Consider the following 55576-nt stretch of genomic DNA (forward strand, 5'->3'; position numbering starts at 1 on the left):
CTGTTTCCGGTTCGCAGGTTCCGTCCGCGAATGTGGACACCCGAGATAATTTCTCCCCGACGCTTTGAACGCTGCGTGAGAACAACCACATTTTTCTTCAGTTTCCCGGTTCGCTCCGGCGCACGTTCAACAACTGCATCCCGCATAACTTCAGCACCGGCACGGGTGGCATCGCGCAGAACCTTATTGTTTTCTGCCCTGCTGAGCGTCTCCAGATCCCGTGCAATATCCGCCAGACCTGAAAAATCAAGACTGAAATCCATCACACATTCCCCTTCTGAGAACAGAGTATCTCAAGCCGTGTGGCACGAGCATCCGGTATCGGCGGACCGTCTATACTCAGAATCGCGCCTTTGAATGCACCAGTCAGCACTTTCAGACATGAAGTTGCTGTTACATCTCGCCGGAATCTCATCCAGACCCTCACTGTAGCCTGAGCAGTTTCTGCGCCTCCGGATATTCTCTCCCTGCCACTGATCCCCTTAACTTCTGCCCATATGGTTGCCCCCTCCGTCATTGTTTCCACAGGGTGCCCTGACGGAGACCGAACGGTGGTGGCATTCAGAATAACCACACGATCACGTAATCTTCCTGCCTGCATGAATCCCCCTATGTTCCGGGATGAAACCGATACATCCGCAGTCCGGTATAGAAAAAATCAGGCATTGCATCCTGCATTTCCCTGTTCTCGTACCAGTAGCCAACCAGTTGCATAAGACGCAGCTTTATCAGCGGTGTTATTACAAGCCCGGTCGTATCCTGCTCAGAAACAGTTTCATCGTAAAGCGTCCGGTTTAAAAACTTTTCAGCCTCTTCCCTGGCAGCAGCCAGATACATCATAAGAAGAGCATTCTCCTGTTCATTGTCATCATCAATCCTGCACTGAACACGAAGCTCTTCCAGAGTGGGCATCATTTGGGCAACCTCTATGAATGCTGTTTTTTAGACTTATCAGCCCCCCGCGCAACAGGTGTTCTCTTATCAGAGACAATCCCAGCTGCAGTGGCAATTTCGCGTACCCGTTCGGGTAATTCTTTATCTTCATACTCACCGGCCCGAATAATCTCAACACGCATACCGTCCGGTGACCATTTCAGATCTTGTTTCAGGATCATGATTCTTTCACCTGTCAGAACAGGGCGCACTTCTGCGCCCCCTGAATGATTACGCCGCTGCAATCTTCAGCAGTTTGATGGCCTGCGAATCGACCAGCATGCCGCCGGTGCGCTTGGTGGTATAAAAACCGACAAACGGTTTATTGGTGTACGGATCACGCAGAATGCGGGTGCCGATACGGTCAACGATGGTGTAACCCCGTTTGAAGTTACCAAATGCAATGGCTTTCGCATCAGCGGCGATATCCGGCATCTGTTCGTTTTCAGCGATACCGTAACCCGCCAGAGAGGACGGCTGCCCCAGCTCCAGCCCCGGACGCCACAGATAGTTACCCTCGCTGTCTTTCAGCAGACGGATGGCAAACAGGCTGTTGTTGTTCATCATGAACTTCGCGCCAGTGCGGTGTGCCTTACGCAGCGTGTAAATCAGTTTGATAATGGCGTCTGCGGTCACCGTCGTCGCTTCGCCGGATACAATATGCTGAAGTTTGCCGAACGCCCGGACCTTATCGGTTTCATCGGTGGATTCATACGCCAGGAACCCTTTCGGCTTCTTGGTACCATCGCCGGAGGTAAAGGCAATTTCTTCCTGTTCGGCAAATTCGGTTGCCAGCTCGCTGTTGATCCAGGCCTCCACGTTGAAGAAAGCATCATCCAGCATTTTCTGGGTGGCCTGCGGGTTACCGTAGATTTCCCCCATGAAAGGTTCAATCAGGCCCAGTTTTGAGGTGGCAGTCTGGGTGCGCGCGTCAGTCTCGCCAACCCATCCGGAAGCCGTGCCGCCCAGATTCACCAGTTTTTTGTAGTCGGAACCGCCAACGGTGATCACCGTGGCTTCCTGGCGCATCACCACTTCATCTTTCAGCAGGTTGAGAATGTTGCGATCCAGTTCTTCCGGCACGGCATAGCCGCCGTCTTCATCGGTGCCCACCTGCAATGCCTTACGCTCCAGATCACGCAGACCGTCTTCACGGCCTTTACGCAGGAAGCCCACAAAAGCCTCTTTATGCTCAGTGGCCAGTTTATTTTGCACACCACCTGCCGGACGTTTCAGCTCAAGCAGCTCTTTTTCAAGATCGCTTTTGAGATTTTCCAGCTCGCTGAGTTTCCCGTTCAGGGTTTCCACCTGCCCGGCAAGCTTGCCTTTTTCCTGCTCAATCGCATCCACGCGCTTGTCGTTCTTTGCCTTGAAGTCGTCAAACTTCTGCTGCAGCTCCTGCGCGACCTGTTCGACATCTTTAATATCTACCGCCATCGTATTTCTCCTGATTAGAAGTTCAGATTTTTCAGTGCATTCAGTGCAGAGCCCACATCCTCAGCGTCGCGCAGGGACAGTGCGCCATAGCCCCCGGCCATGAATGCTTTGGCCTGGGTACGGGAGAGTCCGACATCACGCAGGACTCTTTCGATTTTTTTCTGTTCGGGGATTTCCCCGCGGGCCAGCGCGTTCTTGACGTCGCTGATCCGCGCCTCGTCGTTAGACGGAAACGTCACCAGACTGACTTCCCAGAGGTCGATTTCTTTCAACAGAAAGGCTTCTTTCGTCCGGTCGTATTCCCAGTCCTTCAGGACGTACCCAATAGAAAGGCCGGTTAACGAACCGGCCTTCATGTGTGCATGTGCGCGTTTTGCCAGGGGATCATCATCAATGAGCAACCGCCCCCTGACGTAAAGCCCGACATCGTCTTCCTTCATTTCGGTGTAAACACCGATGGGCTCATCCATGCGGTGCTGCCAGAGCAGCGCAGGCAACGCTTTTCTGTCACTCCACGCCCGCAGGGAAGCAGCAAATGCCCCGGACATCACCACATCATCGTGACTGTCCTTTACACCAAAGACGGAGCCATACCCTTCAAACTCACCGGAGTCACTGACAGATTTCAGACTCAGCGGTACATCAAGACGTTGTTTCGTCTGCATTGGCGTTATCCTTCTGCTTACCGGCTTTACTGCCATCGGAGGGTTTCGTGGTCATGTTCATCGGTGTGAGATAGACATCCCCACCGGAACGCGGATTCATATCTTCCAGGTCGCGGCAGTCATTGGGAGAGTAAATTCCCCAGTTGATCCCGGTGGCGTAGGCTTCAAAACGGGACTTCATATCCCCGCGCAGTAACGCCCCGGCGTTAAATTTGGCGTAATAAACGCCCTGCTTACTTTTTCGTACCAGTCCGGTGTTGATCCGCTGTTCGATTCGGGTCAGATACGGCACCAGTGAATAGTTGATAAATCCGAGCCCCAGCTCTTCGATATTGTTGAAGGTGGCGCGATCGGTGTTCTGCACCATGTGCAATGGCACACGGAACAGACGACAAATTTCTTCAAGCTGAAACTTGCGGGTTTCCAGGAACTGGCTGTCCTCTGCGTTCAACGCCATCGACTTCCAGTCCAGCCCCATCTCAAGGATCATCGGGCGGTGAGCATTGCCAAGCCCGGTGTGACGCTCCTCAAAATCTTTCTTCAGGCGCTCATAAGCCTGATCCGACAGCGTCTGCTCTGTACGCAACACACCCGACGTCACCGCGCCATTGCTGAACAGTCTGGCCCCATGCTCTTCGGTCGCTGCCGCCAGCGATATTGCCTCGCGGGCATAGGCGATGGGATTCAGTCCCACCAGACCGTCCAGCGTCAGCGTGCGCACATGCCAGATATCTTCCTGGTTCAGTACATCCGTGGAGCCGTCCGGGAATGTGACCTGGTAAACCGGTTCCCAGCTACTGTTAAGCTTCGGTACCACACAACCGGGGTCGACGGGCAGCAGTTCAGCCACTTCGCCAAATGCTTTCACTTTGTAGGCGTAAAAATTTCCCCTCAGGCACAGACAGGTGACCACCAGCTCCCAGAACTCCTGCGGCGTCATATAGCCATTGGGATGCGTGGAGATCAGTTTATGCAGACGTTCGCCGGTGGCTCTCTGCTTCAGGCTGCCGTTCAGGTGATACAGATTGCAGGGCAACATCCCGACCGACTCTGCCAGCACCCTGACGCAGGAAAAAACCGCCGTCAGTCGCATGGCTCGCTGACTGCTGATCTGCTTTCCGGTATAGGTGTCGTAGGACAACCCGATGGCATCCGCCAGCTCTGCTGGCGTGGTCACCGGCGCGTCACTTTTTCGTTGAAATAATCCCGAAAAGAACACTATTTACCTCCGCCGACAGACAGCTGTGTACGATCGAGATATCGCGCCACCAGCCACGACCAGAACAGGCACAGCACCCCGGCAACAACAAAACCCGCCGGGGGATAAATCAGCCAGGCACCATACGCCAGCAAAAGCGCACCCAGCACGCCCACCAGTGGCGCGAGAATTATCAGAAACATAATGACCTCGGTTAAAGCGAGCGGATGCCCACGCTGACCAGATGTTCAGACAGATCCGGCTCCGGTTCACCACCATTGACCAGCATCCGGCTCATTGCTGTAAACATCGCAACAGGGCCGTCGATTTTGGCTTCCAGCGTGGATTTATTCGGGAAGATATTGTCGTTTTTGTCCGGTTTTACCGTAACGTTAGACATCATCCAGTTCATGACCGGATGATTGCTGTGATGGAAACGCCCGGCATAGACCAGTGATTCCGTTTCCTTCATGGCCTCTGACAGATTGCGAACCGTCTGCGGAACCTCCACCAGCGGTATCCCTTCTTCAGCCAGTGCCAGGCTGAACTGCATCGCGCTCCACGGGTCAAATCCCAGTTCCCTGAGGTTTTCACCACCAATCCATTCCAGTAAGTCACTTTTTATCTGAGCATGATCGATAACATCACCATCCGTCAGAATCAGCTTATCCATCTCCGCCCACTTCCGGTAAAGTTCTGCCTGCTGCCGCGAGCATCGTTCCAGCCGTCCTTCCGGAAGCCAGAATTTAAAATCGGCATGAACATGCCCGTTATCCGTTCGCCAGAGTTTTGCCGCCGCACAGATATCAATCTTATGAGCAAGGTCAACGCCGACCCACATGGGATACGTTTTCAGCTCATGTCGTGGGGCAATGTATTCGCACTTCTCCCACTTAATCATGTCCATCCAGGCAGACTCTGCTGTTACCCACACATTCATGTGTTTGGTAAAAAAATTCACCCGCGCAGAGACCTGTTCTTTCGCTTTTTTCGCCAGGCGACGCAGATCATCCCAGCGTTTACAGATGCCCAGGCCGGGATTCGCTTTCTGCCAGACCGTTTCATCAAACGGATCATCTCCCTCATCGAGGGTGTAAATAATCGCAAAGTAGGAGTCGTCTTTTACCGCGCCCTCCACGTCGCTGTTATAGCCACGCAATACCTTGATGGCGTAATCACGCTGCTCGTAACAAATCCCTTCCTTGTTAAACCCTGCCGTGGTGATACCAAATAAAAGGGACTGCAGACGGGCACCGGTTGCCGTTTCCAGAACGTCCCACACGTCACGGGTTTTATGTGCATGCAGCTCATCAATAATGGCGCAGTGGATGTTCAGACCATCCAGGTTGTTTGCATCCGAAGAAAGCGGTTCAAATTTTGATGCGCTCTGCTCCTGGTAAATCGCCAGCTTGTTGAAATCAAACAACCGCCCGAGTGTCGACCGGGCTTTTCTGACCATATTTTTGGCGTCTTCAAACACGATTCTGGCCTGGTCACGCGTGGTTGCGGCTGAATACACCTCAGCTCCGCCTTCACCATCTGCCCCCGTCATATACAGGCCGATACCCGATGACAGAGTTGATTTTGCGTTTTTACGGGCGACTTCGTTGTACGCCGTCCGGAACCGGCGCACCATCACCGGACGTCCGCTGCCATCGCTGCGCATGACAACTTCCCCGGTCTCTTCATTGACCAGCGGAATGACAAAACCAAAAATATTAATGAGGATAAATACATGCCAGTCCATCAACTCAATGGGCTGGCCTGCCAGCGCCCCTTTTACATGAGGCACAAATTTGTAGAAATTCAGGATGTGCTGCGCACGGGGTTCACTGAAATAAATCCCCCGCTCTTCGCCGTACTTCAGATCATCAAGAAAACGCTGGCAGGCTAGGCGGACAAATTCGCCAGCAACAATTTCTCCTGCAACAACACGTTCGGCGTAGCGGATCCCGTCAGCCACTTTTGCCATCAGTCTCTCGCTTTTAAAAGCTCCGCCAGCGGATCAACATCATCCGGTCCGGCGATATTTACTTTAGCCCGGCTTGCCGGTGACATACCAAACTCTGCAAGCATTGCCCGGATCCGCTTCCAGGCATCCGCTTTCATTGCCGCCGCGGGGTGCGCCTTAATCAGTACATCACCGCTCTGCGTTTCCGTGCGGTAGGTATACCCCTCAACATCGAGTGTTTCGCAGTGATGCCGATATTCGGTGTAGGCTTCCACCAGCAACTCGAGCGCACGCGCATCAAGCTGAGAAATGATCCCTTCCGCATTCAGCTCTTCCGCCATTCGCCTGAACCAGTACTTCCCCTGAGCCCCTAAATGCTGCGGAATTTTAGGAAGACCTTTTTCATCCTTTTTAGCGGTTTTTTTGTGGTCTTTAACGGGACGCTTTGAGGGGTTGCCTCGTATCAAATGCAGGCGTGGCGGGGTTTTCGGAGGTCCTGACATAATCGGTCTTACCTATCAATCGTTTGTTCACATTTCCAAAAAAAAGTTTTCGAACCTGCGGCGATGTGAGGAAGGGTCAGGCGGCGGTACTGAGCAGCCAGGGTTGCAGAGATTTGACCCGCCCCTCCCCTACAGATGGGAACCGTTATCAATTGATGCGTTCGCGCGCTGTTTTTGCTTTATGACAGGGCCAGCACAGACTCTGCAGGTTACTGTCTGCATCCGTGCCACCATGAGCTTTCGGAATGATGTGGTCCACAGTTCTGGCTTCAACGGCTCTCCCATTGCGCAGGCAGTTCTGACACAGATGATTATCACGCTTCAGTATGCGCGCACGTATGGCATCCCATTTCGAGCCATAGCCACGCTGGTGGCGGCTCAGTCCGCGTTGATGCTGTACCCATCCTTCGCCACGATGTTTATCGCAGTAACCAGAACTGTCTGTGGTTGTACCTGCACATCCACGCTTACGGCAGGCGCGTGAGATTCGTGATGGCATAAATACCTCATACCCTACGAAATGTTTACCACGATAAAAAGGCTACTTAATGCACTGAGTGCGGATATACTCCTGTGCCCCTTCCAGTTGCATCTGCATCGTCATCAGCCGCTCTCTGAGGGTGAAATAATCCCGTTCAGCGGTGTCTGCCAGTCGGGGGCTGGTTGCATTATCCACGCCGGAGGCGGTGGTGGCTTCACGCACTGACTGACAGACTGCTTTGATGTGCAACCGACGACGACCAGCGACAACATCAGCGCGCAGAGTTTCATTTTCAGCTTTCGCATTGGCTAATTCTCTCGAGTACTTTGCATCGAGCGCAGCAACATCACGCTGACGCTGCTGCATGTCAGCGATGGTGGCGATCGCCAGCTTCAGCTCACTGACTTTTTTATCACGCTGTTCTTTGTAGGCGATGGCGTTATCACGGTAATGATTGACCGCCCACGACAGGCAGACGATGATGCAGATAACCAGAGCATAAATAATCGCGGCGACTCTGCTCACTGATCTATTCCCCAACAGGCTAATGCGCTTTCCTGGTCACGACGAATAACCTGACCGTAACAGTTATTTGAACGAATGCGGCAATCACGGCCACCGTCCTTAATCCACCAGCGAATCGCCTCGCATGCACCTTTACGATCACCGGCATTCAGCCGCTTATAAAACGTCGACGGGAAACACTTACCAGGGCCAATGTTATAGGGACAAAATGACGCTATACCCGCTTTCTGTGGCTCGGTCAGTGGTACTTTAATATTACGTTCCACCCATGCCAGCGCCTTATCACGTTCAATAGCGTTAACCTGGTCGCACTTTTCCTTCGACAGCTTCATTCCCGGTATGACGGGCTTACCATCCACCATTGTGGCACCGCGGCAGATGGTCCATATACCGGAACCATCACGGTATGCCGTTGTGTGATTACCCTCTTTTTCGTTCAGAAACTGGTCAAGAATGTCAGGCGCAGGCGCACCTGCGGCAATCAGCGCCAGAACGACAGCCGACAGACCGTATTTGATTTTTGCGCTCATGGATATGGATGGATATTTATCAGGATTTATCGGTTCCAAATCCCTGGATATGTTTAGTACTCAGCCCGGCAGGTAGTTCCTCGCAGGGGTAATACTGACAATGTGAAGATCACAGAACAAACAGTAAGGACAACATATGAGCGATACTTATTTATCTAAAAAAGCTTTTGCTGATATTCTGGCCATCAGACAGGTTGTCATACTCCTGGTTAACGATTTACCAGATGAGAAAAAAGCAATTATTAAAGATTTGCTTACTAAATCAGCTGACACTTTTTCATCAAAAAAATTACCCGAATCCCTGGAAACCCCGCAGGAAGTTTTAGACGAAATGAACAAATTGATTGCCGAATCATGCGCTACTCTTGCTGAGACAATTTTAATTCCTGAAGAAGCTTCGTCGTCATACCATCAATAGTTTGCTGAACAGCTTTAGCAACAAACGCCACCCCATTTTCGTGGTGGCGTTGTCGCTCATTTACGGCTCGCATCGCGGCAACTATCGCACGACTTATGTCATCCCCGGCGTTTTTTTCCCGCCCTGCGCGCCTGGTGTTGGCTTTAACTGCACTATCAAAACCCGCAAGATGAGGACGATCGTGTTTATTGGCAGAATTTTCAATCTTAATGGAGTACTGATGCTGCAGATAAGACTCAACTTTTTCTGACAATTTTTCTGCCACTCCCAGGAAGACCTGCCTGACGCTCATTCTGGCTGCTGCCTCATAAAACTCCAGCGCGGCACCTTCAACACGGTCCATGGTGATGACCAGGTCAAAAATTTCACCGTCAAAGCGTTTTTTGTCCCGTAATGCTACAGTTACCGCAACTTTATTCTCAAAATTGCGGATCCCTTTCACAATCAGTTCATAGTTTTGAGTCATTGAATTACTCTCCCCGTGCAGCCTTACGCTTGTCTTCTCTGATTTTGAAGTACAGATTTGTCAGATAAGTCAGGAAGCCCAGAACCAGACTCCCCAGTACACCAATCGCAGCCCACTGTGACGGACTGACCTGATCAAGCCACTGTAAAAACCAGTAGCCAGCACTGCCTGCGGAGGTGCCGTAGGCAATGCCCGTTGAAATTTTGTCCATGGATTTCATAGCCTCACCTCCGCAAATAACGGATGGCGTAATTCTTATATCGGGAAGGGGAAAAAGAAGGCCGCAGCGTAACTATCACTGAGGAGTTCAGGATAGCCAGTGGCTACGGCTCAGTTTGGGTTGTGCTGTTGCTGGGCGGCGATGACGCCTGTACGCATTTGGTAATCCGGTTCTGCTTCCGGCATTCGCTTAATTCAGCACAACGGAAAGAGCACTCGGTACATTTAAGCCAAGCCCCATAAGGGAGAATGCTCTTACCTGTTGTGCAGAAAAAAAACCACACGGCAGCGGGTTTAAGCTGTGTGGCGAAGTTACCTCTCTTCACCAAGAATTCGGTAATAAAATAACTTGTGGCGCTCTCGTTTTTATGCCGATAAAATAAACGGTCCACTTTCAAATGGAGCGATTCATGATTTTTCTCAGAACTGAAAACGGCATCGAGAAACTTGAAAACTGGGAGGAAATTATATCCAGACCAAACTTTGTCACCGCTATAGACAAAGGAGTTCAACAACTTGAGGAGATAATTGGTTACTACAAATTTAAAGAAGAAATCCACTGTGGTCTAACTGGTTGCAACCAACCACATCAAATGGGTTATATTGTAAAAACATCTAGTGGCATTGAAACCAACATCGGAAATAAATGTGGTAAAAACGAATTTGGTGTGGAATTTGGTGAAAACGTTCTTAGTTTCAATAAACTTATGCAACTCGAAACCAATCGGGAAATTATTAGTACCGCAAAAAGTAAATGTGAAGCGTGGCAAAAAAATATTGAAACGATACGAAATATCAAACCCACAATAGATTATCTATCTTCTACCATCGAAAATAGTAAAAATTCCAATTACGCCGGAAGACTTGGTGCTACAGAAATTCGTTTTTTGACCAAGAGCCAGACAGGCCTTGTAACCCTTTCTGAAGTGGAAACTGATAAGAATACCAAAACAATTCTGTTCGCAATGAATGAACACATGCGCGAGTCTGGAGAAGCAATAAGTGAATTCTACATAGGAAAAGTATCATTTAGTCATGTTCTTTTACCAGAAAACAATCTTCGTGATTTTTTTGTTGCGCTCAAAGAAGATCTAAAAAAAATTCAGTGTATTGATCTACAAACAGCCCCAAGCCCAGAAATTTCTAATGTTGCCAAAATTGCCAGTTCAATCGAAGAACGAATCAAACGATTAAAAAAACTGAAACATGAAGCCAGTAAATTCCTAACTAAAAAAAATCTGCGTCCCATCGCAAACAAAATAAAATACTCATCGACAGCGGATGAACTTGAATTCCATAATTTCGAACGCTTTTTAAACGGGCTGAAATGATAGAAGCCCCGAAAGGGGCTTCTATCAAAATCATTTACGCATTATTCCGCATGCTCAAAAGAATACATGACAGATTCGGACAAAATCAAGTGCAATGTCGCAAAAAGTCTAAGTTTAGTTCACATCATCACCAAAACTTGTCACATTCTGAAAAGCAATATCGGCCTTATGCTCTTCCTGGTGACAAATGTCAACCAGAGAATCAAGAAACGGCTTCCAATTACGTGTCCATGTCCTGACATGTAGCTCGGGTATCCGCTTCAGTACAACTTTATATACTGTGGTAGACGGTATCGTGGAAAATCCATTTCCGCTACAACGTTCGCAGATTTTAAACACTGGCACACCACGCTCGCTTGTGGCTTTGCGGTCCAGTACCTCTCCCTTTCCACCACAACGACACCTGGCACTTATCACTCCCTTCCCTTTACATACATCGCAAACGACTGGTACAACTTCTGTTACCTCTGTCCATTTCTCCCAGTCTGACGGTCGAACAGCACGGGAGCGACTGGCCCAATATGGTGCTTTACCCCATGGGTATGAAACCTTACGAATGACCTGCTTACGGGGTGTTAGTCCGGTACCACTGCAACTATGGCATGTTACGCTGGTGGACGCCGATCGGGAATACTCAGCAAAAGCAAACTGCGCCAGCACCAGCATACACCAGCCAAATTCACCACCAGCTGCTTTACGCACATTCTTCGGTGCAATTTCCATCGCGTGACGCGCCAGCGCCTGGACTGCCATCTGCTCATCAGTCTTGCTGATACCTGCCTTCCCGAAGAAGGCCACCAGACCAAACCGCTCACGATTGCTGGTGGTACCAATAGCCGCCATAACATCGGTGCCTGTAAGACGTTCCGGAGAGGTTCCTTTCACATCATCGCCGATATACATTCCCTGAGGACTGAAGTATTTTAGGGATGCCTCAAGCTTCATTATTCACACTCCCCAACCAGATTAAGAATAACCGCCGCGCCATTGTCTTTCATATATTCGCCCTTTCCGCTTGCCAAAAACCAACGACACACCTCCACGGCTTCAGCCCGTGTCACCGGTTTGATGGTCATCAGCAATTTTTCAAGGTAGCGCTCGCGGTCATATACCGATTCGTGATGCTCAGAGTAACCAAACTCATCGCCCTGTTCTTTAGTTGCAGTGTGGCGAACACTGTAGAGCCAGTCCCAGTAAACAAACTCACGAACTACGTCTGACAATGTATGAGGCTCTGGCAGTACATCACGATAGCCATCAACATATGCACGACGCTGATCATCAATTTCATTCATACGGATGCCGTCAATTCTGCCCGCTTTCTTCTCGGCTGCAGTCCAGCCCCAGAGATGATCGTCGATAAATTTCTGGGAAGACTTGATCACTCGCTCGGCTTCCACATCTTCGAGTGCTGCTTCATAGCTACCAAACGTAGCCCTGACTGATGCTGCTTTTTTGATATTCTCCCGGGCGATACTGATTGCCTGTGCCGGGTTATCCATGCCGATGGTACCGAAAGCAATCTGGAAAGGATCGCCACCATTCGCCAGCAGATAACGCGAATAGCGTTCCTGGGCCTCTTTTGGGGAAATTTTAATTTTCACCAGCGCAGCCTCAGCAGCATCCAGATGTGCGGGTTCGTTCAGACGGATAACCTCCAGCACCCAAAGATAAGCATCAGTCTGCTTATGCCCGGTGATTCTCCGTTGCTCTGGCAGGGGCTTGATGTTTGCGAGGACGGAGCTGTACGCTGCCGTCGGGATGGTGAATAGTGCTTTATGTTCGTTGTTATCAGTACGCATTACGCAACCGCCTTTTTCTTATGGAAAACCAGCTCTCGAACCTGATCACCGTTCATGAGCATATTGTTGAAATCATCGTGATCCGGCCAGTACACGCTCACGCGCTGCAGGTCATTCTTTGCCATCAGATTGGCATGAGCACATTCGCAAGCCGCAGCCAGCCCGGTGGCGCTGTTCTCATCACGGTCGGCAAAAATAATCAGGTGCAGCACACCAGCTGGTACACGGAACTTTTTCATAAAGCCGCTGTTAATGGTTGCCCAGGTGTTCACGTTATAAATCTGGTGCGCTGACAGCGCTGTTTCGATGCCTTCGGCGATACCCAGAGTGCTAGCGACAGGAAACATGCGGATAGCTACAGAACGAGCGTGGTCCAAATAGTTATCTTCCTGCAGGGATTTGAGGCGCTTTGCACTGCTACCAATATCTGCTTTTTTATCACCATCAAGCAGAGTCTGGTGCAGATAGCACAACTCCCCTTTATCGTCCGTAGCAAGTGAATAAAGAGACTGAAACACACTCCCGTTGTGTCTCTGCCTGGCATTGAACCGGATCGCCTCAGCAGGAAGACTGAATATTCCACGAGAATTAAGATACGCTGCGCCGGATGTACCACGCAGTGCCTCCAGTTTTGAAAACTTGCTCAATACCCGTTTGCGTAAGCTGGTGGCGCTGCTGGTTGCCGGGATTTTAACCCGTTGGTAATCATTACCGATCAGGCGGTCTATTTCGGTACAAATCTCGTTAAATGGCTTCGCCTGTGTCAGGGTGACAAGTTTCATACCATCGCCACTACCACATACACAGATCCACGTTCCTGCACCGTCGCGGTCATCAATTCGGAACTTGCCACGTGCACCGCATACCGGGCATTCACCCTTGAAGTGATTTTTTCCTGTTATCGGCGGCAAGCCGAAGTGCTCTAATATTTCAGGCCAGCGGCCTTTCGCTGCAGCTGCTGTTTTCATCTTACTGACTCAAACTGTTTATATTTTTCTGGAGTTGTTGCTTTGCTTGCATGATGCGCCAAGCCTCAGTGCCTATTGGCATCTCGCTTCGCTCACCTCGTTCCTGAGACAGAGGAATCGTTGCCTGCAATTTTTCTATAGTTCTCTGCGTCCGCTGACGGCCTTTGGCAAACCGAATCAGCTTGTGTTTGATGTAGTTACTTACCTCTGGGCTTATTTCCATCGGGAAACTGCTCAACCCATCAGGCCATTCACCGAATTTCTCCCTGAAAGTGTGAGCACACCATCCATCACTGACTGGACGCCCCAGCGAAGCACGCTGGCGCTGATAAAATTTGATCTGACTCCACCAGGACTGTTTCTCTGCCTTCGTCGACTGATGCTGATTTTTACCCAGCTTATTAAGTTTGCGGCTAGTGTCAGTATCAACGTCTTCACCTCGCAGCGGCTTGTGTCCACATTTCGGGCAAACATAGACGCCAGCTGGCTTCATGTAGTGGCATTGAGGGCATTCATGTGGCAGTTTTTCGGCCCGTTCCTCAACTGCGCGGCGCGCACTTTCCTCCATACCGTCAGACTTGCCGGGAAGATCGTCGTACTCGATTGAATCCGGATAACCCAGACGGTGCACGGTGCCGCTATGATCGAAGATGAGGCAGGACTCTTTACCCGGTGCGGTGCGCAGCCCACGCCCGAGCGCCTGCAACCAGCGAATTTCGCTTTTTGTTGGCCTGGCGTAGATGATGCAACGAACGTCACTATCGAAGCCGGCCACCAGCACGCCCACACTAACGATGATTTTCGTTGCACCAGTTTCAAAGCGGTGAATGATGGTCTGGCGCTCATCTACCGGAGTGTCTGCGGTCATTACCTCAGCGTTAACACCTGCGAGGTTAAACTGGATTGTCAGGTAATTGGCGTGGGCTACGTTAACGCAGAAAGCGATGGTAGGTAGATCCCGACCATTCTCCAGCCAGTTCTGTACGATGTCGCCCACCAGCGTAGATCCGCACATGATTTCAGCCAGCTGCGTTTCGTTGTAATCCCGGCCGTACTCAAGCGAAGATGTGGTTTTAACACCTTTCAGATCCGGCTTAGTTGGCGCGTAAAATTCGTATTTACTCAGATCGCCACGCTGGATTAACTCGCCGATTGTGGTCGGCTTAATCAGTCGGTCATAGTATTTGCCCAGGAACGGGGAAAACGGAGTACCCGACAGGCCAATCACCTTTACGCCTTTGCCGCGCAGACGTTCGATATCCTTCAGGATGCGCTTTTTACGCAGGTGTGCTTCGTCGATAATCAGCAGATCAATATTTTCAGGAAAAACACGACGAATAAGCGTGTCGGCGCTGGCAATCTGAATTTTCCGGTCCGGATCGTAGTTCGGGTGATCCGCCCAGATATAACCGATTTCATCCCCCGGTAATCCATACTCCACGAACCGATTAGCCGTCTGGCCGATCAGGATGGTGTACGGTGCACAGAACAGGACGCGCATACCACGGCTGACAAACCCGGCAACGATGAAGGCAGCCAAACCCGTTTTACCACTACCGGTTGGCGAATACACCATGAAGGTGTCGTTTGCCTTCCAATCACGGCGCAACATGTTTAGCGCTCGTTCCTGTGCAAAATTCGGCGTGATCGTCAGCTCCATTGTGCTGCTCCCGTGCTGATGAGATAATAATTTCGTGATGTGGTTTTCATGGATTCCCCCTCACATGGCTGGTGGCCTCCCCAAAGGCTGCCAGCCCCCTTTCTGATTCAGCTCCTCTGAAAAATCACTCTTCCAAGAAGAACCCTTTTCGTTTCTCAAGGCCTGGGCGCTTTGTACTACCTTGCTGATACGAGCGTTTTTTTAAATTGCGCCCTTAAGACAGTGATCTACTTAACCAATGGATCTCTCCTGTTGGAAAAGACCCTATTCCTGCCCCTACACCCAATCCCCCCCTACCCCCCCTTTCCCTCTTCCCCATAAAAACGTACTACTTACCTAGTACATATGAGGAATTGGGTCAGTTGGTTGCCAACCTGAACAGGCACCTTTAAGCCTGCTTCTGTTCGGGTGCCTTTAAACCCGAAACAATGAGGAGCGCGATTGCGATCCAGCCAGGGGCGGCTGAGTTGTATACCCCTGTAAAGCCCTGCCCTGATTTCTCACAAACAAGCGGAGCCTTGTGTTTGCTTCGTGCCTTGCTCTGTTCTCCTTGCGGAATGAAACAGGCTCAGCGTCAAAAGTGATTTCGTATACCTCCGCATATTTCAGGGCGACCTTCCGTCTCAGTGACGGAGGCAGCCCCTGTAACTGCTGCTGAATCCACTCTTCGTCTGCCTGGCAGTACCTAGATGGCATCTCTGTCTGAACGTAATTCTGGGACATACAAGCCCTTCACCTCCCCCGTGCGCGCTAAGCTTGGATGTGGAAAAAGCTCTGGTAGGTCTGGACGAAATTCATACGCTTGGATCTTTCCGTCGACAGCTGCAACCAATAACGGCACAAATTCTGGTGAAATCTTGTTCTTGCAGTTCAACCAATCGCAGACTGTTGACTGGGCCTTTCCGCATCGCTTGGCTAAGGCTTGCTGACTTCCAAGAATCTCAATAGCTTTCTCTATGGCTTTATGTTTCATAATCGCATCTCCTATTGAGCGCATAATAGCAACAGGAAAAGCGATATTCAACGTTAAACCTAGAACATTTATCGGAAAGCCGATAAACTAGCCAAGATAGAGAGGGGAGGAAAATCGCAATGACATTTTCAGAACGACTTGATTTAGCTATGCGCAACGCAAAATTTACGCAAGGTAGGCTGGCCAAAGAAGTGGGTATGGCTCAGTCCAGTGTTAATCAACTACTTAACAAAGCCAACGGTTCCAGAAAAACAGTCGAAATAGCAAAAGTTTTGGGCGTTAACCCGGAATGGCTCGCATCGGGTGTTGGCCCAATGGAAATCGTGACCTCTGCAGACTCACACCAAATACGTAACATTTCTGAAGATTGGGTTACTGATTCGTATGTCGTGGATGTTTTAGACATCAGATATAGTTGCGGACCTGGTAGTTATAACTCTGATTTTCCTGACATTGTCAGATCTATAGCGATAGAACCAGGATACGCATCAAGAGTTTTTGGCGGCAGACCAGCATCAGCAATCAAAGCAATAAACGCCCACGGCGACAGTATGAAAGGCACAATAGACCCTGAAGACTTGGTATTTGTAGATGTATCAGTTCGCACATTTAATGGTGATGGTATATACGCCTTTACATACTCTGGAACATCGCACATCAAAAGACTTCAAAAAATCAAAGATACTCTAACGGTGATATCTGACAACCCAGCTTACAAGGATTGGGCTATCGAACCTGAAGACTTCGAACAACTTCACATTGACGGAAAAGTAATTGTCAGTTGGCCCATGACACTACACCGTTTTGCATAAGCAAAAATCATTTAACCCGCCCACTCTTAAGTGGGCTTTTTTTTTGGAAAAATCGATAAACCGATTGACAGGCAAAATCGGTAAACCTATTATCATGACATAGGTATCGAACTCACCAAAGCAATTATAGAGGATGAGAAAAATGTCATCGTATATGGGATTACCAACAAATCAGCACGATGCTCTTGAGAATATTCAGCTCTTAGTAGGGGCTGGTGCACTACTGTATAGCAGCAATAACCCTGAGTTAATTGAACTTGCCAGCTCCATCCTGTCTGTAACTCAAAAATATAGCCTCACCGCGTCACGTTTATGCAAACAAAATTTAGCTATTAATTCCCAGAATCGGATTCGCACCCAACGCGAAGCCTGCGGCTTAACAACCGCCGAACTCGCCAGGCTGCTCGATCTCGATGAAGAAATTATCTCCCAGTGGGAGAGCGGAGAGTACGAACCAACCATCAGCATGCTTATCCCTCTGGCTAATGTTCTTGGCTGTGATCCAATGTGGTTATTGACTGGTGCTTATAAACAAAATCAGGAGGAAGCATAAGATGAAAATGTTCAAAGGCCTCACCAACGAACCGGAAACAGCTTTTCATCACATTGCCGTACTGCTTGAAGCGGGGTTAATCATTTCGGCTTCCGGTGATGAAGAATGTGATGAACTTTCGGATGACATCTTTTTACTGGCACAGCAATACGCCAGAAGCGCATGCGATGCATTTAAGGAGCAAAGAACATGAAAACTCCATTAAATATTCTTGAGGAAGTGGCGGCACAAATAAAAGAGAATACATCAATGCTTGAATTTATATTTAAGAATTCGCCCGACTCAGGAGAGACAGACGATTATTTATGCTGCCTCATTCGCTCCATGAATAAGACCTGTGAAATGGCTTACGAGTATATAGAAACACTACGTAACGAATAAAGAATTCTCAAAAGAAAATCACACATAAAAGCATGACGGCCTCTGGTCGGGGGTTTTCACAACCAGAAAATAATGGTGATGCATGAAAAACAGAAGTGCTTATAAAACCGCATTATTAATGGCTAATGCAGGATACTGGTCAGTTGCAATACTGTTTCTCAGGAAAGCATACGGGAAATAACAAATGGCATATGAAATTATTGGTAAATATCGTCAGCGCATAGCCGCAACAGCATTACAGCGGATGCAACGTAAAACAGGAGGAAACCTTCTCATCGTAAATCTTCCTGACGGAGGGTTAACAACCATCGAAATTACGGAACACTTCATGACGCAACTATTATTACGATTTGAAGGTCTTACCCGTGTTGAATTTGGACGGACGGATGGTGAGATCGCAATACTTACCGCATACCGGAATGCCATCAATATTAATCAACACACTGAGTATCTAACTGAGTCTGGGAAGTTAATTGTAGACAATCTTTTAAAAGAGGTTGTTGATTACGAAAAAGAAAAATATACCAGTGGAGGAATTACTGATGTCTGATTTACCCCCTCTTATACACGAAAAAATACAGATAGTTATGACGATTGAAAATGGTCAGGTAATAAATACCCGTAAAGTTCACAATAACGAGATGATTGCTAGCATGGATACCTTCTTATGGACAGCAAAGAAAGCGGGATATCAGGTAATCGCTCCTGATTCGGAGGAAATCGGTGACATTAACAGCAATACGAATTCCTGAGCGTGTCAGACAACAGGCGTTACAGGTCCTGTTGCGATACCAACACCGACGGATATTTCCACACCGAATACACAGTACCGGATATCTCAGCCTGAAGCTAAACCGTAGCTGGCGGCTGTTATCGAAAGACGACGGTCGGAACTGGAAGGTAATGAGCCATGAAACGTATAACGGAGAATTAAAACGATGAGCACCAACAAAAACAACAACGTCAAGCAACTAGTTGCCCGCCTGAAAGAAATGCAGGAGCAGTCCGGTACGCCCATCCCTACATGGATGCTCGATGAAAATCGTTACGGCACAGGTACGCTGACAACTGAAGAGCAGCATGAATGGGCTGAAACCGTTTGTCACTCCATGCGCAGAACTGTCGCCCTGCTTTACCTGATTGAATGTGATAAACGTTGGGGCCTCCGTGACGGTGAGTATCAGTTTAAAACCGGTGAGTTTGTTTTTGGTTTAACGCGGGAGCTTATCGAGAACCTGCTTATTGAATACGTAGAAGGCGCACTGATCGAACAAAAACCACAGGAAAGATATATGGCTGTATTCCAGTTCTACTCCGCCAACAATCAGCGCCGGAAAGAAGACGGTCATTCGTGGTTCACCGGCTTTCTTGACGAGATATTTATGGATCTTGCTGTCCGGTTGCGTACCGGTGAAAAGCCGCCAGTAAAACTGGTTTTGCATTAAGGAGAAACGAAAATGGCAATGAAAACTCAATTAACACCAGTAGCGGCTCGTGATTTGCAAATCATTGAGTACCTCGGTCAACGCGTGGTGACGACTGAGCAACTGGCGGCGGGGTATGGTGCAGATGTAGAGAATATTCGCCGCAACTTCAACCGCAACAAGTCACGGTTCGCTGAAGGCAAGCACTATTTTCAGGTTACAGGCATTCAACTGGAGAATTTGCGCGGGACTTTTAGTCCTGCACAAATTTCGAACAAAACACGCGCACTGACACTGTGGACTGAACGCGGCGCTGCAAACCACGCCAAAATGCTGGAAACGGACCAGGCATGGAGCTATCACGAAGACCTTGTGGAGTTCTACTTCACTCATCGGGAAAACACCGATGTTCAGTGCCTGCCATCCCGCAAGGAACTCGCAATGATGGTCATCGAGGCCGAGGATCGCGCCGAAGCTATGGCTCTGGAAAATAAGACGCTTTCTGAAACCGTAGACAGCCTGGAAAAACATTTCTCTAAAGGAATGACCGTCCCCCAGTTCTGCCGCGCACTGAACGGTGTAAACACAAGCAAAATGATGAGTTGGCTGTCCGAACGTAACTGGGTATTTAACGAACAACGCGATCAAGAAAAACCCCCTCGCTGGCGCGCTGCTTCTTATGCCCGTGACAGATATCTGACCGAAGAGGCTACACAGATCACTCCGCACGGGAAATATCCGTTCACTAAATTCACTCCCGTGCTGCTGGAAAAAGGGTGTCACCGTTTATACCAGCTTTACATGAAAGGCGAACTGCCAATGAAGAAAAACTGGAACGGTGAATACCGACACGACAAAGCCATTTACGCGCCAGAGGCAGAACATGGATAACTCAGCCACATCAATAATGAACTATGACCCGAATCTGACGTTGTGCGGACGCATGGCAAAACAAACTGTTCGATTAACTTTCGGGCTATGGGAATACCGCGAAACATTCGAAGTTTCTGTCGGCGGCAATCTGACCGGACTGGATGTTATCAGTTGCGCCATTGAAAGCCTGTACGCAACGCTGCCTTATGAAGAAGTCGAGGATGAGCGCGATATCATAGCCACCATTAATATCGGCGGCATGGAATGCAAGGATGAAAACCTGAACGGAGAACTCTGGCTTGCCGGGATGCTTATCTCGGCAGAAATCATCAGTATTGAACCCGCTACAAACATACGACTCTGAAGTTCTCACAACTCAGGGAGCAGGAGAAAAAATGTTCGCTTTGATTAATCAGGGGCAACTGTATACCGATAGTGCTGGCTACCCGATAAAAATTATTCGCTGCATAAACAACACTGTGTTGTACAGAAGAATGGATGGGCGAACACAGTCGGTAAAAATAAACGATTTTAATGAACTGTTTGAACGAATCGATCACCAGGAATACCGACAAATTCTGGCAGAAACAGAGCAGGAAGCTCATCTGAAAAAATTACGGGCCATGAAAAGGAAGTAAAGAATGAATAAAGCGTTTGAGCTATGGGTACGCCAGCGTTACGGCAATCGCTATGACCTGACGCGAGATGTTGACGGTTTCTACTGTCGTGAAATTGTGAAACGAATGTTTGAAGTGTGGTGTCACTGTCGTGGACTGAATGTTATGTGAGGTAATGCATGGGCAATGTGATTCAACTGGCTCCCAATGAATGGGTTTGTGAAAGCGTTCTTATCGCAATTACCGGGCTCAAACCAGGCACAATTCTTCGGGCCCGGAAAGAATGCTGGATGGTTGGAAGAGAGTATATTCACGTATCACCAGACGGTAATCCAAAGCCTTCCAGCGAATGTATGTATAACAGAAAAGCAATAGATGCCTGGGTCGCTTCAATGAAAAACAAACAACCTGGGTGATTTAATGCCATGAAATATGTAAGCTCGTATCGCTCTTGGGCGTCTGGAGGTATCAATGGATAAAGTCAAATATCCAACAGGCGTCGAAAACCACGGCGGCACATTACGCATCTGGTTTAATTTTAAAGGTAAACGTGTCAGGGAAAATCTTGGTGTCCCTGACACTGCCAAGAACAGGAAGATCGCCGGGGAACTACGGACATCGGTATGTTTTGCCATCCGCACAGGAAGCTTTGATTATGCTGCACAGTTCCCTGACTCCCCTAACCTTCAGGCTTTTGGGGTAAGTAAAAAAGAAATTACGGTGAAAGAACTTGAAGAAAAATGGCTGGATCTGAAACGAATGGAAATCTCTGCAAATGCATTCAATCGCTATGAATCCGTTGCAAGAACGATGGTTCCGAAAATTGGAGGCAGCAGACTGGTGTCATCGGTAACCAAAGAGGAATTGCTGTATATCAGGAAAGAATTGCTGACCGGGTATCAGAATTCAACGAAAAACAAAGCAGCAGCAAGAGGACGGAGCGTCGTTACAGTAAATTATTACATGACGACAATCGCTGGAATGTTTCAGTTTGCTGCAGATCACGGTTACTTAGAAGCAAATCCCTTCCAGGGAATTAAGCCTCTTAAAAGAGCCAGGGCAGAGCCAGATCCGCTAACTCGTGACGAGTTTATTCGCCTGATAGATGCTTGCCGACATCAGCAGACGAAAAACCTGTGGTCATTGGCTGTGTACACAGGAATGCGTCACGGTGAACTGGTCTCCCTGGCCTGGGAAGATATCGATCTGAAAGCAGGAACTATTACTATCAGGCGCAATTATACGAAACTCGGTGAGTTCACTCTACCTAAAACTGAAGCAAGTACAAACAGGGTTGTGCATCTTATCCAGCCCGCTATCAGTGTCCTGAAAAATCAGGCTGAAATGACAAGACTGGGTAAGCAGCACCACATCAAGGTTCAACTACGTGAATATGGACGTTCAGTGAATCATGAATGTACTTTCGTATTTAACCCCCAGGTGGTTAGAAAAAGCAAACAGGTCGGTTTTATCTACAAGGTAGATTCTATTGGCGACTCATGGGAAACAGCCATTAAGCGTGCGGGCATCAGGCACCGGAAAGCATACCAGTCACGACACACTTATGCGTGCTGGTCATTATCTGCCGGAGCAAACCCAAGCTTCATTGCCAGCCAGATGGGTCATGCAAGTGCCCAGATGGTGTTCAATGTATACGGAGCATGGATGACTGACAGCAATGCAGAACAAATCGCAATGCTGAATCAGAAGCTGGCGGATTATGTCCCAATGATGTCCCATGGTCACCAAAGTGACACAATAGACTTATTAAAATCAGTGGGTTAGCCTTCAATACCCGTCATGTTAACTGCGTGGAGGGCAACACCACACTTTATGCTCTGCCAAAGCCGGAAGTTGTTCTGCGCTGGCGCGAGCAGACCACCGATGATTTTCGTTTTTGCTTTAAGTTTCCGGCGACTATTTCGCATCAGGCAGCATTACGGCATTGCGATGATTTAGTGACTGAATTTTTGACCCGCATGTCACCGTTAGCGCCGCGCATTGGACAATACTGGCTGCAACTGCCCGCCACGTTTGGTCCACGGGAGCTGCCAGCTCTTTGGCACTTTCTTGATTCTCTTCCTGACGAATTTACCTATGGTGTGGAAGTCCGCCATCCGCAGTTTTTCACCAAAGGCGAGGAAGAACAAACGCTTAATCGCGGTTTGCATCAGCGTGGCGTTAATCGGGTGATTTTAGACAGCCGTCCGGTTCATGCAGCACGTCCACATAGTGAAGCCATTCGCGACGCGCAGCGGAAAAAACCGAAAGTTCCGGTACATGCCGTGTTGACGGCGACGAATCCGCTGATCCGTTTTATCGGTAGCGATGATATGACACAAAACCAGGAATTATTTCAGGTCTGGTTACAAAAATTAGCGCAATGGCAACAGACCACCACGCCTTATCTTTTCCTGCATACACCAGATATCGCCCAGGCACCGGAACTGGTACATACTCTGTGGGAAGACTTGCGTAAAACACTCCCAGAGATCGGAGCAGTTCCGGCTATTCCACAGCAATCTTCTCTTTTCTGAAATTGCCACCTATCATAGACAAGTGCCATCGGCCATTTTAAAGGGAGTTTGTATGGTAAGCGCGCTGTATGCCGTTTTAGGTGCGTTGTTATTAATGAAGTTCTCTTTTGATGTTGTTCGCCTGCGAATGCAATATCGCGTTGCCTATGGCGACGGCGGTTTTAGCGAACTGCAAAGCGCCATTCGCATTCACGGTAACGCGGTGGAATATATTCCCATCGCGATTGTGTTGATGCTGTTTATGGAAATGAATGGCGCAGAAACCTGGATGGTGCATATTTGCGGCATCATTCTGCTTGCTGGTCGTCTGATGCATTATTACGGTTTTCATCACCGTCTGTTTCGCTGGCGACGTTCCGGCATGAGCGCCACCTGGTGTGCGCTGTTGCTGATGGTGCTGGCGAATCTTTGGTATATGCCCTGGGAGTTGGTTTTCTCCCTGCGTTAGCGCACAATACGCCACTTTCTTTTTCCCGGATTTTTACGTTATGTCTCACCGCGACACGCTATTTTCTGCCCCTATCGCCAGTCTGGGTGACTGGACCTTTGATGAACGGGTAGCCGAAGTCTTCCCGGATATGATCCAGCGTTCCGTTCCTGGCTATTCCAATATTATTTCAATGATTGGGATGCTGGCTGAACGCTTTGTACAACCAGGTACGCAGGTCTACGATTTGGGCTGTTCTTTGGGCGCCGCGACGCTCTCGGTGCGTCGCAACATTCATCATGATAATTGCAAAATTATTGCCATCGACAACTCTCCAGCGATGATCGAACGCTGCCGTCGCCATATCGATGCATACAAAGCGCCGACACCTGTAGACGTGATCGAGGGTGACATTCGCGATATCGCTATTGAAAACGCGTCAATGGTGGTACTGAATTTTACCCTGCAATTCCTGGAACCTTCTGAACGTCAGGCATTACTGGATAAAATTTATCAGGGGCTGAATCCTGGCGGCGCGCTGGTGCTTTCGGAAAAATTCAGTTTCGAAGATGCCAAAGTTGGTGAACTGCTGTTCAACATGCACCACGACTTTAAACGAGCCAACGGTTACAGCGAGCTGGAAATCAGCCAGAAGCGCAGCATGTTAGAAAACGTAATGTTGACTGATTCCGTTGAAACCCACAAAGCGCGTCTGCATCAAGCCGGGTTTGAACATAGCGAGCTATGGTTCCAGTGCTTTAACTTTGGTTCGCTGGTGGCATTAAAAGCAGAGGACGCTGCATGATCGACTTTGGTAACTTTTATTCTCTGATTGCCAAAAATCACCTTTCGCACTGGCTGGAAACACTGCCCGCGCAGATTGCCAACTGGCAGCGTGAACAGCAGCACGGTCTGTTTAAACAGTGGTCCAATGCGGTGGAATTTCTGCCTGAAATTAAACCGTATCGTCTTGATTTACTGCATAGCGTGACGGCAGAAAGCGAAGAGCCACTGAGTGCCGGGCAAATTAAACGCATCGAAACCCTGATGCGCAACCTGATGCCGTGGCGCAAAGGGCCTTTCTCGCTGTATGGCGTTAACATTGATACCGAATGGCGTTCCGACTGGAAGTGGGATCGTGTTCTGCCCCATCTCTCTGATTTGACCGGGCGCACGATCCTCGATGTCGGCTGCGGCAGCGGTTATCACATGTGGCGCATGATTGGCGCGGGCGCACATCTGGCGGTGGGTATCGACCCTACGCAACTGTTTCTGTGCCAGTTTGAAGCGGTGCGTAAACTACTGGGTAACGATCAGCGCGCACATTTGTTACCGTTAGGTATTGAACAACTTCCGGCACTGAAAGCCTTTGATACCGTCTTTTCGATGGGCGTGCTTTACCATCGCCGTTCGCCGCTGGAGCATCTCTGGCAGTTGAAAGATCAGCTGGTGAATGAAGGTGAACTGGTACTGGAAACGCTGGTTATTGATGGCGACGAAAACACCGTGCTGGTGCCGGGCGACCGTTACGCGCAAATGCGTAATGTCTACTTTATTCCTTCCGCGCTGGCGCTGAAAAACTGGCTGAAAAAGTGTGGTTTTGTTGATATCCGCATTGTGGACGTGAGTGTCACCACAACAGAAGAGCAGCGACGCACCGAATGGATGGTTACCGAGTCTCTGTCCGATTTCCTCGACCCGCATGATCCGAGTAAAACGGTAGAAGGATATCCTGCGCCTAAACGCGCGGTGCTGATTGCGCGTAAGCCGTAAAAATTTAGCGCCCATTTCCGGGCGCTATTTATTTCTTACGCCTGAATGGCTGGCTGATCAAACGCCGTTAACTTCGGCGCATTGCCCGTGTATTTTTCGATATACACCAGAGAGGTGTTACCGGCACAAGCATTCGCCAGCTGCGAGCTGGGGATATCCGCCGTTAACACGTTCGCACTGCCGTTTTTACATAAGCCATTTTCCAGATCTGGCCATGCACCTTCATGCACGCATACCACGCCTTTTTTGATCCCGTCAGTCACCACGGCTCCAGTCAGGATCTGACCGCGTTTGTTCCAGACGCGTACCAGATCGCCGTTCGCAATGCCAAAACGAGCAGCATCTTCGGTGTGAATGGTGATCGGCTCACGATCGGCAACCGCATATTTTTTACGCAGCTCCGCATAGTTAAGCTGACTGTGTAAACGGTGTGCCGGATGCGCGGTCAGAAGCTGCAACTGCTTCTCGTCGGCGGTGCCTTTCCACTCATCAGGTGCAAGCCAGGTTGGGTGCGCCGGGCAATCCTTATAAGCAAATTTTTCCAGCGTTTTGGAATAGATCTCAATTTTGCCGCTTGGCGTACCCAGCGCGTTTTTCACCGGATCGGCGCGGAAATCGCCATAGCGAACATATTGCTCGTTCTTCTCGCTGCGGCGCATTTCGAGCAGTTTATTTTGCAACCAGAAGATATTAAACACTGGCATGGTAACACGCTGCGCACGGGCGCTTTTCTGAGCGGCATCATAAAAGAATTTCAGCCACGCCATTTCATCTTTACCTTCGGTATAGATCTCTTTTCCGCCAGGTTTCAGTAATTCAGCAAGGTCGGCAAACACGTCAAAATCGTTACGTGCTTCAAACTGCGGCGCAACCACTTGCTTCATCGGTACGATGTGCTGGTTGCTGTAGTCGCCGGTCATCGTCAGGTCATTGCGCTCAAACGATGTGGTGATCGGTAATACGATATCCGCGTGTTTAGCTGCTGCCGTCCAGTAGCATTCAGAAACGACGATCAGCTCTGGTTTCTGCCAGGCTTTTATCAGACGATTGGTATCCTGGTGATGGGTGAAATTACCGCCGCCAGCCCACCAGATCATTTTGATATTTGGGTAAGTTTGTTCTTTACCATTGTGCTGATATTTGCCGCCAGGATTTTCCAGCGCATCGACAATACGGGCGACAGGGATCGCCGTCATTCCGCCATCATCAGCGGACTCACTGGCCTGTCCGGCAACCGCCGCAGACATTTCCGGCAGTACGCCGCCAACGCGTGTTGGGTTGCCACCGTTGGAGTAATGATAAGAGAAACCAAAGCCGCCGCCCGGCGTACCAATCTGTCCTAACATCGCCGCCAGGGTCACCAGCATCCAGTGTTTCTGTTCACCATATTGCTGGCGCTGAATTCCCCAACCTGCCATCAGCATCGTGCGATTCGCCGCCATCAGTTCGGCAAGTTTGACTATCTGCGCCTCCGGCACACCGGTAATTTCCGCCGCCCAGGCCGCGCTCTTCGGCGAATTGTCTTTCTTGCCGGTCAGATACTCTTCAAATTGCGGATAGCCGGTGGTGTATTTTTCAAGGAACGCTTTATCGTGTTTGCCTTGTGTCATCAGGGTGTGCGCAACCCCTAACATCAGCGCCACGTCTGTGCCCATATTCGGCGCGATCCAGGTGGCGTTATCGCCAAAGAACTCGATCGTTTCGGAGCGGATAGGATCAATGGCAATCACCGGTTTGCCGGATTTCTTCAGTTGATGGAAGTACTCCAGCCCCTGCTCATCGGTACTGCTCCAGGCAATTTTTAAGGTATTCAGCGGGTTCATCCCCCACAACACCACCACCTGGCTGTTTTCCAGAATTAGCGGCCAGGAGGTCTGCTGTTCATAAACCTCTACGGAACCGACAACGTGCGGCATGATCACCTGCGCAGCCCCGGTCGAGTAATCGCCGCTATGTCCTGAATAACCGCCCGCCAGATTCATATAACGTTGCAGTAAAGTTTGCGCTTTATGCAACACGCCAGAAGAACGCCAACCGTAAGATCCGGCAAAAATAGCAGATGGTCCATTGGCCTTGCGGATGCGCTCGTGTTGTTCATGAATCAGTTTTAATGCCTGTTCCCAGCTCACCTGAACGTAACTGTCGTCGCCGCGACCTTTCGCCGGTTGCAGTGGATTGTCGAGATAGCTTTTTCTCACCATCGGATGCTGAATACGCGCCGTGGTATGCACCTGATCCGCCGCCGTAGATTGCAAAGAGTTCGGGATGGTCTTCGCCAGCGCGCCTGTAGAAGAAACAATTTTACCGTCCTTCACTTCTACGTTCATCGCCCCCCAACGGCCTGCGGTAAGAATTTTACCGCCCTTCTCTTCTGCCCAGGCAGGTAACGGTACAGCCGATGTCACCACCAGCGCCCCTGCCGCAATACCGCTATGTTTAATAAACTCACGTCTTGTTAATGTCATAACTTCCTCCCTGATCAACGAAGATCACTGTTTCTCGGTAATATCTTTAGCGTTGTACTGGAAGTACCGCGTCAAAATATCCAGTTCGTTTTCGCTCATGCTGGTTCGCGCCCCCATCCCTTTGGCAATGGACGGCCAGGCATTGACGGTGTAATGGTCGGCGGCAATAGGCGCATGGCAACCAGCGCAATAGGTGTCGTCAAGTTTTTCAGCGTATTGCCATAGCGGTTTACGGTCCGCTAATACGGGATCGGTAAGCGTCCCCTGTAATGACGCCTGACGCCATTGATTACCGTATTCGTCAGCTTTCCATTCCCCGTTTATCGTTAGCGCCTTGATACCTTCTTCGCTTAGTGTGGCTAACGTCAGTCGTTGACCTGCCGCCAGGTAGAGCGTGTTTTCACTGCCCTGCATCTGATATCCCTGCAACAGGACGAGCGGCTGTTTGCCACTGGCATCAACAACCGTGAGATCGGTGCCAGGATTCACAGTAGCCAGTTCACCTATGCGGGAAGGTTTGAAAGGATAAATATGCGCGCCATTAGTCACTGATGTGGCGGCCTGACTTTCCAGTTCATGCTCCGCCTTGTCATCCATTTTTATTTCAGGCGGAAAATGGGCAATGCCTTTATGACAATCGATACAGGTTTCGCCGTCCTTTTGCGCTTTGTTATGCATTTTCTGCGCAGATTCACTTTGCGAGGCAATATCCATGGCATCAAAAGAATGGCAACTACGGCACGTTGCAGAGTCTGAGGCCTTTAATTCTTTCCACACTGTTTCGGCCATTTCCTGACGATGGGATTCGAACTTATCGTCGCTGTCTATTTTGCCGCTAACAAATTCATGATAAATATCTTTAGATGCTTTTAATTTAGCAAATAAATAATCCCTTCCTGACTTTGGAATATGGCAATCGGCACATTCAGCACGAATACCTTTTTGATTAGAAAAATGGACAGTCCCCTGATATTCCTCAAACGGTTTGCTCATTGAGTGGCAGGAAAGACAAAATGCCGTGTCCGACGTTTTGTGCAACGTTTTTTGCGCCAGCAATAACCCACCGCCACCCACCACTGCTGCCATGAGCAGAAAAAATAACCAAATGCGTTTTTTCCCTCGCATAGATTCCTCTAATTAAATTCCAGTACACCGAACTAGTTGTATAAATAAATACACAACGAATTAATAACTCACTAAATTCGGCACAACACTGCCTGAAATAATCGACAAAGAATATGATTTATTGCAATTTAACCATTAATTATTAAAGAAGAAAGCAGTCGTTATTTTTAATATATATTTGGTAGTTTTAATAATTTAAATTACATAGTTAATATGAATATATATAACATTTTTAGCAACATGAATTTGCGCGCTATTACACGATAGCTGTTCATTTTTTATACTGTTCAAGGATAAAAAAAGGCCCCTGTTGAATGGGCAGGGGCCTGGTACGAGCAAGCATCATATTGGGCGACATGATGCAACGGTAAAAATCATTTGGCCTGATGGCGCTCAATGATTCCTTTCATTTCAGCAACCGCCGTCCCGTCTACGACATAACGCGAATACTCGTCCGCGCGTGCATCTGATGACATGGACAATCCCTGATTACGATAACGCATCGGTGAGGCTTGCCACGCTCCTGCAGAGCTATGGACTTCCAGCACTCCGGCATCGAGGAAATGGTGCAGGTTTTCTGCACGGACTCCTGCTCCGGCCATGATGATTGGAGCATCACCATAGGCAATAAGTTCCATAATTTTTGATAAACCTTGCAATGCATCTGATTTTTGCCCCGATGTCAGCACCCTGGCAACGCCTAATTCAGCAAGGTTATTCAGTGTATTTAAAGGGTTAGCGCACATATCGAAGGCGCGATGAAAAGTGACTGCCAGCGGACCGGCAGCCGCCATTATTTTTTCCATTCGTGGCATATCGACATTACCGTCAACATCCAGAACGCCCGTCACCAGCCCAGGAAATCCTAATTCGCGTACTGTGCGGATATCTTCAAGAATGGCGGCAAACTCACCGTCGCTGTAGCAAAAATCGCCACCGCGTGGGCGGATGATCGGATGTACGGGGATCGTAACATGCTGGCGCACGGACTTAAGAACGCCCAGCGACGGCGTTAACCCCCCTTCTTTCGGTGCCGCACACAATTCTATTCTGTCGGCACCGTTTTGCTGCGCCGTCAGCGCGCACTCCATGCTGTAACAGCAAATTTCCAGTAATGCCATTTTTGCTCCTTAATCACGCCGACTGCTCACTGGCGACAATCTCTTCGATAGACCACGGATGAAACTTAATCGTCGTTTTGCCATCGGTGACCGCCAGCGTCGGATTTGGTAATCGCTCATGTTCACCTTTTGGCGAGCTGGTTTTAACCGAGATCCCCGGCTGGCGGAGTCCTTCATCAGAAAGCAACGCCAGCGCACGAGCATTCAACGTTTCTGGATCACCCGGCAGAACGATTTCAATATGTTCCCAACCTTCGTGCGGGTAACGTTTTTCCCCGGGCCACGGTAGCTCCACAATGGAAAACTGCCAGTGAGCAACCTGTACCGGTTCACGCAATTTAAACAGGCAAATCGGTCTGCCATTGATAATATTTTCTGACAGGAGTTCGCCGCACTGTTCAAACCCGCGACGCCAGCGTTCAGCCGTGGCGTTTTGATGGCAACGCAAAGAAATGTGATCGGCAGTCAGCGGGGTAATATCCAGCCCCAGGCGGTGTGAAAGTTGGTCTAATGCGTGGATAAATCGCGGTAAATCCGTTGCAATATCCTGCAACTCGTCGATAGATTGCCAGTTCGCCATAATCACTCTTCGTCTTTCAGTAAAAGCGTTAATTTACCCTGTTGCCCTGCGCCAACCAACCGCTGATTTCGCGCAGCTCCTGATGCAATAGTGAAAACGGCAATACGCCACGCGCACGTAGCTGACGAAAACAGCCATTTGCAGTATACTCCCGCCCTAATTTCTTTAACTGGTGCGGGCAATTTTTGCTCGCTTCATCAATGTAAGGTATTCCGGTGAATATTCAGGCTCTTCTCTCAGAAAAAGTCCGTCAGGCCATGATTGCGGCAGGCGCGCCTGCGGATTGCGAACCGCAGGTTCGTCAGTCAGCAAAAGTTCAGTTCGGCGACTATCAGGCTAACGGCATGATGGCAGTTGCTAAAAAACTGGGTATGGCACCGCGACAATTAGCAGAGCAGGTGCTGACTCATCTGGATCTTAACGGTATCGCCAACAAAGTTGAGATCGCCGGTCCTGGTTTTATCAACATTTTCCTTGATCCGGCATTCCTGGCTGAACATGTTCAGCAGGCGCTGGCATCCGAGCGTCTCGGTGTTGCTACGCCAGAAAAACAGACCATTGTGGTTGACTACTCCGCGCCAAACGTAGCGAAAGAGATGCACGTCGGTCATCTGCGTTCCACCATTATTGGTGACGCGGCAGTACGTACTCTGGAGTTCCTCGGTCACAAAGTGATTCGCGCTAACCACGTTGGCGACTGGGGCACTCAGTTCGGTATGCTGATTGCATGGCTGGAAAAGCAGCAGCAGGAAAACGCCGGTGAAATGGAACTGGCTGACCTTGAAGGTTTCTACCGCGATGCGAAAAAGCATTACGACGAAGATGAAGAGTTCGCCGAACGCGCACGTAACTACGTGGTAAAACTGCAAAGCGGTGACGAATATTTCCGCGAGATGTGGCGCAAGCTGGTCGACATCACCATGACGCAGAACCAGATCACCTACGATCGTCTGAACGTGACGCTGACCCGCGATGACGTGATGGGCGAAAGCCTTTATAACCCGATGCTGCCGGGTATCGTGGCAGATCTGAAAGCCAAAGGTCTGGCAGTAGAAAGTGAAGGCGCGACCGTCGTATTCCTTGATGAGTTCAAAAACAAGGAAGGCGAACCGATGGGCGTCATCATTCAGAAAAAAGATGGCGGCTATCTCTACACCACCACCGATATCGCCTGTGCGAAGTACCGTTACGAGACGCTACATGCCGATCGCGTGCTGTATTACATCGACTCCCGTCAGCATCAACACCTGATGCAGGCGTGGGCGATCGTCCGTAAAGCAGGCTACGTGCCGGAATCCGTACCGCTGGAACACCACATGTTTGGCATGATGCTGGGCAAAGACGGCAAACCGTTTAAAACCCGTGCGGGCGGTACGGTGAAACTGGCGGATCTGCTGGATGAAGCACTGGAACGTGCACGTCGTCTGGTGGCAGACAAGAACCCGGACATGCCAGCTGACGAGCTGGAAAAACTGGCTAACGCGGTTGGTATTGGTGCGGTGAAATACGCGGATCTCTCCAAAAACCGCACCACCGACTACATCTTCGACTGGGACAACATGCTGGCGTTTGAGGGTAATACCGCGCCGTACATGCAGTATGCCTACACCCGTGTATTGTCCGTGTTCCGTAAAGCGGAAATTAACGAAGAACAACTGGCTGCCGCTCCGGTGATCATTCGTGAAGATCGCGAAGCACAACTGGCTGCTCGCCTGCTGCAGTTTGAAGAAACCCTCACTGTGGTTGCTCGTGAAGGCACGCCGCATGTGATGTGTGCTTACCTGTACGATCTGGCCGGTCTGTTCTCTGGCTTCTACGAGCACTGCCCGATCCTCAGCGCAGAAAACGAAGAAGTGCGTAACAGCCGCCTGAAACTGGCACAACTGACGGCGAAGACGCTGAAGCTGGGTCTGGATACGCTGGGTATTGAGACAGTAGAGCGTATGTAATCCATTTTTCGTGAGAATGAAGCCTGATCAGGGTTACCCGATCAGGCTTTTTTATTGCCATCTAAATGTATTCTGAAAATGGACATACCATCGTTTTCTCACTGTTGGGTAAGAGGCCAGAAGCGTAATATCCAGCCCCAGGGAAACGGTAACGGTTGATTTTAAGGAATACCGCAGTGTTTAAATTTCTTGTATTAACATTAGGCATTATTTCTTGCCAGGCTTACGCAGAAGATACGGTTATAGTAAATGACCATGACATTTCAGCCATCAAAGATTGTTGGCAAAAAAACTCAGATGATGATACTGACATTAACGTGATCAAATCATGCCTGCGACAAGAATACAATCTCGTCGATGCGCAATTAAATAAAGCCTATGGTGAAGCTTATCGTTATATAGAACAGGTGCCACGCACAGGTGCAAAAAAACCTGATACCGAACAACTTAACTTGCTTAAAAAATCACAACGAGCCTGGCTGGACTTTAGGGACAAAGAATGTGAATTAATCCTTTCAAATGAGGACGTTCAGGATTTAAGTAACCCTTATTCTGAATCAGAATGGCTATCATGTATGATCATCCAGACCAATACGCGAACTCGCCAGTTGCAGCTATACCGTAACTCTGAAGATTTTTATCCAAGCCCTTTGACAAGAGGGTAATTCACATATTTTTGGCATGTTTTGTTGCAAGCTATTCCTGATAAATAATTGCAACAAAACATGGAGCCTTTTTCACTGAGTTATTAAACATGCTCGCGAGCGCGTATTTTTTATTTGTACTTCAGCGATAATTCACAATCACTTCATTACGTTGTACCTTCAGCGGCGGAATTAACCGCCCACCGCCAGGCACTTCCCAGATAAAGCGCAACGGTTCTGCTGCCGGTATGCCGGAAAAGGCCACAGTGTTCCCGCTCTGCCCGTCTAATTCGACACAACGAGATTGCGAGCACAAGCGAACCCGCAGCCCCGATGGTGTCGGGCCGATAAGCTGATAACGCCACGCCACCAGCGTCATCAATCCTGAAACAGGTTGTCGCGAAGAAAGAGGTGCTGACGACATCGACTCACCGCGATGATTTAGCGTAACGCCCACACTACTTGTCTGCCACATCCCCTCCCCGGCGGCTTGTACAACCAGCGGAAACAACAATATCGCCAGTAAGATCCTCATTACTTACCACCAATAGTCGCCGTCATCCGAATCTGCCGGTTATCAGAGAGTTCGAGATTCGACAGCACCACCAGTTGCGGCAGGCTACGGCGCAGAAAGCGAGACAATAGCGGGCGCAGCGCGTGGTTCACCAACAGTACTGGCGGCGCACCCAGCATCTCCTGACGGGATAATGCTTCCTGGGTTTGCGCCAGCAAACGATCCGCCAGCCCCGGTTCCAGTCCGCCACCGTCCTGCAACGCCTGTAACAGTAACCGCTCCAGTGGCGTATCCAGACCAATAACGTGAACTTCATCTTTACCGGGGAACCACTGCTGAGTAATTGCCCGCCCCAGCGCCACGCGGACGACGGCGGTTAATTCATGCGGATCGCTCTGGATGGGCGCGTGTTCCGCCAGCGTTTCGAGAATGGTGCGCATATCGCGGATCGGTACTTTTTCATCAAGCAGGTTTTGTAGCACTTTATGCAGCGTAGTGAGCGTGACAACGCCAGGAACCAGATCCTCCGTCAGTTTTGGCATCTCCTGCGCCACGCGATCCAGCAACTGCTGCGCCTCCTGGCGACCAAACAGTTCTGCGGCATGTTGACTAATGAGGTGGTTAAGATGCGTTGCCACCACTGTACTGGCTTCAACTACCGTATATCCCTGAATCTGCGCTTGTTCTTTAAGCGCACTTTCGATCCAGATAGCATTAAGACCAAATGCCGGATCGACAGTCACTTCACCGGGAAGCGTCCCGGCGGCTGTTCCTGGGTTAATGGCCAGCCAGCGCCCCGGATAAGCATCACCACTGCCAATCTCAACGCCTTTCATCAAGATACGATAGCGGGCAGGTTGTAGATCCATATTGTCGCGGATGTGCACCACTGGTGGCAGAAAGCCCATCTCCTGAGCAAATTTCTTGCGAATACTGCGAATACGACCAAGCAACTCGCCATCCTGCTGAAAATCGACCATCGGGATCAGCCGATAACCCACTTCCATTCCCAGAGAATCTTCCAGTTGCACATCGTTCCAGGTCGCTTCGACAACGGCATTATTTTCCGCCATCTTCACTGGTTTCGGTTCAGCAGGCGCGTTTTGTTCGCGTCCACGTATCCACCACGCCAGCCCCAGCAATCCCGCTGTGAACAGTAAAAATACCAGGTTTGGCATTCCTGGCACCAGACCAAGTAAACCCAACACAGCGGCACTTAACAGCATGACTCTGGGGTTACTGAAAAGCTGATTCACCATCTGCTCGCCAACATCCTGATCGGTGCTGACTCGCGTAACGATAACCCCCGCAGCGGTAGAAATAACCAGTGCTGGTATTTGCGCGACCAGGCCATCACCGATGGTCAACAGCGTATAACTTTCCGCTGCATGACCCATGCTCATGCCATGTTGCAACACACCAACCAGCAATCCGCCAACAACGTTAATGACCATGATGAGGATCCCGGCGATGGCGTCACCACGGACAAACTTACTCGCCCCGTCCATTGAGCCGTAAAAATCAGCTTCCTGGGTCACTTCTGAACGTCGCTTTTTTGCTTCATCTTCGCCAATCAGGCCAGCGTTGAGGTCGGCATCAATCGCCATCTGTTTACCCGGCATACCGTCGAGAACAAAGCGCGCGCCCACTTCCGCGATACGTCCGGCACCTTTGGTGATAACCATAAAGTTGATGATCACAAGAATGACGAACACCACAATGCCAATGGCAAAGTTACCGCCCACGAGAAAATGACCGAACGCTTCGACGACCTTCCCTGCCGCCGCCGCACCGGTATGGCCTTCCATCAAAATGATACGCGTGGAGGCCACATTAAGCGCCAGACGCAACAGCGTGGTAAACAACAGAATGGTCGGAAACGCGGCAAACTCAAGCGTGCGCTGGGTAAACATCGCCACCAGCAACACCATAATCGACAAGGCAATATTGAAGGTAAACAGCAGATCGAGAATGAATGCAGGCAATGGCAGCACCATCATCGACAAAATCAGCAAGATCAAAATAGGCCCGGCAAGGATCTGCCATTGTGTCGATTTCAGGTTTGCGGGCAGGCGCAGCATCGCGGCCAGATTACTCATGGGACGGTTTCTCGTTGATAAAATCCAGGGCTTCCGGCACCGGAAGATGAGTGGGTTGTACAGGGCGTTGTCCACCGGCCAGACGCCAGCGTTTCAGTTGCCAGACCCAGGCCAGCACTTCCGCCACGGCGGCATACAGTTGACCGGGAATTTGTTGGCCGATTTCTGCGTGTCGATACAGTGCGCGCGCCAGCGGCGGCGCTTCAAGAGTCGGGACGTTATTTTCAGCGGCAATTTCACGAATGCGTAACGCCACCAGCCCCGCGCCTTTAGCAACGACCTTCGGTGCACTCATTTTGTTTTCGTCATATTGCAATGCCACTGAGTAGTGAGTTGGGTTATTAACAATGACGTCCGCTTTCGGCACATCGGCCATCATCCGACGCCGCGCGGCAGCACGCTGCATCTGACGAATTCGCCCTTTGACATGCGGATCGCCTTCGCTTTGTTTGAACTCGTCACGAATATCCTGTCGTGACATACGCAGCTTTTTCAGATGGCTGAAAATTTGAAAAAAAACGTCAAATCCCACCATCGGAATGACACCTAGCACCACTAAAAGCGCGCATAACCCCACAACATCCATCGCGTTAGCCATTGCGGTAATGGGGGACTGCGCCATTAAGCGCATCATCTGCGGCCAGTGATGCCAGAGATAAAAGCCAGTAACACAGCCAACCAGTGTAGATTTCAGGATAGCTTTCAGCAGCTCCGCGCCAGTTTGCGCCGAGAACATACGTTTAATGCCCGGTAGCGGGTTGAGTTTAGAAAACTTCGGTTGCAATGATTTACCACTGAATACCAGCCCCCCCAGCATGACCGGCGAAATAAGCGCCACCAGCACCACCCCGCTAATCAGCGGCAACAGTGCCAGCATGGCTTCTCTGATCAGCAAAATAATCTGTCCGAGGATCAGGTTGGGATCATTAATGATGCTGTGATCAAAATGCAGCCCGGCGGAGAGCATCCCCGACAACCGCCGTGCCAGAGACGCGCCACCAAACCAGATAACACACACGCCAACCAGCAAAATCAGCAGTGAAGTCAGCTCACGGGAGCGTGGGATCTGCCCCTCTTCCCGCGCTTTTTCAAGTCGGTGAGGTGTGGGGGCTTCTGTTTTGTCGTCGCTCTCGTCAGACACGTCGCCAATCCTGGAAATGGTGATAAGCGTGAATAATGCCAGAGCGGAAAACGTTCAATGCCTGGAGTAAGGGGCAAAACAGGTGGGATTTGGGGCTTTTGCCGCAATACACCAGGCATGGTCCACGTTTGTCGGATGTGGTGTAAACGCCTTATCCGACCGCCTGATATGACGCGGTCACGTCCCATCAGGCAATACAAATCAAAACCCAAGACTATCCAATAAATCGTCAACCTGATCCTGACTGGCAACCACACCGGCTTTGCTGGTATCGACCTGTGGTCCGTTAAGCAAACTCTGGTTTTCACGTTTCGGGCGCGCATCCTGCTCCGGGATGTTTTCCAGCAGCACCATCAACAGCTGGCGTTCAATTTCCTGAATCACATCCATCATCCGTTTAATCACCTGCCCGGTGAGATCCTGAAAATCCTGCGCCATCATAATTTCCAGTAACTGCGCGTTAGTGAAGCTGGTATGAGCGGGCACATCCGCCAGAAATTGCCGCGTATCCGTCACCAGTTCCCGGGCATCGGCAAGGTCAATCGGATCGGCAAACCAGTCATCCCAACGTTGGGTTAATGCTTTTGCCGATTTCTCCATTTGATCTTGATGCGGTTGTGACGCCTCAACGCTGTTCAGCGCCCGCTCTGCGGCCTGCGCGGTCATCTGCACAACGTAGAACAGGCGATCGCGGGCATCAGGGATGGCTTCCGCTGCTTCGGCTATCGCCTGATCCAGCCCCAGCTCACGCAGGCTGTCACGCAGCATACGCGTCAGGCTACCGATGCGCGCTATGATATCGCCGGCTGCATGTTCATCAGCAGGTTTGATTGATGGTTGCATCATAGTCGCATCCTCACATGCCCAGTTTCTCAAAGATTTTGTTGAGTTTTTCCTCCAGCGTCGCGGCGGTAAATGGCTTAACCACATAGCCACTGGCCCCCGCTTGTGCTGCCGCGATAATGTTCTCTTTCTTCGCCTCTGCGGTCACCATCAGCACTGGCAGCGCCGACATCACCCCATCGGCACGAATGGTTTTCAGCAACTCCAGACCATCCATATTCGGCATATTCCAGTCGGAGATCACAAAACCATAACCACCCGCCTGTAACTTGTTGAGAGCATCAGCGCCATCTTCTGCTTCCTCAACATTGTTGAAACCCAACTCTTTCAGTAGGTTACGCACAATGCGTCGCATGGTGGAAAAGTCATCCACAACCAAAAATTTAAGTTCTTTATCCGCCATTTCACACTCCTGATTTAAATACGTATCGCCTGTCCGGCACTGATTTTCGCCAGCATTTGCTGGCTTACCTGGCTAAGATCGACCACTTCGCAGACGCCCCCCAGATTGATAGCCTCGCGCGGCATACCGAACACCACACAGCTTGCTTCGTTTTGCGCAAGGGTCCATGCCCCCGCCTGACGCATCGACAACATTCCCGCCGCACCGTCGTTGCCCATACCGGTGAGGATCACCCCAACCGCGTTGCGCCCCGCCTGTCTGGCGACAGAATGAAACAACACATCCACTGACGGTCGATGACGGTTAACCGCCGGGCCATCGTGAATTTTGATTTGATAGTTCGCGCCGCTGCGCGCCAGTTCCATATGTCGATCGCCTGGGGCGATATAGGCATGTCCCGGTAAGACGCGTTCACCGTCTTCCGCCTCTTTCACGCCGATTTGACACAGCTTATTCAGGCGGTCGGCAAAAGAACGGGTAAAGCCAGGCGGCATATGCTGGGTGATTAACAGTGCCGGGCTGGAAAGCGGCAGCGGCTGCAATACGTGCCGAATTGCCTCAGTTCCCCCCGTCGAAGCGCCAATCGCAATCAGTTTTTCAGAACTCAACAACGGCCCCGCCTTCAGTGTTGCCGGAGCCGATAATGGTTTATGCGCCGCGAGGCTCGCCCTTGACGCCGTACGCACCTTTTCAGCGATCATTTCGCTGTACGCCAGCATCCCTTCTCGAATACCCAGTTGCGGTTTAGTGACAAAATCTATCGCTCCCAACTCCAGCGCGCGCAGCGTCACTTCAGAACCTTTGCCGGTCAGAGAAGAAACCATCACAACGGGCATTGGACGCAAACGCATTAACTTTTCGAGGAAATCCAGTCCGTCCATCCGTGGCATTTCAACATCCAGCGTCAGCACATCGGGGTTGAATTTCTTAATCAAATCTCGTGCGACCAGCGGATCGGGCGCCGTTGCCACCATTTCCATATCGCTATGGCTGTTGATGATTTCCGTCATGATCTGGCGCATCAGTGCCGAATCATCGACAGACAACACCCTGATTTTGCTCATGGTTAATCCTTACTTAGCGCATACACCGTCTGCCCACGCAGCGTGAAGCTGCGCTCAAGGTGGCTGAAATTTTCAGAGTGCCCCGCAAACAGCAATCCGTCAGGTTTAAGTAGTGGTACGAAGCGGCGCAAAATCTCCTGTTGGGTCGTTTGATCAAAGTAGATCATGACGTTACGACAGAAGATCGCATCAAACGGCCCCGGTACGGTGTACTGTTTCGCCAACAAATTCAGCGGGGAAAAATCGACATAGCTCGCCAGTTCCTGGCGCACGCGCACCAGCCCTTCATGCGGCCCCGTGCCGCGCATGAAGTAACGCTGGAGTTGTTGTGGCGTCAGGTTTTTCAGTTCTTCATGGCGATAAATACCGCTTCTGGCTTTTTCCAGCACTTCGGTGTCGATATCACTGGCGAACACTTTCCAGCGTCCGGGCGCGGTGCCTAATGTGTCCGCCAGCGTCATGGCAATGCTGTACGGCTCTTCACCTGTCGACGCCGCCGCGCTCCATACACGATATTCTCCGGAACGACGGCGAGCGTGAGCCGCGATCAGTGGGAAATGATGCCCTTCACGAAAAAATGCCGTCAGGTTGGTGGTCAGCGAGTTAATAAATGCCTGCCACTCGCCGCTGAGCTGATTAGATTCCAGCATATTCAAATAATGACCAAAATCGGCCAGTCCCAGCGAACGCAAACGGCGTATCAACCGGTTGTAGACCATGTCACGCTTGTGATCGGCCAGAACGATCCCCGCCCGTTGATAGATCAATTGGCTTATCCGCCGAAAATGAACGTCGGAAAGCACCAGGCGCTCGGTCATCTGTAACAATAAAGACGTTTGCCCACAGGGCTGAGATGATGTCATAGCGCCTTCTCAATCACTTCAGGAAACCACTGACACAGCCTGTAACTGCGCCGATTGTGTTGTAATAGCGCCATCAGAGACGATAAGCGCGACGTTCTGTTGCATCATCGGCCTCATCTGGCGGCAATGACGCTTGAGTAAATACCCATCAAAATGTTTCCCAGTTTGGCTCTTGTTCCGCGATACGCCGCCGCGACTGTGCTGGTGATTGCTCACTGGCAGGCCGGGATTTTAGTGGTGGTTTGTGGTTTAGCTGACTGGCTGCCAGACGAAATGCGGATACAGCCTGAGTTAAACGGCTGGCCTGCTCTTCCAGTGCGGCAGCAGCGGCGGCTGACTCCTGCACCAACGAGGCATTCTGTTGAGTGACGCGATCCATTTCCGACACAGCCAGCGCAACTTGATCAATGCCACGGCTCTGCTCATCGGAGGCTGAAGCAATTTCCCCCATAATGTCGGTGACGCGCGTAACCGCATTAACGATACTCGTCATCGTTTCCCCGGCGCTTTCGACCAGCACCGAACCGGTATCAACGCGGGAAACTGAGTCTTCTATCAGAGCTTTGATCTCTTTTGCTGCCTGGGCGCTGCGACTGGCAAGATTACGCACTTCGCCCGCCACCACAGCAAAACCACGCCCCTGTTCCCCGGCACGCGCGGCTTCAACAGCGGCATTCAGCGCGAGGATATTGGTCTGGAATGCGATGCCGTCGATTACGCTAATAATGTCGGCAATTTTCTTCGAACTGTCGGCGATTTCATGCATGGTTTTCACCACGCCATCCACCACTTTGCCGCCGTGCTGCGCGGTGTCGGAGGCACTTTGTGCCAGTTGCGAGGCCTGACGGGCGTTATCGGCGTTCTGTTTTACCGTCGCGGTGAGCTGTTCCATGCTGGCGGCAGTTTCTTCCAGCGCGGATGCCTGCTGTTCAGTACGGGAGGAAAGATCGGTATTGCCCGCTGCAATTTCACGTGTGCCGGCATAGATGGCGTCCGACCCCTGCCGCACGTGAGTAACTGTGTCGGTCAAGGAACGCTGCATATGCGAAACGCTCTGTGCCAGCTCGCCCATTTCACTGCGCCCATCAATGATGAGGCTATTCGCCAGGTTACCGCCGGCAATTTCGCGAATGTGAGCAATGATTTTCGCCAGCGGGTTAAGCAACATGCGGCGGATGCCGAACCACGCCACCAGCAAAATTAATACCACCACCAGCGCGATAATCGCCAGTTGCCACTGGGAAAAGCGGTAATCTTCTGCATTGTTAGTGACGATATTGCGGTAAAGTTTTTCACTACTAAGGGCGTACTGAGCAAATGCTTCGCCCATCGCATTTTGCATTCCCTGGGTTGGTTGAGCGAAGTAGGCGCCAGTATTGCCATAATCAAGATAATCAATCAGTTCTGTTAATGCTGTGTGATAGTTTTTGTATTTTTCATCAATATTACGACTGGTGGCGACCATTTCAGGTAACGGCGCCATGCTTTTGAATTTTTTATAATGGGTAGACGCCTGGGCCAATGTTTTCCTGGCGCTATCGAGCAATTCAACTTTTGCACTGCTTTGTTGATTGGATGAATCCATCATCATCCGCACCGCTGAACGACTCAGGTTAATGCGCGTTTGTAGCATTAAATCCCAGGTTGAGGTTAGCTCACTCTGTTGTTCCCGTAGTTCATTGGAAACGACAAAGCTTTTCTGGCTATGGTGAAGCGAAGAAAAAAACAGACTGCCGGAAATAAGCTGTAACAGTGCAAATACCCCCAGCACCATCATCAGCAGCGTGACTACGCGGATACGGTTAATCATAAGGCACCTTCCTGAAAACAAGTTGTTTTCGTTATCGGCAGGAAGAAGGGAAACTTTATTGCTGATGCCAGTCATGGCGAAATGAAGTAAAAAAACCCGATGCGCAGGTCATCGGGTTCATTTCAGTACAGCAGGATAAATTACGCCACCTCTGACGCTGCGCTATCTAACAGCGCCATCTCTTCACTATTGAGCAGTTTTTCGATATTCACCAGAATTAACATGCGGTCACCCAGCGCCCCCAGCCCGGTGAGATATTCAGTAGAAAGCGTCACAGCAAATTCCGGTGCCGGACGAATTTGCTCCGCCGTCAATGAAAGAACGTCTGACACGCCATCAACCACAATGCCGACCACACGCAGCCCCAGATTCAGGACGATGACCACCGTGTTGTCGTTATATTCCACATCCACCTGGCTGAATTTAATGCGTAAGTCGACAATCGGCACAATAACGCCGCGCAGGTTAGTGACACCTTTGATAAATGCAGGCGTGTTCGCAATCCGCGTAACCTGATCGTAGCCACGGATCTCCTGCACTTTCAGAATATCAATACCGTACTCTTCGTCACCAAGGGTAAATACCAGAAATTCCTGGCCTGACGGTTCGCTGGCCAGTTTTGTTACATTTGTCATACCGGTCATATTTATTACCTTTTTACTCAATCAGGCGGCGGTGTTCGCCATACGTTGTTCGCGATTTATCGTCTGCAAGGCAGATACATCAACAATCAGTGCCACGCTGCCGTCGCCGAGAATCGTTGCGGCGGATATTCCCGGGATTTTTCGATAGTTACTTTCCAGGTTTTTCACTACCACCTGGTGTTGACCAATTAATTGATCCACCAGCAAGGCGTAGCGGCGACCGCCACTTTGCAGGATCACCACAATGCCCTGAGTGGCTTCAGTTTTCGCGCCCGCAACGTTGAACACTTTCCACAGTTCGACGATGGGCAGATATTCACCTCGTACTTCCAGTACCCGCTCGCCACCCGCCAGTGGATGCATATCAGCTTCACGAGGTTGCAATGATTCCATGACGGCATTCAGCGGCAGAATGAAAACTTCATCTGCAACACGCACAGACATGCCATCGAGGATCGCCAGCGTCAGCGGCAGTAAAATACGGATTGTGGTTCCTGCGCCCGGCTTCGATTTGATTTCGACATGACCGCCCATCTCCTGGATATTACGTTTGACGACATCCATACCGACGCCGCGTCCAGAGACATCGGTAACCTGCTCTGCTGTAGAAAAACCAGGAGCAAATATCAGCATTGCCACTTCGTCATCCGTCATGTTGTCGCTGACGGTCAGACCCTGTGAAACAGCTTTTGCCAGAATCCGTTCACGGTTCAGCCCCGCGCCATCGTCGGTCACTTCGATGCAGATGTTGCCGCCCTGATGTTCAGCAGACAGAACCAAATTTCCGACGCTGTTTTTGCCTGCGGCGAAGCGTTTGTCCGGCAGTTCAATTCCGTGGTCGAGACTGTTGCGTACCAGGTGGGTCAGCGGATCGATAATGCGTTCTATCAGACTCTTGTCGAGTTCGGTGGAACTGCCCACCAGCGTCAGTTCCACCTGCTTGCCGAGTTTTCCCGCCAAATCACGCACCAGCCGGGGATAGCGACTAAAGACATATTCCATCGGCATCATGCGGATCGACATCACCGATTCCTGCAAATCACGAGCGTTACGTTGTAACTGCCCCATGCTGGTAATCAAATCACCATGATTAACCGGGTCCAGTTCGCTGGAACGCTGGGCCAGCATTGACTGGGTGATAACCAGTTCGCCGACAAGGTTAATCAGTTGATCAACCTTCTCCACCGCCACACGGATACTGGTGGATTCGCTGCCGCGCGGCGGTTTTTCCCGTTCTGCCCGTACGGCTGGCGCTTCTGCTGTGGCAAGTTTAAGCACCGGTGGCGCAGATACTTTCGCCGTAGACTCAACGCTTTCAAAGGCAATCTGATCGGCCTCAATGACAAAGCAAAGCACCGCAGTAATGTCGTCTTCCGCAATATCTCCCGCTAATGTCGCCGATAGCGAATCGGCTCCTTTCACCACGTCAGCCAACGTTGTCAGATGTCCCAGCTCTTCTTCCAGCAGATCGATTTCTCCCGCTTTCAGGCGCGAAAGGATAATTCGTCGCGGCGATTGACTACTATTCTGACCATCTTGCGGTTCACTTTTGGCAACCACACTTAATCGGGTCACTGCGGATACCGTTTCGCCTTTCGCTTCTAATGCCAGTTGACGCAAGGCCTGGCAGATATAATCGAAGCTGGTGGTATCCGGCTCTTGCGACTGTTTATAAGCGTCGAGCTGTTCTTGCATGATGTCCTTCGTTTCCAAAAACAGATTGATAATGTCGGTATTAAGCTGCATCTCACCGCGTCTGGCTTCATCGAGCAGATTTTCCATCAGATGCGTGGTTTCCTGTAACACAGTAAAACCAAACGTTCCTGCCCCTCCTTTGATGGAATGGGCTGCACGGAAGATGGCATTCAACTGTTCGGCATCTGGCGCTTCTGGTTGCAAATTAAGCAGATGCTGCTCCATATCGGCTAACAGTTCGTCCGCTTCATCAAAAAATGTCTGATAAAAATCGCTTATATCCATGCTCACGCTGTCACCTCGGTTCGGCTGATGGCATTGTGGGAACACTGACCTGCGGTGCGCTCCCTGTTTTTTCCAGAACACTTACCGGCTCATTCTGGCTTTCAGCGTTTTCATGCAAAATAGCTTGTTCGGCTTGTCTGTTCAGAACCAGCAGGCTGATTCGACGGTTGACGGCATCATCAGGTCCACGATCGCTTAAACGCATGGTGGCTGCCATGCCGACGACGCGCAGAATTTTGCCATCAGCCAGACCGCCCACTATTAGCTCACGGCGCGACGCATTAGCGCGTTCGGCAGAAAGCTCCCAGTTGCTATAGCCTTGCTCACCCTTGGCGTAAGGGAAATCATCGGTATGACCGGAGAGACTGATACGGTTAGGAATACCGTTCAGCACAGGCGCAATACTCCGCAGAATGTCACGCATATAGGGTTCGACGTCAGCACTGCCGGTTTTAAACATCGGGCGATTCTGGCTGTCGATAATCTGAATGCGTAAACCTTCCTGCACCAGATCGATTTTGAGATGTGGACGCAGCGCCCGTAGTTTCGGGTCTGATTCAATAAGCTGGTCGAGATCGCCCCGCAATTTCCGCAGCCGACTTTGCTCCATGCGTTTTTTCAGTTCTTCAATGTCTGGCTGCTTATTCACTTCTCCCTGGCTTTGGGTGTAATCATCACCCCCGCCAGGAATTGGGCTTTCACTATTCGAAATGCGATCGCCGCCCGTTACTGCCGTCGCCAGCGGCGTGCGGAAATATTCCGCAATCTGAATCAGCTCTTTTGGGCTGGAGATGGAGATCAGCCACATCACCAGAAAAAAAGCCATCATCGCAGTCATAAAGTCAGCATAAGCAATCTTCCACGATCCATGCGCCGCGCCGTGACTTTTCGCTTTGCGTCGCTTGACGACAATAATTGGATGCGCGTGATTCTTCATGCTTCCTCGGTTGTCGTCTGCTGTTGCGGATTTTTCACTGCACGAACGTGCTCTTCCAATTCGACGAACGACGGGCGCTCGCTGGAATAGAGCGTTTTGCGACCAAATTCAACCGCAATTGGCGGTGCATAACCGTTGAGATTAGAAAGCAGTATGACTTTGACGCACTGCATCATTTTGCTGGTCTCTGCGCTTTTCTGGCGCAAAACACTTGCCAGCGGGGAAATAAATCCGTAAGCCAATAAGATACCGAGGAAAGTCCCCACCATTGCATGAGCAATCAGCGCCCCCAGTTCGGCGGCAGGACGATCGGCTGAACCTAACGCGTGAACCACCCCCATCACTGCGGCGACAATACCAAATGCCGGGAGCGAGTCACCGACCAGCGCCAGACTGTTTGCCGGGACTTCCGCCTCGCTTTCGTGAGTCTCGATCTCTTCATCCATCAAAGCTTCGATTTCGAAGGTATTCATGTGACCACTAATAATCAGGCGCAGATAATCGACAATAAAATCAAGCATGACGGCATCTGCCATAATGCGAGGATAACTGGCGAAGATCTCGCTCTCGCGAGGATTTTCAATATCGCGCTCCAGCGAAAACATGCCCATCTGGCGTGATTTCGCCATTAGCCGGTAAAGCAGTGCCAGCAGATCCATATACATCGCTTTGGTGTATTTGGAGCGGCGAAACAGTAACGGCAGCGCCTTAAGCGTGCCTTTGATGGCTTTACCGTTGTTGCCGACAATAAACGACCCAATGCCTGCACCGGCAATAATCACCAGTTCAGCGGGTTGATAGAGTGCTCCAAGGCTTCCGCCGGTCATCAAATAACCGCCGAAAACTGTACCGAGAACAACCAGGTAACCTAATAAGATAAGCACGACATCATCCTTTCACTGTTGACCATGACAGGATGTTCAGTCGTCGGGCGTTAACTTACGGTCGGGGAAAAAAAGCAGCGACAATCACTTGCCGCTACTGGAATGTTTCGCCATATCGCGTGAGTTAAACAGCCTGTACTCTCTGTTCATCCAGCAGTTGAGGGATAATATCGGCAGGGTCTTGAGAAAGTTTACGTCTTTTTACCGCTCGTGATGGCGGCTGACATAAGCTGCAGGCAAAGCTGCCAACAGGCTGATGGGCATGGGTGATAAAATTACCGCCGCAGCACTTGCAACTGGAAAGTTGTAGTAAACCACTTTCAACAAATCGCACCAGTGTCCAGGCGCGTGTCAACGCCAGCAGAGGGCCTTCTTCGGCTTGCGGACACTGTTCGAGGTATAAACGATAGGCTTTGATCACGGCATCGACGCCGTTACATAACCCGGTTTTCAGCAAAAACTGCCATGCATTACAAAACATCGACGCATGAACATTTTGTTCCCAGGTCATAAACCAGTCGGTGGAGAATGGCAGCATACCTTTCGGCGGCGGACTTCCGCGCAGTTCTTTATAGAGTTTGATCAGACGTCCGCGACTTAATTGTGTTTCACTTTCCAGCATCTGCAAACGAGCGCCGAGGGTGATCAATTCCATTGCCAGCTGAATATCCCGGGCTTCCTGAACAATGCTTTTTTCGCTCATTATCAGGCCCTTTTTTTACGCAGCACTTCTTCGGGCTGATTAACATCATTCAACAAACGTGTAGAGAGCATGATACCGGTATGAACTTGCTGGAGATCGTCAACGCGGGAATCCTGCGTCAACTGATTAATAGTCTGGTGGCTGTCAAAGCGGAAATGACAAATCAGTTGATTGGTTTCTGCCAGTTTAACCATTTGCGGAAGCGTCAGCGTCGCTAACGTTGTTGCCATTTCTTCATTAATACCGAGACGAAACATGGCGGACGCTTTGTCCTGAACGATCAGACGTTGTGCAAGAAGTAAATATGACAAATTGATGTCATAAATATGTTTCAGCAACTCGGAGGTATGCATTATTCCCATCCAGAATAACTAACTTTATTTTTATGCGGTATCACCGCACCCCGTGATGTCGCCGGGAAATCCCGGTAAAAAGTAAATAACCATGGAATAGTTGCGATCAACGAAAAAACACAGGCATCGTAAGAGATGAAACAATCCCTTACAGAGAGTAGTGTTTTTTACACTTATCTAAGATTTTTCCTAATTCGACGCAACTGTACTCGTCACCACTCACACATACAACGGAGCGACGCTGCGATTTTCGATAATGTGTGACTCAGATCACACAAAACACTCAATTACTTAACATTAATGTATAAGTCATCCTTTTGTTTTGGTGATATTTTATTCTGTTAAAAAGTTTTTCAGCGCCCCTGACTTCAAAAATGAAGTGGATGCATAAAATTATTATGTTGCGCACTGTTAATATAAATCACCGTAAATAACCATATGTTATGTATGAAATAAATTTATTTATCCTCTATAAATTATTTTCAAACAGAGAGTTACATAACATGAGCCTGTTCAAGTGAAAATAAAGCCGGGAACTCCTCAAATGTTAAGCAAATGTTTTACAAATATTATCCATTTGTTTTATAAGGAAAATAGTTAATTTCACTTCTTATAACCACACTGGTGATCGCATGATAACATTGCGGTACTAATTAATTATTCTTACTAGTAACCATCCTAATATTTACCTTTTTGACTGAGTTGTTATTGCATCAGTGCCTCATTCAGAGTAAAGCTGTAATAACACCTGAAGTTCACAGAATAAGGAGCAGGTTATGAGCTATACCAATGTTCTTGTTGCTGTAGCTGTCTCGCCAGAAAGCCAGCAACTGTTAACAAAAGCGGTATCTATCGCCCGTCCGGTTAATGGACGCATAAGTTTGATCACTCTCGCTTCCGACCCGGAAATATTCAATCAATTAGCCGCACCGATGCTTGAAGATTTACGCAGCGTGATGCATGAAGAAACACAAAACTTTCTTGATAAATTAATTAAGGATGCGGGATATCCGGTAGAAGAGACGTTTATTGCTTGCGGAGAGTTAAGCGAACATATTCTGGCAGTGTGCCGTAAACATAAATTCGATTTGGTGATTTGCGGCAATCATAACCACAGTTTCTTTTCGCGAGCATCCTGCTCAGCGAAAAGTGTGATTGCCTCAAGCGAGGTCGATGTACTACTGGTTCCGCTTAAGGGAGATTAACCGCGATTACGCCAGTTTCGGAAAGGTGGCAACTTTATCGCGCTGCTGACTTTCCGCGCTTCGCGGAACTATCTGCTTTAGGTCGCGAATAAAATACTCCTGCCAGTGATTAATGTCGTTTTTCACAATAACTTCCAGCATTTCTGCATGGCGGGAAATACGTTCCGCCAGCGACATCGTCAACGCCCGATTGAGCGCCGCCGCAACTTCATCACGATCGTATGGGTTTACAATTAACGCCGACGTCAGTTCGTTTGCCGCCCCGGCAAATTGCGAAAGTACCAGTACGCCCGGATTGGCAGGATCTTGTGCGGCAACATACTCTTTCGCGACCAGGTTCATTCCGTCGCGCAGCGGCGTCACTAATCCAACATCGGAATAGCGGAAGATTTTCATCAGTAATTTACGATCAAAATGCTGATTCAGATAATAAAGCGGCGTCCAGCCTAATTGACCATATTTGCCGTTAATTCTCCCGGCTTCATTTTCCAACTGATGACGAATATCCTGATACGCTTGCACATCACCACGCGACGTTGGCGCAATCTGGGTATAGCGAATTTTACCGTGATGTTGCGGATATTTTTCCAGCAACGCTTCATAGGCGAGAAAACGCTCCGGCAAACCTTTGGAATAATCCAGTCGTTCGACAGAAAAGATATTCTGTACATTTTTCAGTTCCGCTTTTAGTTGCGCCAGTTTTGCCGGCAGTGGTCCGGCAGCCTGTTTGGCAATCTCATCTGGTTCAATGCCAATGGGGTAAACTTCGGTTCGAAACGCTTTGCCCCAGGCCGTATGGCTTTTTGAGCTACGCGTCGTAACGCGGGTCAGGTTAGAAAGGCAATCCAGGAACGCCAGACGATCGTTCTCTGTCTGGAAACCCAGTAAATCATAATCACAAAGCTGTTCAAGCAAGGTGTCATACGTCGGCAGCGCATTGAAGATTTCCGGCGTCGGGAAAGGAATATGCAGGAAGAAACCAATGCGATTATTCACCCCACGTTTGCGTAATTCATGCGCAAATGGCAACAGGTGATAATCGTGAACCCAGATAATGTCATCGTCTTCCAGCAGCGGCAGTAATTTATCTGCCAGTAACGCATTTACGCGTAGATAGCCGTCCCAGGCAGGACGCTGAAATTGCACCAGATCGAGTCGATAATGAAATGCAGGCCAGAGAACGGCATTAGAGAATTGGTTGTAGTATTCGTCGAGATCCTGTTCGCTGAGGTTAAAAGAGGCCCAAGTAATATTTCCTTTTTTCACCTTTTTTAGCGGCTGATCCTCATTCCCTGTTTCGCCACTCCAACCAAACCACAGCCCACCTGCGGCTTTCAGTGCCCCCAGTATGCCGACAGCAAGGCCACCGGCACTGGCGGCGTGCTCGTCTGGTGGTGCAATCCGGTTAGATACTACGACTAAACGACTCATAGTCATCACTCCTGTTATTTTCTCTTTTTTGTTGTTGTAATGCGTTGGTTATCATTTCAAGCCAGCTCCAGACATCCGGCACGCCCGCCAGCCGCCATGATGCCTGAGTCGCTCCGGTGCCAATTTTCACTGACATTCCACCCAGTCGGTTAACGACCGCGAAGCCAGATTCATCGGTTAAATCATCGCCCAGAAAAACGGGCTTACGGCCGACAAAGGGAGCTTCCTGCATAAAGGCTGCAATCGCCTCCCCTTTACTGGTGTTTCCTGGTTTAATCTCGACGACACACTTTCCCTGCTGTAATGCCATTTGCGGCCAAATCTGGGTAATGCGTTGCGCTAATGTCAATAAGGCGTCTTCGTGCTGCGGCGCCTGACGATAATGCAGCGCAAACGCCATCCCTTTGGCCTCCACTTCCGCACCGGGATAGTGGCTGATTGCCGTATGCAGTTGAACGCTAATATCGCGGGCAATCGCATCCGGCAAATGAACGATATGCGTTTTACCATTGATGTCACGGCGCTCCGCCCCATGCACGCCCGCTAACGGGAAGCGATAAGGTTTTGCCAGTGCGTCAAGCTCGACCATTGAGCGCCCTGATATCAATGCCAATGCACCATCACTTGCGGTTGCCAGTAGCTGAAGTCCTTGCAGAATATTGTCAGGCACGACGACCTGATCGGGATGCGGTTTAATTTCCGCCAGCGTTCCATCGAGATCAAAAAACCAGGCATATTTCGCGGATAGTTCAGGGGGTTCGGTTAACGGTTCTGTCACCCGGTACTCCTCCTTATCTTTTTATAGTTCGCGCAGAACGCGCTTTACAGACATGTAAGTATAGACAGTGTGACGTAGCTCGCCATTTGCAAAAAAGAACAGCCAGCCGTTGTGGCGGCTGGCTGTGATGGAAAAAAGAGCTAAATTGTTGCGAAAAAAAGCATCAGACAGTGCGTTTCGCTTTTTGCTTGTAACGGTCGAAGATCACCGCCGCCAGCAGGATTAAGCCACGAACCACGTACTGCGCGAAAGGAGAAATATTGAGCAGGTTCATAGCATTTTCTACAGTCCCTAAAATTAAGATACCCGCCACCACATATGAGATTTTTCCGATGCCACCTTTCAGAGAAACGCCACCTAAAACGCAGGCTGATATAACAATCAACTCATAGCCAATCGAGGTCATCGGCTGACCGCTGGTCATGCGCGAAGCCAGAACAATCCCGGCAATCGCCGATACCAGACCAGAGAGAACGAAGATAATGATTTTGGTGTGGACAACAGGTACACCCGCCAGACGCGCGGCCTCTTCGTTACCGCCAATCGCCAGCGTATTACGACCAAAGGTAGTTTTGTTCAGCAGCAAGCCAAAGATTATCAGGCAAGCGACAGTGAGCCAGATTGGCGCAGGCAGGCCGAACCAGTTGGCATAACCGAGAGCAAAGAAACTTTCATCTTCGATACCGACCGCTTTACCGTCAGAGATGATATACGCCAGACCACGGACAATCTGCATCGTCGCCAGCGTGGTAATCAAGGCGTTAATTTTAAGTTTAGCGATAACAAAACCATTCACCAGACCGCAGAGGACGCCCAGCAGCAAACCTGCCGCCACGCCTATCCACAGGCTTTCGGTCAGATTGATAACCACCGCCGTAGTGACACCTGCACAGGCAATGACCGAAGCAACAGAAAGGTCAAAGTCACCCGACGCGAGACAGAACAACATACCGCACGCCACCATCCCCGACATGGAGATTGCCAGCCCCAGCCCTTTCATATTAATGAAGGTGGCAAAGTTCGGGACAAAAATGGCACAGGCAATAAACAGCACCGCAAACACCACCAGCATACCGTACTGATCCCAGATACGGCCGATGCTGAATGACGACTTAGGTGCGCCAGAACCCGATGTAGAAACAGAAGACATCATACTCTCCTTACTCAGGCAACTGCCTGACTGACTTTAGGCATAGCAAGGCTTAGTGCCTGACGCTCATCTGCCTGCTCGTGTAGCAATTCACCAGCGATTTCACCTTCACGCATGACGACAATACGGTCGGCGACGCCGAGGACTTCGGGCAGATCGCTGGAGGCAAACAGCACCGCCACACCCTGCGCCGCCAGCGCATAAATCACGTTATATATTTCGTGCTTGGCTCCCACATCAATACCGCGCGTAGGTTCATCCAGCAAAATGACTTTCATATCTTCCGATAACCAGCGTCCCAGAATGGCTTTTTGCTGATTACCACCGGAGAGATTCATGATTAATTGCTCTGCTCCTGGCGTTTTGATATTGAGCGAACGAATATGGTGATCAGCATTATTTGCTTCCCAGCCGTTATTGATCACGCAACCGCCGAGAACATGCTTGCGACGGGCGCTGATGTTGATATTGTCACGGACGGAATGCACCGGAATAATGCCTTCCGCTTTGCGATCTTCTGGACAGAGCATCATGCCAGCAGCAATGGCGTGGCCTGGTTTACGGATATCGATTGGCTTTTGGTCGATATAAACCTGACCGGCGGTGATTTGCGTCCCACCAAACATGCCTTTCATTAATTCGCTGCGTCCTGCCCCCACCAGACCAAACAGACCAACGATTTCACCACTGCGAACGGTCAGGCTTATTGGCGTACGCACGCCAGGCGCCTTCACGGCATCCAGACGCAATCGCTCCTCACCATAGCTACGCGGTTGCCAGCCGTAGATATCGCCGATATCACGACCAACCATCGCCTGTACCAGTGCGTCGTGGTCAACCTGCTGCATATCGGTAAAGGTTTTGACATAACGCCTATCTTTAAAGACGGTGATGGCATCGCTGAGGGCAAATATTTCTTCCATACGGTGAGAAACGTATAAGATCACCCGCCCCTCTTTTCGCAGTTCACGAATAACGCGGAAAAGATTGTCGATTTCACGGGCAGACAGGGAGCTGGTTGGCTCATCAAAGGCGATAATTTTGGCGTTACGCGCCAGAGCTTTGGCAATTTCAACCATCTGCCACTGACCAATGGAGAGATATTTCAGCGGCGTAGCCGGGTCAATATCCATACCCAGATGTTTAAGTTGTAAACCTGCTTCATAATTCAGCAGTGAACGATTCACAATGCCGCCTTTATGGGGAAGCTGGCCGAGATAAATATTTTCCGCGACGGTCATTTCCGGCACGAGATGCAGTTCCTGGTAAATAATCGCCACACCCGCGTTAAGCGCAGCGGTCGTGTCGGAAAAGGACATTTCTTGTCCATTAATCACTACAGAACCCGTGGTTGGCGCATAGTTTCCACTAAGGATTTTTAAGAGTGTTGATTTTCCTGCGCCATTTTCACCCATCAACGCATGAACCTGACCGGCATAGCAGTCAAAACTGATATCCGTCAACGCCTTAACGCCGGGGAAAGTTTTACCAATGCCGCGAAATGAGAGATACGGGGTAGACTGTTGCATAACGTCTCCGTGAATCACTGGTCTTTCACACCCCCTCTGCACAATAAAGGCAGAGGGGAATTTTTACGGCAGATTACTTACCGCCTAAACCCTTTTTCTCCAGTTCTTCTTTAAAGTTGTCGCGCGTAATCAGAACTACATCGGTAACTTCAGTGAATTTTGGTGGTTCTACGTCTTTCGCTACCCAGTTGTAGAGCATTTCGCTGGATTTATAGCCATGTACGTCCGGACTTGGCAGGAGTGAACCGTAGAAACCGGTAGCCTGCGCTTTTGACAGCTCGCTCACCGCATCCACCCCATTGATACCAATACCAATGATGTCCGCCGCTTTAAAGCCCTGACCTTCCGTTGCACGTACACCGCCCAGCACGGTGCTGTCGTTCATCCCGACAATCAACCAGTGTTTAACTTCAGGATGCTGAACCAGCATGGAGTTGGCGGCGTCAAATGCCCCTGGGATGTCGTTAGATTTGGTGGGAACCTGATAAATTTGTTTTTCCGGGAATCCGGCGGCTTTCAGCGCATCCATAGAACCCGTGGTACGGCGACGAGCGGTATCCAGTTCGTTGGCAGTAATCGCCATTACGGCACTTTCTTTTACGTCCCAACCACGTTTCTGCATCTCTTTATACAGTTCCTGGCCCTGACGCTCACCAATTTTGGTCGCCGCCATCATCACCAGCGGCACGGTATCCATCGGCTTACCTTTGGCATTTACAAACTGGTCATCCACGGCAATCACTTTCATACCATAGCCACGTGCTTTCGCCACAATTGCGGAACCCAGTTTCGGGTCTGGCGTACAAATGACAAACCCTTTCGCACCGCTGGCAGCCAGACTGTCGATGGCGTTCAGCGTCTTTTCGCCATCCGGCACGGCAATCTTAATAACGTCAAACCCTAAATCTTTCCCGGCTTTATCGGCAAACTTCCATTCGGTCTGGAACCACGGCTCTTCTGGTTGCTTTACCAGGAAACCGAGTTTCAGGTTTTCCGCCATAGCGGATTGTGACATAACGGCAGCCAGACCAATGGCTGCAAGAGCTTTAGTAAATTTGTGCATGGTTATCTCCAGCTTTAGCGTCATTTTGTGTAGGGCAAAAACTAAGAACTTTTGTTAATTCAATCGGAAAACAAAGCATTACCTTTATCGAAAAGATAATTGACTGTGTTGGCATAGTTTTAGCGAGAAATTAATTCTCCATAGGAGAGCAATATCACATAGCAGAATTACAGTGAGAACGTGCATAAATTCAGCGAGAAATGACATACTGGAATCGGTAATTGTCTGACAAATCAAAAAAGCATTAGCAGAATAATCCATGACATTAGCCTGGAAATCCTTGTGGTGTGCTTTGAGAGGCAGGGAGTGTCTTTTTTAATCTAATTATTACCGGGCAAGAGGTTGTTCATTTGCGCTGAATAGTGAAAGGAGAAAGAAGTCTCTAAACCTTGCACCAATCAATTTCTACATTAATTATCACCTCATTTATTAATTAAAGGTAACGCTATAACGAGAGCATTATCGCATAATCGAAAAAACACCTTAAAATATCAAAACATCATCATGTTATTAAGAAATCATTTTAATATCAATGAAATACATCAATATGACGCATTAGGAATTATTGCAAACTAATTGATCTCACCAATGAAATGTAAAAAAATATAAATCCGGTGATTTAAGGATTTTCTTATATTCGTTCAGACGTTATGCTTATTTCAGATCATCGTCAGAATTGACTCCACGATCACATTTTGGATATGCAGAAAGGAATTATTCTGCAAGCAGTAATTACGGTGTTTTGATTCATCTTGCACCTCACGTCTTCTGGATATAAGGATATTAGGTATGGCAACCACTGGAATGCTTCTCAAACTCAACACCCAAATGAACCGCGAGT

68 protein-coding genes and 1 pseudogene (2 of these 69 only partly in view) are annotated in these 55576 nt (G+C 49.7%); 24 read left to right on the forward strand and 45 right to left on the reverse strand.

Annotation, left to right across the window (positions count from 1 at the left end; all coding sequences use genetic code 11):
- The 13 genes from WC5_RS03690 to WC5_RS03630 form a co-directional block, all read right to left on the reverse strand.
- Positions 1-263, reverse strand: partial view of an HK97-gp10 family putative phage morphogenesis protein gene (locus WC5_RS03690; RefSeq protein WP_000347791.1) — the 5' portion only. It extends 184 nt beyond the left edge of the window; only the first 263 of its 447 coding nucleotides appear in the window; the start codon lies at positions 261-263; the stop codon falls past the left edge of the window.
- A complete protein-coding gene (locus WC5_RS03685) occupies positions 263-601 on the reverse strand; it encodes a phage head closure protein (RefSeq protein WP_001147820.1) in 339 nt (112 codons plus the stop codon). Before WC5_RS03685 ends, WC5_RS03690 begins: the two co-directional genes overlap by 1 nt.
- Positions 602-609: 8 nt before the next feature.
- Positions 610-915 (reverse strand): head-tail connector protein, encoded by a 306-nt coding sequence (locus tag WC5_RS03680; protein ID WP_016231757.1) that lies wholly within the window; start codon positions 913-915, stop codon positions 610-612.
- 11 nt (positions 916-926) lie between these two features.
- On the reverse strand, positions 927-1115 hold the full coding sequence (locus tag WC5_RS03675; RefSeq protein WP_000601355.1) for a hypothetical protein: 189 nt from the start codon (positions 1113-1115) through the stop codon (positions 927-929).
- A gap of 49 nt (positions 1116-1164) precedes the next feature.
- A complete protein-coding gene (locus WC5_RS03670) occupies positions 1165-2370 on the reverse strand; it encodes a phage major capsid protein (RefSeq protein WP_016231758.1) in 1206 nt (401 codons plus the stop codon).
- Positions 2371-2384: 14 nt separating this feature from the next.
- A complete protein-coding gene (locus WC5_RS03665; RefSeq protein ID WP_001193633.1) occupies positions 2385-3035 on the reverse strand; it encodes an HK97 family phage prohead protease in 651 nt (216 codons plus the stop codon).
- Positions 3013-4254, reverse strand: coding sequence for a phage portal protein (locus WC5_RS03660; protein ID WP_016231759.1), 1242 nt, complete (start codon positions 4252-4254; stop codon positions 3013-3015). The genes WC5_RS03665 and WC5_RS03660 overlap by 23 nt, the downstream gene beginning before the upstream one ends.
- On the reverse strand, positions 4254-4436 hold the full coding sequence (locus tag WC5_RS03655; protein WP_016231760.1) for a hypothetical protein: 183 nt from the start codon (positions 4434-4436) through the stop codon (positions 4254-4256). Before WC5_RS03655 ends, WC5_RS03660 begins: the two co-directional genes overlap by 1 nt.
- 11 nt (positions 4437-4447) lie before the next feature.
- The gene (locus WC5_RS03650; RefSeq protein ID WP_001140903.1) at positions 4448-6205 is read right to left on the reverse strand and encodes a terminase large subunit; all 1758 of its coding nucleotides are present in this window, start codon (positions 6203-6205) and stop codon (positions 4448-4450) included.
- On the reverse strand, positions 6205-6687 hold the full coding sequence (locus WC5_RS03645) for a phage terminase small subunit P27 family (RefSeq protein WP_001317918.1): 483 nt from the start codon (positions 6685-6687) through the stop codon (positions 6205-6207). Before WC5_RS03645 ends, WC5_RS03650 begins: the two co-directional genes overlap by 1 nt.
- A 148-nt stretch (positions 6688-6835) precedes the next feature.
- Positions 6836-7186 (reverse strand): HNH endonuclease, encoded by a 351-nt coding sequence (locus WC5_RS03640; RefSeq protein WP_016231761.1) that lies wholly within the window; start codon positions 7184-7186, stop codon positions 6836-6838.
- A 42-nt stretch (positions 7187-7228) separates the two neighbouring features.
- Positions 7229-7693 (reverse strand): lysis protein, encoded by a 465-nt coding sequence (locus tag WC5_RS26220; protein ID WP_016231762.1) that lies wholly within the window; start codon positions 7691-7693, stop codon positions 7229-7231.
- Positions 7690-8223, reverse strand: a complete 534-nt coding sequence (locus WC5_RS03630; RefSeq protein WP_016231763.1) for a lysozyme — start codon at positions 8221-8223, stop codon at positions 7690-7692. Before WC5_RS03630 ends, WC5_RS26220 begins: the two co-directional genes overlap by 4 nt.
- A 136-nt stretch (positions 8224-8359) precedes the next feature.
- On the opposite strand from WC5_RS03630, the gene WC5_RS03625 reads away from it, so the two are divergent.
- Positions 8360-8641 carry a hypothetical protein gene (locus tag WC5_RS03625; protein WP_016231764.1) on the forward strand — a complete coding sequence of 94 codons (282 nt, stop codon included), beginning with the start codon at positions 8360-8362 and terminating at the stop codon, positions 8639-8641.
- A gap of 169 nt (positions 8642-8810) precedes the next feature.
- Here the strand turns inward: WC5_RS03625 and WC5_RS0122705 are convergent.
- Together WC5_RS0122705 and WC5_RS03620 are read right to left on the reverse strand one after the other, a co-directional pair.
- Positions 8811-9107 (reverse strand): annotated as a pseudogene (locus tag WC5_RS0122705) (DUF1327 domain-containing protein); the annotation flags it as partial.
- Between the two features lie 4 nt (positions 9108-9111).
- Entirely contained in the window at positions 9112-9327 is a 216-nt protein-coding gene (locus tag WC5_RS03620) for a class II holin family protein (RefSeq protein WP_000839572.1), read from the reverse strand.
- Between the two features lie 409 nt (positions 9328-9736).
- Here WC5_RS03620 and WC5_RS03615 point away from each other — a divergent pair, with 409 nt between their 5' ends.
- Positions 9737-10657, forward strand: a complete 921-nt coding sequence (locus WC5_RS03615; RefSeq protein ID WP_016231766.1) for a hypothetical protein — start codon at positions 9737-9739, stop codon at positions 10655-10657.
- 114 nt (positions 10658-10771) lie between these two features.
- On the opposite strand, the gene WC5_RS03610 is transcribed toward WC5_RS03615, so the two are convergent.
- From WC5_RS03610 to WC5_RS0122715, 6 genes are all read right to left on the reverse strand, one after another.
- Positions 10772-11602 carry an antitermination protein gene (locus tag WC5_RS03610; RefSeq protein ID WP_016231767.1) on the reverse strand — a complete coding sequence of 277 codons (831 nt, stop codon included), beginning with the start codon at positions 11600-11602 and terminating at the stop codon, positions 10772-10774.
- Positions 11602-12459: a hypothetical protein gene (locus WC5_RS03605; RefSeq protein ID WP_016231768.1), complete on the reverse strand. Its 858-nt coding sequence runs from the start codon at positions 12457-12459 to the stop codon at positions 11602-11604. Before WC5_RS03605 ends, WC5_RS03610 begins: the two co-directional genes overlap by 1 nt.
- Positions 12459-13427, reverse strand: a complete 969-nt coding sequence (locus WC5_RS03600; protein ID WP_016231769.1) for a toprim domain-containing protein — start codon at positions 13425-13427, stop codon at positions 12459-12461. Before WC5_RS03600 ends, WC5_RS03605 begins: the two co-directional genes overlap by 1 nt.
- A 1-nt stretch (position 13428) precedes the next feature.
- Positions 13429-15087: a DEAD/DEAH box helicase gene (locus tag WC5_RS03595; RefSeq protein ID WP_016231770.1), complete on the reverse strand. Its 1659-nt coding sequence runs from the start codon at positions 15085-15087 to the stop codon at positions 13429-13431.
- 414 nt (positions 15088-15501) lie between these two features.
- The gene (locus tag WC5_RS25935; RefSeq protein WP_024192239.1) at positions 15502-15810 is read right to left on the reverse strand and encodes a hypothetical protein; all 309 of its coding nucleotides are present in this window, start codon (positions 15808-15810) and stop codon (positions 15502-15504) included.
- A complete protein-coding gene (locus tag WC5_RS0122715; RefSeq protein WP_000680719.1) occupies positions 15773-16060 on the reverse strand; it encodes a transcriptional regulator in 288 nt (95 codons plus the stop codon). The genes WC5_RS25935 and WC5_RS0122715 overlap by 38 nt, the downstream gene beginning before the upstream one ends.
- A 119-nt stretch (positions 16061-16179) precedes the next feature.
- Here WC5_RS0122715 and WC5_RS03590 point away from each other — a divergent pair, with 119 nt between their 5' ends.
- From WC5_RS03590 to cmoB, 18 genes are all read left to right on the forward strand, one after another.
- Entirely contained in the window at positions 16180-16872 is a 693-nt protein-coding gene (locus WC5_RS03590; RefSeq protein WP_000144248.1) for a LexA family transcriptional regulator, read from the forward strand.
- Positions 16873-17014: 142 nt separating this feature from the next.
- The gene (locus WC5_RS03585) at positions 17015-17425 is read left to right on the forward strand and encodes a helix-turn-helix domain-containing protein (RefSeq protein WP_016231771.1); all 411 of its coding nucleotides are present in this window, start codon (positions 17015-17017) and stop codon (positions 17423-17425) included.
- A gap of 1 nt (position 17426) precedes the next feature.
- Positions 17427-17618, forward strand: coding sequence for a hypothetical protein (locus tag WC5_RS03580; protein WP_000781553.1), 192 nt, complete (start codon positions 17427-17429; stop codon positions 17616-17618).
- Positions 17615-17806: a hypothetical protein gene (locus tag WC5_RS03575; protein WP_016231772.1), complete on the forward strand. Its 192-nt coding sequence runs from the start codon at positions 17615-17617 to the stop codon at positions 17804-17806. Before WC5_RS03580 ends, WC5_RS03575 begins: the two co-directional genes overlap by 4 nt.
- 184 nt (positions 17807-17990) lie before the next feature.
- The gene (locus tag WC5_RS03570) at positions 17991-18356 is read left to right on the forward strand and encodes a hypothetical protein (RefSeq protein ID WP_016231773.1); all 366 of its coding nucleotides are present in this window, start codon (positions 17991-17993) and stop codon (positions 18354-18356) included.
- Positions 18349-18558: a hypothetical protein gene (locus tag WC5_RS03565; RefSeq protein ID WP_016231774.1), complete on the forward strand. Its 210-nt coding sequence runs from the start codon at positions 18349-18351 to the stop codon at positions 18556-18558. The genes WC5_RS03570 and WC5_RS03565 overlap by 8 nt, the downstream gene beginning before the upstream one ends.
- Complete coding sequence (locus WC5_RS25940; protein ID WP_286132443.1) at positions 18530-18748, forward strand: ParE family toxin-like protein; 219 nt, start codon at positions 18530-18532, stop codon at positions 18746-18748. Before WC5_RS03565 ends, WC5_RS25940 begins: the two co-directional genes overlap by 29 nt.
- Positions 18745-19251, forward strand: a complete 507-nt coding sequence (locus tag WC5_RS03560) for a hypothetical protein (protein ID WP_016231775.1) — start codon at positions 18745-18747, stop codon at positions 19249-19251. Before WC5_RS25940 ends, WC5_RS03560 begins: the two co-directional genes overlap by 4 nt.
- A gap of 12 nt (positions 19252-19263) precedes the next feature.
- Positions 19264-20121, forward strand: a complete 858-nt coding sequence (locus WC5_RS03555; protein WP_016231776.1) for an ORF6N domain-containing protein — start codon at positions 19264-19266, stop codon at positions 20119-20121.
- A complete protein-coding gene (locus WC5_RS03550) occupies positions 20114-20467 on the forward strand; it encodes a DUF5406 family protein (protein ID WP_016231777.1) in 354 nt (117 codons plus the stop codon). Before WC5_RS03555 ends, WC5_RS03550 begins: the two co-directional genes overlap by 8 nt.
- Positions 20468-20498: 31 nt before the next feature.
- Positions 20499-20741 (forward strand): DUF4222 domain-containing protein, encoded by a 243-nt coding sequence (locus tag WC5_RS03545; protein ID WP_016231778.1) that lies wholly within the window; start codon positions 20499-20501, stop codon positions 20739-20741.
- A gap of 3 nt (positions 20742-20744) precedes the next feature.
- Positions 20745-20891, forward strand: coding sequence for a hypothetical protein (locus WC5_RS03540; protein WP_016231779.1), 147 nt, complete (start codon positions 20745-20747; stop codon positions 20889-20891).
- A gap of 8 nt (positions 20892-20899) precedes the next feature.
- Positions 20900-21136, forward strand: a complete 237-nt coding sequence (locus WC5_RS03535) for an excisionase family protein (protein WP_000528717.1) — start codon at positions 20900-20902, stop codon at positions 21134-21136.
- Positions 21137-21191: 55 nt separating this feature from the next.
- A complete protein-coding gene (locus tag WC5_RS03530) occupies positions 21192-22505 on the forward strand; it encodes a tyrosine-type recombinase/integrase (RefSeq protein ID WP_016231780.1) in 1314 nt (437 codons plus the stop codon).
- Positions 22487-23257, forward strand: coding sequence for a DUF72 domain-containing protein (locus tag WC5_RS03525; RefSeq protein WP_050569764.1), 771 nt, complete (start codon positions 22487-22489; stop codon positions 23255-23257). The genes WC5_RS03530 and WC5_RS03525 overlap by 19 nt, the downstream gene beginning before the upstream one ends.
- A 52-nt stretch (positions 23258-23309) precedes the next feature.
- Positions 23310-23705, forward strand: a complete 396-nt coding sequence (locus WC5_RS03520) for an MAPEG family protein (protein WP_002462319.1) — start codon at positions 23310-23312, stop codon at positions 23703-23705.
- 40 nt (positions 23706-23745) lie between these two features.
- On the forward strand, positions 23746-24489 hold the full coding sequence (cmoA, locus tag WC5_RS03515; RefSeq protein WP_000019621.1) for a carboxy-S-adenosyl-L-methionine synthase CmoA: 744 nt from the start codon (positions 23746-23748) through the stop codon (positions 24487-24489).
- Positions 24486-25457 (forward strand): tRNA 5-methoxyuridine(34)/uridine 5-oxyacetic acid(34) synthase CmoB, encoded by a 972-nt coding sequence (gene cmoB / locus WC5_RS03510; RefSeq protein ID WP_000564734.1) that lies wholly within the window; start codon positions 24486-24488, stop codon positions 25455-25457. Before cmoA ends, cmoB begins: the two co-directional genes overlap by 4 nt.
- Positions 25458-25492: 35 nt before the next feature.
- Here the strand turns inward: cmoB and torZ are convergent, their stop codons facing one another.
- The 4 genes from torZ to WC5_RS03490 form a co-directional block, all read right to left on the reverse strand.
- Entirely contained in the window at positions 25493-27922 is a 2430-nt protein-coding gene (gene torZ, locus WC5_RS03505) for a trimethylamine N-oxide reductase TorZ (protein WP_000176862.1), read from the reverse strand.
- Positions 27923-27946: 24 nt separating this feature from the next.
- Complete coding sequence (locus WC5_RS03500) at positions 27947-29047, reverse strand: NapC/NirT family cytochrome c (RefSeq protein WP_001214349.1); 1101 nt, start codon at positions 29045-29047, stop codon at positions 27947-27949.
- A 374-nt stretch (positions 29048-29421) separates the two neighbouring features.
- A complete protein-coding gene (cutC, locus tag WC5_RS03495; RefSeq protein WP_001185708.1) occupies positions 29422-30168 on the reverse strand; it encodes a copper homeostasis protein CutC in 747 nt (248 codons plus the stop codon).
- Positions 30169-30181: 13 nt separating this feature from the next.
- Positions 30182-30748, reverse strand: coding sequence for a VOC family protein (locus WC5_RS03490; protein WP_010350952.1), 567 nt, complete (start codon positions 30746-30748; stop codon positions 30182-30184).
- Positions 30749-30963: 215 nt separating this feature from the next.
- Here WC5_RS03490 and argS point away from each other — a divergent pair, with 215 nt between their 5' ends.
- Entirely contained in the window at positions 30964-32697 is a 1734-nt protein-coding gene (gene argS, locus WC5_RS03485) for an arginine--tRNA ligase (protein ID WP_001025301.1), read from the forward strand.
- A gap of 41 nt (positions 32698-32738) precedes the next feature.
- Here argS and yecV read toward each other — a convergent pair whose 3' ends face one another.
- Positions 32739-32783, reverse strand: coding sequence for a protein YecV (gene yecV, locus WC5_RS25700; protein ID WP_211180499.1), 45 nt, complete (start codon positions 32781-32783; stop codon positions 32739-32741).
- A 90-nt stretch (positions 32784-32873) separates the two neighbouring features.
- Here yecV and WC5_RS03480 point away from each other — a divergent pair, with 90 nt between their 5' ends.
- A complete protein-coding gene (locus tag WC5_RS03480; protein ID WP_016158432.1) occupies positions 32874-33362 on the forward strand; it encodes a lysozyme inhibitor LprI family protein in 489 nt (162 codons plus the stop codon).
- Positions 33363-33483: 121 nt separating this feature from the next.
- On the opposite strand, the gene flhE is transcribed toward WC5_RS03480, so the two are convergent.
- The 14 genes from flhE to flhD form a co-directional block, all read right to left on the reverse strand.
- On the reverse strand, positions 33484-33876 hold the full coding sequence (gene flhE, locus WC5_RS03475; RefSeq protein ID WP_001221460.1) for a flagellar protein FlhE: 393 nt from the start codon (positions 33874-33876) through the stop codon (positions 33484-33486).
- Positions 33876-35954: a flagellar biosynthesis protein FlhA gene (gene flhA / locus WC5_RS03470; RefSeq protein WP_016231782.1), complete on the reverse strand. Its 2079-nt coding sequence runs from the start codon at positions 35952-35954 to the stop codon at positions 33876-33878. Before flhA ends, flhE begins: the two co-directional genes overlap by 1 nt.
- Entirely contained in the window at positions 35947-37095 is a 1149-nt protein-coding gene (gene flhB, locus WC5_RS03465) for a flagellar biosynthesis protein FlhB (protein WP_001278914.1), read from the reverse strand. Before flhB ends, flhA begins: the two co-directional genes overlap by 8 nt.
- A gap of 201 nt (positions 37096-37296) precedes the next feature.
- A complete protein-coding gene (cheZ, locus tag WC5_RS03460; protein WP_000983594.1) occupies positions 37297-37941 on the reverse strand; it encodes a protein phosphatase CheZ in 645 nt (214 codons plus the stop codon).
- Between the two features lie 10 nt (positions 37942-37951).
- Complete coding sequence (gene cheY / locus WC5_RS03455; RefSeq protein ID WP_000763857.1) at positions 37952-38341, reverse strand: chemotaxis response regulator CheY; 390 nt, start codon at positions 38339-38341, stop codon at positions 37952-37954.
- Positions 38342-38355: 14 nt separating this feature from the next.
- A complete protein-coding gene (gene cheB, locus WC5_RS03450) occupies positions 38356-39405 on the reverse strand; it encodes a protein-glutamate methylesterase/protein glutamine deamidase (protein WP_000036400.1) in 1050 nt (349 codons plus the stop codon).
- Between the two features lie 2 nt (positions 39406-39407).
- A complete protein-coding gene (gene cheR / locus WC5_RS03445; protein WP_000204526.1) occupies positions 39408-40268 on the reverse strand; it encodes a protein-glutamate O-methyltransferase CheR in 861 nt (286 codons plus the stop codon).
- A gap of 148 nt (positions 40269-40416) precedes the next feature.
- The gene (gene tar, locus WC5_RS03440) at positions 40417-42078 is read right to left on the reverse strand and encodes a methyl-accepting chemotaxis protein II (RefSeq protein ID WP_010350956.1); all 1662 of its coding nucleotides are present in this window, start codon (positions 42076-42078) and stop codon (positions 40417-40419) included.
- A gap of 140 nt (positions 42079-42218) precedes the next feature.
- Positions 42219-42722, reverse strand: coding sequence for a chemotaxis protein CheW (gene cheW, locus WC5_RS03435; RefSeq protein WP_000147308.1), 504 nt, complete (start codon positions 42720-42722; stop codon positions 42219-42221).
- 21 nt (positions 42723-42743) lie between these two features.
- On the reverse strand, positions 42744-44708 hold the full coding sequence (gene cheA / locus WC5_RS03430) for a chemotaxis protein CheA (RefSeq protein ID WP_016231783.1): 1965 nt from the start codon (positions 44706-44708) through the stop codon (positions 42744-42746).
- Positions 44709-44712: 4 nt separating this feature from the next.
- Positions 44713-45639: a flagellar motor protein MotB gene (gene motB, locus WC5_RS03425; protein ID WP_000788498.1), complete on the reverse strand. Its 927-nt coding sequence runs from the start codon at positions 45637-45639 to the stop codon at positions 44713-44715.
- Complete coding sequence (gene motA / locus WC5_RS03420; protein ID WP_000906346.1) at positions 45636-46523, reverse strand: flagellar motor stator protein MotA; 888 nt, start codon at positions 46521-46523, stop codon at positions 45636-45638. The genes motB and motA overlap by 4 nt, the downstream gene beginning before the upstream one ends.
- A gap of 124 nt (positions 46524-46647) precedes the next feature.
- Positions 46648-47226 carry a flagellar transcriptional regulator FlhC gene (flhC, locus tag WC5_RS03415; RefSeq protein WP_001291598.1) on the reverse strand — a complete coding sequence of 193 codons (579 nt, stop codon included), beginning with the start codon at positions 47224-47226 and terminating at the stop codon, positions 46648-46650.
- Between the two features lie 2 nt (positions 47227-47228).
- Positions 47229-47579: a flagellar transcriptional regulator FlhD gene (gene flhD / locus WC5_RS03410; protein WP_001516558.1), complete on the reverse strand. Its 351-nt coding sequence runs from the start codon at positions 47577-47579 to the stop codon at positions 47229-47231.
- A gap of 776 nt (positions 47580-48355) precedes the next feature.
- Between flhD and uspC the strand changes: the two genes are divergently transcribed.
- A complete protein-coding gene (gene uspC, locus WC5_RS03405) occupies positions 48356-48784 on the forward strand; it encodes a universal stress protein UspC (protein WP_000122664.1) in 429 nt (142 codons plus the stop codon).
- 6 nt (positions 48785-48790) lie between these two features.
- Here uspC and otsA read toward each other — a convergent pair whose 3' ends face one another.
- The 5 genes from otsA to araF form a co-directional block, all read right to left on the reverse strand.
- Complete coding sequence (gene otsA, locus WC5_RS03400; RefSeq protein WP_010350964.1) at positions 48791-50215, reverse strand: alpha,alpha-trehalose-phosphate synthase; 1425 nt, start codon at positions 50213-50215, stop codon at positions 48791-48793.
- Positions 50190-50993 carry a trehalose-phosphatase gene (gene otsB, locus WC5_RS03395; protein ID WP_000138762.1) on the reverse strand — a complete coding sequence of 268 codons (804 nt, stop codon included), beginning with the start codon at positions 50991-50993 and terminating at the stop codon, positions 50190-50192. The genes otsA and otsB overlap by 26 nt, the downstream gene beginning before the upstream one ends.
- Before the next feature lie 163 nt (positions 50994-51156).
- Positions 51157-52143, reverse strand: coding sequence for an arabinose ABC transporter permease AraH (gene araH / locus WC5_RS03390; RefSeq protein ID WP_000100210.1), 987 nt, complete (start codon positions 52141-52143; stop codon positions 51157-51159).
- Between the two features lie 14 nt (positions 52144-52157).
- On the reverse strand, positions 52158-53672 hold the full coding sequence (gene araG / locus WC5_RS03385) for an arabinose ABC transporter ATP-binding protein AraG (protein ID WP_016231784.1): 1515 nt from the start codon (positions 53670-53672) through the stop codon (positions 52158-52160).
- Between the two features lie 73 nt (positions 53673-53745).
- Positions 53746-54735, reverse strand: coding sequence for an arabinose ABC transporter substrate-binding protein AraF (araF, locus tag WC5_RS03380; RefSeq protein WP_000548667.1), 990 nt, complete (start codon positions 54733-54735; stop codon positions 53746-53748).
- A gap of 789 nt (positions 54736-55524) precedes the next feature.
- Here araF and WC5_RS03375 point away from each other — a divergent pair.
- Positions 55525-55576, forward strand: the beginning of a protein-coding gene (locus tag WC5_RS03375; protein ID WP_000246122.1) for a non-heme ferritin-like protein. It continues 452 nt past the right edge of the window; only the first 52 of its 504 coding nucleotides appear in the window; the start codon lies at positions 55525-55527; its stop codon lies beyond the right edge, outside the window.

This window comes from Escherichia sp. KTE114, from assembly GCF_000407765.1.
In the GTDB taxonomy this organism is placed as follows: Bacteria; Pseudomonadota; Gammaproteobacteria; order Enterobacterales; family Enterobacteriaceae; genus Escherichia; species Escherichia ruysiae.

Excerpts from the sequence above, each read along its gene's own strand:
- WC5_RS03685 (WP_001147820.1), bottom strand. The coding sequence starts at position 601 with ATGCAGGCAGGAAGATTACGTGATCGTGTGGTTATTCTGAATGCCACC.
- WC5_RS03680 (WP_016231757.1), bottom strand. The coding sequence starts at position 915 with ATGATGCCCACTCTGGAAGAGCTTCGTGTTCAGTGCAGGATTGATGAT.
- WC5_RS03675 (WP_000601355.1), bottom strand. The coding sequence starts at position 1,115 with ATGATCCTGAAACAAGATCTGAAATGGTCACCGGACGGTATGCGTGTT.
- WC5_RS03670 (WP_016231758.1), bottom strand. The coding sequence starts at position 2,370 with ATGGCGGTAGATATTAAAGATGTCGAACAGGTCGCGCAGGAGCTGCAG.
- WC5_RS03665 (WP_001193633.1), bottom strand. The coding sequence starts at position 3,035 with ATGCAGACGAAACAACGTCTTGATGTACCGCTGAGTCTGAAATCTGTC.
- WC5_RS03655 (WP_016231760.1), bottom strand. The coding sequence starts at position 4,436 with ATGTTTCTGATAATTCTCGCGCCACTGGTGGGCGTGCTGGGTGCGCTT.
- WC5_RS03650 (WP_001140903.1), bottom strand. The coding sequence starts at position 6,205 with ATGGCAAAAGTGGCTGACGGGATCCGCTACGCCGAACGTGTTGTTGCA.
- WC5_RS03645 (WP_001317918.1), bottom strand. The coding sequence starts at position 6,687 with ATGTCAGGACCTCCGAAAACCCCGCCACGCCTGCATTTGATACGAGGC.
- WC5_RS03640 (WP_016231761.1), bottom strand. The coding sequence starts at position 7,186 with ATGCCATCACGAATCTCACGCGCCTGCCGTAAGCGTGGATGTGCAGGT.
- WC5_RS03630 (WP_016231763.1), bottom strand. The coding sequence starts at position 8,223 with ATGAGCGCAAAAATCAAATACGGTCTGTCGGCTGTCGTTCTGGCGCTG.
- WC5_RS03625 (WP_016231764.1), top strand. The coding sequence starts at position 8,360 with ATGAGCGATACTTATTTATCTAAAAAAGCTTTTGCTGATATTCTGGCC.
- WC5_RS03620 (WP_000839572.1), bottom strand. The coding sequence starts at position 9,327 with ATGAAATCCATGGACAAAATTTCAACGGGCATTGCCTACGGCACCTCC.
- WC5_RS03615 (WP_016231766.1), top strand. The coding sequence starts at position 9,737 with ATGATTTTTCTCAGAACTGAAAACGGCATCGAGAAACTTGAAAACTGG.
- WC5_RS03610 (WP_016231767.1), bottom strand. The coding sequence starts at position 11,602 with ATGAAGCTTGAGGCATCCCTAAAATACTTCAGTCCTCAGGGAATGTAT.
- WC5_RS03605 (WP_016231768.1), bottom strand. The coding sequence starts at position 12,459 with ATGCGTACTGATAACAACGAACATAAAGCACTATTCACCATCCCGACG.
- WC5_RS03600 (WP_016231769.1), bottom strand. The coding sequence starts at position 13,427 with ATGAAAACAGCAGCTGCAGCGAAAGGCCGCTGGCCTGAAATATTAGAG.
- WC5_RS03595 (WP_016231770.1), bottom strand. The coding sequence starts at position 15,087 with ATGGAGCTGACGATCACGCCGAATTTTGCACAGGAACGAGCGCTAAAC.
- WC5_RS25935 (WP_024192239.1), bottom strand. The coding sequence starts at position 15,810 with ATGTCCCAGAATTACGTTCAGACAGAGATGCCATCTAGGTACTGCCAG.
- WC5_RS0122715 (WP_000680719.1), bottom strand. The coding sequence starts at position 16,060 with ATGAAACATAAAGCCATAGAGAAAGCTATTGAGATTCTTGGAAGTCAG.
- WC5_RS03590 (WP_000144248.1), top strand. The coding sequence starts at position 16,180 with ATGACATTTTCAGAACGACTTGATTTAGCTATGCGCAACGCAAAATTT.
- WC5_RS03585 (WP_016231771.1), top strand. The coding sequence starts at position 17,015 with ATGTCATCGTATATGGGATTACCAACAAATCAGCACGATGCTCTTGAG.
- WC5_RS03580 (WP_000781553.1), top strand. The coding sequence starts at position 17,427 with ATGAAAATGTTCAAAGGCCTCACCAACGAACCGGAAACAGCTTTTCAT.
- WC5_RS03575 (WP_016231772.1), top strand. The coding sequence starts at position 17,615 with ATGAAAACTCCATTAAATATTCTTGAGGAAGTGGCGGCACAAATAAAA.
- WC5_RS03570 (WP_016231773.1), top strand. The coding sequence starts at position 17,991 with ATGGCATATGAAATTATTGGTAAATATCGTCAGCGCATAGCCGCAACA.
- WC5_RS03565 (WP_016231774.1), top strand. The coding sequence starts at position 18,349 with ATGTCTGATTTACCCCCTCTTATACACGAAAAAATACAGATAGTTATG.
- WC5_RS03560 (WP_016231775.1), top strand. The coding sequence starts at position 18,745 with ATGAGCACCAACAAAAACAACAACGTCAAGCAACTAGTTGCCCGCCTG.
- WC5_RS03555 (WP_016231776.1), top strand. The coding sequence starts at position 19,264 with ATGGCAATGAAAACTCAATTAACACCAGTAGCGGCTCGTGATTTGCAA.
- WC5_RS03550 (WP_016231777.1), top strand. The coding sequence starts at position 20,114 with ATGGATAACTCAGCCACATCAATAATGAACTATGACCCGAATCTGACG.
- WC5_RS03545 (WP_016231778.1), top strand. The coding sequence starts at position 20,499 with ATGTTCGCTTTGATTAATCAGGGGCAACTGTATACCGATAGTGCTGGC.
- WC5_RS03540 (WP_016231779.1), top strand. The coding sequence starts at position 20,745 with ATGAATAAAGCGTTTGAGCTATGGGTACGCCAGCGTTACGGCAATCGC.
- WC5_RS03535 (WP_000528717.1), top strand. The coding sequence starts at position 20,900 with ATGGGCAATGTGATTCAACTGGCTCCCAATGAATGGGTTTGTGAAAGC.
- WC5_RS03530 (WP_016231780.1), top strand. The coding sequence starts at position 21,192 with ATGGATAAAGTCAAATATCCAACAGGCGTCGAAAACCACGGCGGCACA.
- WC5_RS03520 (WP_002462319.1), top strand. The coding sequence starts at position 23,310 with ATGGTAAGCGCGCTGTATGCCGTTTTAGGTGCGTTGTTATTAATGAAG.
- cmoA (WP_000019621.1), top strand. The coding sequence starts at position 23,746 with ATGTCTCACCGCGACACGCTATTTTCTGCCCCTATCGCCAGTCTGGGT.
- cmoB (WP_000564734.1), top strand. The coding sequence starts at position 24,486 with ATGATCGACTTTGGTAACTTTTATTCTCTGATTGCCAAAAATCACCTT.
- torZ (WP_000176862.1), bottom strand. The coding sequence starts at position 27,922 with ATGACATTAACAAGACGTGAGTTTATTAAACATAGCGGTATTGCGGCA.
- WC5_RS03500 (WP_001214349.1), bottom strand. The coding sequence starts at position 29,047 with ATGCGAGGGAAAAAACGCATTTGGTTATTTTTTCTGCTCATGGCAGCA.
- cutC (WP_001185708.1), bottom strand. The coding sequence starts at position 30,168 with ATGGCATTACTGGAAATTTGCTGTTACAGCATGGAGTGCGCGCTGACG.
- WC5_RS03490 (WP_010350952.1), bottom strand. The coding sequence starts at position 30,748 with ATGGCGAACTGGCAATCTATCGACGAGTTGCAGGATATTGCAACGGAT.
- flhE (WP_001221460.1), bottom strand. The coding sequence starts at position 33,876 with ATGAGGATCTTACTGGCGATATTGTTGTTTCCGCTGGTTGTACAAGCC.
- flhA (WP_016231782.1), bottom strand. The coding sequence starts at position 35,954 with ATGAGTAATCTGGCCGCGATGCTGCGCCTGCCCGCAAACCTGAAATCG.
- cheZ (WP_000983594.1), bottom strand. The coding sequence starts at position 37,941 with ATGATGCAACCATCAATCAAACCTGCTGATGAACATGCAGCCGGCGAT.
- cheY (WP_000763857.1), bottom strand. The coding sequence starts at position 38,341 with ATGGCGGATAAAGAACTTAAATTTTTGGTTGTGGATGACTTTTCCACC.
- cheB (WP_000036400.1), bottom strand. The coding sequence starts at position 39,405 with ATGAGCAAAATCAGGGTGTTGTCTGTCGATGATTCGGCACTGATGCGC.
- cheR (WP_000204526.1), bottom strand. The coding sequence starts at position 40,268 with ATGACATCATCTCAGCCCTGTGGGCAAACGTCTTTATTGTTACAGATG.
- tar (WP_010350956.1), bottom strand. The coding sequence starts at position 42,078 with ATGATTAACCGTATCCGCGTAGTCACGCTGCTGATGATGGTGCTGGGG.
- cheW (WP_000147308.1), bottom strand. The coding sequence starts at position 42,722 with ATGACCGGTATGACAAATGTAACAAAACTGGCCAGCGAACCGTCAGGC.
- motB (WP_000788498.1), bottom strand. The coding sequence starts at position 45,639 with ATGAAGAATCACGCGCATCCAATTATTGTCGTCAAGCGACGCAAAGCG.
- flhC (WP_001291598.1), bottom strand. The coding sequence starts at position 47,226 with ATGAGCGAAAAAAGCATTGTTCAGGAAGCCCGGGATATTCAGCTGGCA.
- flhD (WP_001516558.1), bottom strand. The coding sequence starts at position 47,579 with ATGCATACCTCCGAGTTGCTGAAACATATTTATGACATCAATTTGTCA.
- uspC (WP_000122664.1), top strand. The coding sequence starts at position 48,356 with ATGAGCTATACCAATGTTCTTGTTGCTGTAGCTGTCTCGCCAGAAAGC.
- otsA (WP_010350964.1), bottom strand. The coding sequence starts at position 50,215 with ATGAGTCGTTTAGTCGTAGTATCTAACCGGATTGCACCACCAGACGAG.
- araH (WP_000100210.1), bottom strand. The coding sequence starts at position 52,143 with ATGTCTTCTGTTTCTACATCGGGTTCTGGCGCACCTAAGTCGTCATTC.
- araG (WP_016231784.1), bottom strand. The coding sequence starts at position 53,672 with ATGCAACAGTCTACCCCGTATCTCTCATTTCGCGGCATTGGTAAAACT.
- araF (WP_000548667.1), bottom strand. The coding sequence starts at position 54,735 with ATGCACAAATTTACTAAAGCTCTTGCAGCCATTGGTCTGGCTGCCGTT.